Below are 57,671 nucleotides of genomic sequence, written 5' to 3'. Positions count from 1 at the left end.
ATCAAAGTCGTCGTCGCTCATCAGCTCCACGATCGCTTTGGCTTCCAGCATCATCGCCAGACGGTAGTACTCGCGCGTTCGCCCCTCGGCCTGTTCCAATACCTTGAGCTGCTCGCGCTGGGCAGCGTCATTCTGGCGCTCCAGCTCGGCGTTGAACGTTTCGCTGGCAGCCACGAAGTCCTTGAATGCGGCCATCAAGGGCGCGTGCAGTTGCTTGCCCTTGGCAAACTGGTCGTCTTCGTAGTCCTGGCGATCGTAGTAGTCGTGCGCCTCCTTGCTGATCGGCACCAGCGCCTTCAGCGCCTGCTGATAATGGCTGGCAGCAGCATCGAGTTCGGCCAGCGCCGGCTTGGCAGCCATCGCCTCGGTCACCGGGCCATCGCACTGCTTCATGTCGTAATCGCTGATCTCGAACGGGCCGTACACCTGTGTCTCGCGCCCGGTCGGGCCGGTCTCGACGTCCTTGATCCAGCGCGTATAGGACTGGAGACTGTCGTGCGTCTTCGAATCAAGCGCGTTGAAGCAGCCGATGTAGGCGTTGAGCTTCGCCGTCAACTGCTGCTGTGCGTCGGACGGCACCGTGTTGGCCTCCGGCTTGCCCGAGGTGCCGGCGTCGCCAGCGGTTGCAGGGCCCTTGCCACCGCAGGCGGCCAGGACAAGCGACAGCGAAGCGGCCAGCGCCGCGACGGAAAGCGTACGTGACATGTGTTCACATCCCTGTTGAAAACGATTACAGCCCTGCATTCTAGCGCAGCAGGCCGAGGGCCGCAGCCCTCGGCCCTGCGCAACGAAGCACTCAGTCCAGGAACAGATCCGGCAACAACGACCGCGACGGGTCCACGGCATAGCCGGACAGATCGCTGACGCCGGCCTGTGCCAGCACTTCATCGTCGATCAGGAACTGGCCGTGGAAGCCTGCCGCTTCACGCACCAGCACCGCATGCGCGGCGTCGGCCATGATCTGCGGCGTACGGCAGCCCGCTGCATCCACGCCCGGAATCATGTTGATTGCATCGGTGGCGATCACCGTGCGCGGCCATAGCGCGTTCACCGCCACCCCCTGCGGGCCGAATTCCGCGGCCAGGCCGAGCGTGACGAAGCTCATGCCCATCTTCGCCAGCGTGTAGCCGGTATGCGCGCCCCACCACTTTGGTTCCAGGCTCGGCGGCGGCGCCAGGGTCAGGATGTGCGGATTCGGCGCCTGCAGCAGGTACGGCAGGCAGGCCTGCGCGCACAGGAAACTGCCGCGCGAATTGACCTGCTGCATCAGGTCGAAGCGTTTCATCGGCGTATCCAGCGTGCCACGCAGCCAGATCGCGCTGGCGTTGTTGATCAGGATGTCGATGCCCCCAAAGGTGTCGACCGTGGCCGCAACCGCGGCCTGCACCTGCTCTTCCTCGCGGATATCGCACTTCAGCGCCAGCCCTTGGCCACCGGCGGCGGTAACGGCCTCGGCCGCGCTGTGGATGGTGCCCGGCAGCTTCGGATTCGGCACCGCCGACTTGGCCGCAATGGCCACGTTGGCCCCGTCACGCGCAGCGCGCAGTGCGATGGCCAGGCCGATGCCACGCGAGGCACCCGTGATGAAAAGCGTTTTGCCCTGCAGACTGCCCACGTTCCACACTCCAGCGTATGCAATGAGCCGCTAGTATGCCGCGCCGACGTGGAGTTCACCCGGCCTTGACGATACTGGCGCCTCCAGTCAACGCACGAGGTCCACGCCATGCGCCGTTCCCGCCTGTTGCTGCCTGCCCTGGGGCTTGCCCTGCTGACCGCCTGCCAGGGCCGTTCGCCGGAACCCGGCAAGGAACCGTCGGCCGGTGACACGCCCAGCGCAGAAAAAGCCGCCGCGGACGGCAAGCTGCGCTGGAGCGAGGCAGTGGTGTGGGATGGCGACCTCAACGCCTGCCGCCAGGGCGAGAATGCGGCCACGCGTGAGTGCCTGCGCGATGCGATGCGCGCTGGTGGCGCCAGCGCCGATGCGATCATCGCCGCCGAACAGCTGTCCACCGGCGGCGAGCTGGCCTACGTGACGGCCTGGCATGAGAACGAAGGCCTGGGCATTGCCACGGTCGAGTATCCGTTCCGCGCCAACACCAACGAGGGTACCCGCCTGGTCGACGCCACCGGCAAGCGCATCGATGTGGATGCCGTGCAGCTGGACGACACCCTGCGTGCCGACCCCGCCGTGCAGGCCCTGCTGAAGGACCACCCGCAGGCCACGCCGTTCGCACCGGCGCAGTCGGCCGGGGCCACGCCGCTGGAGAACGGCGGCATCCGCCTGCTGTACCGCACGCCGCTGCGCGACTGCCACGCCTGCCCGGATGTGGGCCAGCTGCAGATCGCCTACGACTTCGACGCCAAGCGCAACTTCATCGGCCAGCAGGTAGTGCCGGCAACGCCGTAAGATCACAAGCCTCTGTAGAGCCGAGCCATGCTCGGCTCTACAATACGGTTCTCCCCTGCGCATCCACGCATCGCGTGGATCTACCGGTACACCTGCACCTGCTTCCTCAGCAGATGCGGCACGATCAGCTGATGCACCGGCGCAACCGGCAGCATGTACACGCGGCCGAACGCGTTGTGCGTATGCACCACCGTCACCACCTCCAGCACGTCGCCCTGCCACTGCAGGGCCAGCTGCACACGCAGGTGGCGGTCGTCGTCTTCCAGCACGATGGCATCGTCGCTGAGCGACTGCAGGGTGAAGATGCCCAACCGCTGCCCGGGTTGAGGATCCGCAACATCCTGCACCGCGCGCAACGAGCCCAGGTGCTTCATGCCGAGCAGGCGCATGCCGCGATTGCGCAGCGCCATCAGCCCATCGAACCAGCCGGGAATGGTCGCGGCCATATCGCGATAGGCCCGCAAGGCCGAGCGCCCATCACGATGGGTTGTTGCCTGGCAGGCGTGCACGAAGTCGGCACCGGCCAGCTGTGGGCGAAGGACGCTTCCCGCACTCGATGGGCCGGTCACTACCTGCAGTGGACTCACGGCTTGGGCCCTTGCCCCTCGTTGTCTTCCCAATGCAGGATGCGACGGGTAACGAAGCGGTAGACCGGCTTGCCCGTGGCGAACCACAGTTCGCGCACCCACGAGGTGCGCTTGAGCACGCGCTTTTCCACTGGGGTGAGCGACTCACGGCAGTACATGCGCTTGTGCTTGAGCAGGTGGCGCAGGTCCTCGCGGGCCAGCAGGCGCATCCAGCGCGAGCGCGGGTTGCCGATCACTGCCAGCTGGAAGTCGATCAATGCCGGGCGGCCGTCTTCGGTCACCAGCCAGTTGGCTTCCTTGGCCAGGTCGTTGTGGGCCACGCCGCGCCGATGCAGCTGCTGCAGCAGCCGACGCGCGGCGCGGAACCAGGCCAGGTCGCCACGCGGTGGGCGCTGGTACATGGCGTCGCCGGCCATGAAACTGCGGTCGAGATGATGTCCATTCCACGCCAGCAGCTGCGGCACGTCGGCCATGCCATGGATATGGCGCAGCGCGCGCGCTTCGCGGCGGGCCAGCCACCAGGCCGGCAGGCGCAACCACAGCGGCGTGGCGCCCAGGTCACGGCGTACGAAGGGGCCGGCAGGCCCTTCCACACGGAGGATGCGACCGAAGCTGTCGGCCTTCAAAGCATGTGGTGGCGTGTCTGGCGTATGCGGCATGGGCCCATTCTAGGCGATGGCGCCGGTTGCAAACGGTCACCAAGCGGCTGGGAACCAGTCACCTTCACGCCCCTATAATCGGGCAATGGACTCTTCATGGATCGACGCCACGCTTGCGTGGATTGCCGCTCACCCCGTGCTGGCGGGTGCCGTTATCTTCCTCATCGCCTTCTGCGATGCGGTGATCATTCTCGGCGCCATCGTGCCGGCGCTGCCGCTGCTGTTTGCGGTAGGCGTGTTCATCGGCCTGGGCCAGATCTCCGGACCGTACGCGGTGGCGGCGGCCGCACTGGGCGCGTTCGCCGGTGATGGCATCAGTTACTGGATCGGCCGCCGCTGGGGCGATCGCCTGCGCGGCATCTGGCCGTTCAGCCGCTACCCGCAGCTGCTCGACCGCGGCGAGAACCTGTTCCGTCGCAATGCGTTCAAGAGCATTCTGGTGGCACGCTACGTCGGCGCGATCCGGCCGTTCGTGCCGGCCATCGCGGGCATGATGAAGATGCCAGCCAGCCGCTATGTACAGGCCAGTGGTATCGCCAGCATTTCATGGGCGGTACTGTTCCTGGCCCCGGGCTGGATTCTTGGCGAGGCCTATGACGCGGTGGCCGCAGTAGCCGGTCGGCTGGTGGTGGTGGTCGGCCTGCTGGCGGTGATCCTCGGCCTGGTCTGGGCCATCGTGCTGTACGGCTACCGCTGGTCGGCCGCGCGCATGGACAACTGGCTGGCACGCCTGCTTGACTGGTCCAACCGCCATCCGACGCTGGGCCGCTACACCGTCGGTGTGCTGGACCCGAAGCGGCGCGAGTCGGTGCCGCTGGCGATGCTGGCGCTGATGCTGCTGGTGCTGGGCTGGGGCTGGTTCGCGCTGCTGACCGTGGTGGTTGCGCATGGCGAGCCGCTGGCGATCGACCTGCTGGTGCACCAGGCCATGCTGGCGCTGCGCAATCCGTTGGCCGATTACCCGATGGCCGCGCTGGCCTCACTGGGCGCCTGGCAGGTACTGCTGCCGGCCACTGCGGCGGCGATGGGCTACCTGGTCTGGCGCCGGCGCTGGATGGCGGCCGCGCACTGGCTGGCCGCGCTGGCCTTCGGCCTGGCGCTGACCATGCTGCTCGGCGCTACCGTCGATGTTGTGCGCCCGGTCGACGCCAGCAGTGGCTTCGGCTTCCCGTCGGTGTCGGTGACGATGGCCACCATCACCTTCGGCTTCTTCGCGGTGCTGATCGCCCGCGAGATGCCCGGCCGTACCCGCGTCTGGCCGTACCTGGTATCGGGCATCGTGGTCAGCCTGATCGGCTTCTCGCGCCTGTACCTGGGCGCGCATTGGCTGAGCGATGTGATCGGCGGCATGCTGTTCGGCACGTTCTGGCTGCTGGTGCTGGGCATCGCCTACCGCCGCCGCTTCAACCGCTCGTTCTGGGTGAAGCCGGTGGCATGGCTGTTCTACGGCGTGTTCGCCGTCGCCGCGATGTGGTACGCACCGCGCAACATCCCGGTGAAGCTGGAACGCTTCGAGCCGACCTTGCCGGCCCCGCAGGCAATGGACACGCAGGCCTGGTGGCAGCACGACTGGGCGACACTGCCGGCGCGCCGCAACGAGTTCGATGACGACCAGCGCTGGCCGTTGGACGTGCAGGTGGCCGGTCCGCTGGCACCGCTGCAGGCGCAACTGGAAGCGCGCGGCTGGAAGCGGCAGGAGCAGGCCGGCTGGCAGCAGGCGCTGCTGATGCTGGACAAGAACACCGGCGCCGATGAACTGCCGGTGCTGCCGGCGACGCTGGAAACCCGCGTGGAAGCGCTGTTGATGGTACGCCCGGGTACACACCGTGATGAGCGCTACGTACTGCGCCTGTGGCCGGCCCCTGCGCAGTTGCAGCCGGGCAACACGCCGCTGTGGCTGGGCAGTGCACAGACCCTGCGCTACGAACGCCATTTCGAGTGGATCGGCATGTGGCACCCGCTGCGTGGCGTCGACCCGGCATTGAATGCCGTGAAGGACGCCGTGCAGGAGCTGCCGCAGCGCGAGGACGTGCACAGCGAAACCGGGTTGCCGGTGCTGCGGCTGAAGACTACAACGCCCTGACCGGTACCGGTGCGCGATCCAACAAGCCGAGCATAGGCTCGGCTCTACAGTAGATCCACGCCATGCGTGGATGCGGATTCCACGGATACCCCAGCGTGTGCCCCAAGGTGCACACCCACCCGAGGATGGCGTCTACGGCATCCAGCCCAGCAGCTGCTGCAGACGCTGGTGCGGGTCATCCAGCTGCAGCAGCTGCAACCGCTGCTGCTCGCTCAGCGGCAGCAGCTCGGCCAGCCGCCAGCCGACCCAGCTGGCCTGGTCCAGCAGCGCCGGATTGGCCGGCGCATAGGCCTCGCCGGCCTGCTCGATGATGTGCCCCAGCACCGTGGCCAGCAGTGCATGCTGCGGCCGCAGTTCGTCATCGGGGTCTTCCTCGCACCAGCGCACATCAGCCACCACCAGGCCGTTGTCGCGCACGCGGGTGCGCTCGACATGGAAGCGACGGGTGCCGCGCAGGCGCAGCTGCAGCACGCCGTCGGCGCCGACATCGAAGTCTTCGATGCGTACCTGCACGCCAAAGGCGGCCGGTGTCGCCGGTGCGCCGACCTCCTCGCCCTCGAGGATCAGGCAGACGCCAAATCCCTCACCACTGCGGCCGCTGTCGCGGACAAGGTCCAGATAGCGCCGCTCGAACACGCGCAGGCCCACCGCTGCACCCGGTACCAGCGCGGTGTGCAGCGGGAACAGCGGCAGCGAGCCGTCGCCACTCATCGGGCGTGCAGCGCGGCGAGGAAGCGGCGCGGCGCGCCGTCGAAGCCACCGTTGGACATGAATACCACGTGGTCACCGCTGCGCGCGCTGGCCTGCAGCTGCGCCAGCAATGCGTCGGTATCGGGCACCGCGTGGGCTTGGCCACGCACCGCGGCGATCACCGCCGCAGCATCCCAGGCCAGTTCCGGGCGATGCAGGAACACCACTTCATCGGCCAGCGCCAGCGAGGGAGCCAGCGCCTGCGCATGTGCGCCCAGCCGCATCGAGTTGCTGCGCGGCTCCATCGCGACCACGATGCGCGCATCACCCACCTTGGAACGCAGGCCCTCCAGCGTGGTGGCGATCGCAGTCGGATGGTGGGCGAAATCGTCGTAGACGGTGATGCCGTCATGGCTGCCGATCACTTCCATGCGGCGCTTGACGCTGCGGAAGCGCGGCAGCGCTGGAATAACCTGGGCAGGTGCCACGCCCACTGCATGCGCGGCGGCCAGCGCAGCCAGTCCATTGAGCACGTTGTGGCGGCCCAGCAGCGACCACTGCACATCACCCAGCGCCTGCCCACGATGATGCACGCGGAACGCGCTGCCGTCGGCAGCCAGCAGCTCGGCATGCCATTCCAGCGCCGGATCGAAGCCGAAGCGCTCGACCGGGGTCCAGCAGCCCATCGCCAGCACTTCGGCCAGGTACTGATCCTCGCCGTTGACGATCAGCCGGCCACGTGCGGGTACGGTACGCACCAGATGGTGGAACTGGCGCTGGATCGCGGCCACGTCCGGGAAGATGTCGGCGTGGTCGTATTCAAGGTTGTTGAGGATGGCCACCAGCGGCCGGTAGTGCACGAACTTGCTACGCTTGTCGAAGAAGGCCGTGTCGTACTCATCGGCCTCGACCACGAACTCGCGGCCCCGGCCCACGCGGGCGGAGACACCGAAATCCTCGGCGACACCACCGATCAGGAAGCCCGGCGAGCGGCCTGCACTTTCCAGCAGCCAGGTGAGGATGGTGGTGGTGGTGGTCTTGCCGTGGGTACCGGCCACGGCCAGCGTGTCGCGGCCCGGCAGCACCTGCTCGGACAGCCACTGCGCGCCGGAGATATAGCGCTGGCCGGCATCGAGCACGGCTTCCACGGCGGCATTGCCGCGCGACAGCGCGTTGCCGATCACTACCTCGTCGGTGCCGGCCGGCACGCTGTCGGCGCGGTAGCCCTGGTCCAGGGTGATGCCCAGCTGTTCGAGCTGGGTCGACATCGGCGGATAGATGGCCTGGTCGCTGCCGCTGACGGAATGCCCAAGTTCCCGCGCCAGGGCGGCCACGCCGCCCATGAAGGTGCCGGCAATTGCAAGGATATGTACGCTGCTCATGACCGAGGATTGTGACCGATGACGGCTGTATAGGGCCAATGTCCGCTATCGGGTAAGACAACCCCTACACGGGATGTGAGAAAACTCCAATCAACTGTCAGGGAATTCCCGATAGCGATGTTCTGTGAACCCGGACACAATTCGAACTGCCAGCCGCAGTACCCGAACCGGTCCTACTCCCCAAGAGGCCATCCCCAAGGGAGCTCATGCTGCGGGGCCCTGAGCAAGCCCTTCGCTGGCGCCTATCAAACGACACAGGCCTGATCCTCGCGGACCAGGCCTGTGCTTTTTGCGCCGGAAGGACCGGACGCGTGCCGGCCCCGCCGGATCAGGCCTTGATCGCTGCCAGGATGCGGGCTTCGATCTCGTCCAGCTCACCGACGCCATCGACGCGGGCCAGGGTGCCACGGCCGGCGTAGAAATCGACCACCGGGGCGGTCTGGTCGTTGTAGACCTGCAGGCGCTGGCGCACCGCTTCCGGGTTGTCATCGGCGCGGCCCTGCTCCTTGGCACGACCGGCAATGCGGTCGACCAGCAGCTCGGTGGGCACATCCAGCTGTACCACCGCGTCCAGCGGCTGGCCGATCTTGGCCAGCAGGCCGTCCATCGCATTGGCCTGGGCCACGTTGCGCGGATAACCATCAAGGATGAAGCCCTTGGCGACATCGGCCTGGGTCAGGCGCGACTCCAGCATGCCCAGCAGGATGTCGTCCGACACCAGGTTGCCGGCATCCATCACCGTCTTGGCCTGCTTGCCCAGCTCGGTGCCGGCGGCGATTTCCGCGCGCAGCATGTCACCGGTCGAAATGTGGGCGATCCCCAGCTTTTCCTTCAGGCGCGTCGCCTGTGTCCCCTTGCCCGAACCGGGCGGTCCCAACAGAACCAATCGCATTGACCTGACTCCAACGTGTTGAAAACAAAGAAGGTTCGCGTCCCGGACGGTCCGGTATCGCTGCACCGCAATAGCGCCACTTTACCGCATCCGGGTAATGTCCCTGCAATGTCCCCTCCCCCGAGCAGGTAGAAGCATGCGCAACGGTACTCTCCTTTATGCCCAGTCCGGCGGTGTCACCGCCGTCATCAATGCCACGGCGGCAGCGGTGATCGAACAGGCCCGGGCCAAGGGCATCAAGGTCCTGGCCGCCCGCAACGGCATCCTCGGCGCGCTGCGCGAGGAGCTGATCGACACCAGCAGGGAGAGTGCCGCCGCGATCCGCGCCCTCGCCCATACCCCGGGCGGCGCCTTCGGCTCGTGCCGGGTCAAGCTGAAATCGCTGGACGCCGACCGCGCCCGCTATGACCGCCTGCTGGAGGTGCTGCAGGCCCACGACGTGCGCTGGTTCCTCTACAACGGCGGCAACGACTCGGCCGACACCGCACTGAAGGTCTCGCAGCTGGCCAAGGCCTCCGGCTACGACCTGACCTGTATCGGCGTGCCCAAGACCATCGACAACGACCTTGCCGTTACCGATACCTGCCCCGGCTTCGGATCAGCGGCCAAGTACACCGCGGTCTCGGTCCGCGAGGCGGCACTGGACGTGGCGGCGATGGCCGAAACCTCCACCCGTGTCTTCATCTACGAAGCGATGGGTCGCCACGCTGGCTGGCTGGCCGCCGCCGCCGGCCTGGCCGGCAACGGTGATGACGAAGCGCCGCACATCATCCTGCTGCCTGAGCGCGCCTACGACGAGGCCACGTTCCTGGCCAAGGTGAAAGCCGTGGTCGAGCGCGTCGGCTACTGCGTGGTGGTGGCGTCGGAAGGCATTGCCACCGCCGATGGCCGCTTCGTTGCCGATGCCGGCGGTGGCAAGGACTCGTTCGGTCATTCGCAGCTCGGCGGCGTGGCGGCGCACCTGGCCGGCCGGGTCAAGGATCAGCTGGGCCTGAAGGTGCACTGGGCACTGCCCGATTACCTGCAGCGCTCGGCCCGCCACCTGGCCAGCAGGACCGACTGGGAGCAGGCGCAGGCGGTGGGCAAGGCCGCGGTGCAGCTGGCCCTGAAGGGTCAGAATGGCGTGATGCCGGTGATCGTGCGCAGCAGCGATTCACCGTATCGCTGGAAGATCGAAGCCGCGCCGCTGTCGAAGATCGCCAATCACGAGAAGAAGATGCCGGCTGGTTTCATCCGCCGCGATGGCTTCGGCATCACGGCCAGGGCACGCGCCTACCTGTCACCACTGATCAAGGGCGAAGCACCGCTTCCCTATGGCACCGATGGCCTGCCGAAGTACGTCACCCTGAAGAACGTGTCGGTGAAGCAGAAACTGCCGGCCTTCGAAGGCTGACCTGAAAAAGGGGACGGAGGGGATTAAGTCGCATACGCCCCTCTGTCATCTCCAACAGCATCAGCAGTGGGTCGGATACGACTTAATCCCCTCCGTCCCCTTTTCATGGAGGTCATCATGGCACTGCGTGTTGTTCGACTCGGTACGCCGCGCCAACCCGGCGAGGGACTGCGCATCGGCACGGTGCGGCGGGCGCCGCGCGGCGTGCCGCGCAGCGAGTTCGCCCGACAGGACTGGTACGACGTCTGGTTTCCGACCCTGTCACCCAGCGCGGAGCTGGTGAAGCGGGCACATGAGGCAACGACGGCGGCCGATTGGACCGCCTTCTTCCGCCATTACAAGGCCGAGATGAAGGCGCCCGATGCCGCCCACGCGCTGGACCTTCTGGCGGCGATGTCACAACACAGCGACATCAGTGTGGGCTGCTACTGCGAGGATGAAGCGCACTGCCACCGCAAGGCATTGCGCGAGCTGCTGGTGGCGCGGGGGGCAATGCTGGCGGAGTGATCAGCCGGATGCCGGCCAGCGGCCGGCACTACCACGCGTGGATGACGGCGTGGGCGTAGCGCCCGCGCCACCTCAATTGCAAGCCTTGCCTTCCATCTGCAACTGCGCGGCGAACATCGTCACCTGCGGAATCTGGCCGGCGGCGGCCTGCTTCTTCGCCTCTTCCAGATAAATGCGCGATTGGCCCTGCCCGTCCAGCTCGACCTTGTGGCTCGACGGCAGGCGCCACACCCGCACCACCGCCTGCTGCGCCGGGCACGCGGCATTGGGCACGCGGATCACATCATTGAGCTTCCAGCCCTTGTCGGCACTCGGCTGCGCCTTGGTGTAATCGACGAAGCGCGCGCGTGGCTGGCATTGCTCGCTGGTCCGGACGGCGGAGAAGCGATATGGCGCGGCGGCATCACCGGTGAACGCACCTTCCAGCCGCGCGCAGGCCTCGGGGATCTGCCGCAGCGTATGCACCGCGCCCACCGCCTGCGGCGCACCGACCGCACGCTGCAGTTCCGGCGTTTCCGCAGCGAAGGCCGGTGCGGCCAGGACCAGGGCGGCAAGCATCAACAGGGACAGGCGCATGGGGGATCTCCTACGGGGCTGTGCGCAGGCTTGCAGAGGCTGCCTTAACGGGGTGCAAAGGCCGTTGGCTCGCCAATCATGCCCAGGGCCCGACGGCATGCGCCGCGGCTCCCAGGAGCCAGTCGAGCATGGCTCGACTCTACAAGTGGCGGCACGCATACTGCGGGCACCAGGGAACGCTGAACACCGCCATACGTCGGACGACCGCCAAGGTCGGTACGGGTTGGTTCCAGGCTGCAGCCCGTCGTCCCCCTCGTGGTGCCGTTCATCGCCACTGGATGCCTACATCCATTCTGCGGAGGGGTCTAATGCTGGAACGTCACGGGCTGTCACTGGCGCTGGGCTGCGCCATTCTCGCGATCCTGTTCGGAATCGTCTCGGCGCGCTGGATCCTGCGCCAACCCACCGGCAATGCGCGCATGATCGCGATCGCCACCGCGATCCAGGAAGGTGCGCGTGCCTACCTCAACCGCCAGTACCTGACCATCGGCGTGGCCGGCGTGGTGCTGTTCGTGCTGGTCGGTGTGTTCCTCAGCTGGTACACCGCGATTGGTTTTGCAGTCGGCGCGGTGCTGTCCGGCGCGGCCGGCTACATCGGCATGAACGTGTCCGTACGCGCCAACGTTCGTACCGCAGAGGCGGCGCGCAACGGCATCAGCGCGGCGATGGACGTCGCCTTCCGCGGCGGTGCGATCACCGGCATGCTGGTGGTCGGGCTGGGCCTGCTGGGCGTGGCCGGCTACTACGCACTGCTGCTGCGCATGGGCCTGCCGATGGAACAGGCGCTGCACGCGCTGGTCGGCCTGGCCTTCGGCTCTTCGCTGATCTCGATCTTCGCGCGGTTGGGCGGTGGCATCTTCACCAAGGGCGCCGACGTGGGCGCCGACCTGGTCGGCAAGGTCGAAGCCGGCATTCCCGAAGACGATCCGCGCAACCCGGCGGTGATCGCCGACAACGTCGGTGACAACGTCGGCGACTGCGCCGGCATGGCGGCCGACCTCTTTGAAACCTATGCGGTCACCGTCATCGCCACCATGCTGCTGGGCAGCCTGATGCTGGCCGAAGCCGGTGCCAATGCCGTGCTGTATCCGCTGGTATTGGGCGGCGTGTCGATCATCGCGTCGATCATCGGCGCGCTGTTCGTCAAGGTGAAGCCCGGCGGCTCGATCATGGGCGCGCTGTACAAGGGCGTGATCGTTTCCGGCGTGCTGGCCGCCATCGCTTTCTACCCGATCACCTCCGGGCTGATGTCCGACAACGTGCATGGACCGATGGCGCTGTATGGCTGCGCGCTGATCGGCCTGGTCCTGACCGGCCTGATCGTGTGGATCACCGAGTACTACACCGGCACCCAGTACAAGCCGGTGCAGCACGTGGCGCAGGCCTCGACCACCGGCCACGGCACCAACATCATCGCCGGACTCGGCATCTCGATGAAATCCACCGCGCTGCCGGTGGTGGCGGTGTGTGCGGCGATCTGGGGTGCGTTCGCACTGGGCGGCCTGTACGGCATCGCCATCGCCGCAACCGCGATGCTGTCGATGGCAGGGATGATCGTCGCCCTCGATGCCTACGGCCCGATCACCGACAACGCCGGTGGCATCGCCGAAATGGCCGAGCTGCCTTCGGAGATCCGCGACATCACCGATCCGCTGGATGCGGTGGGCAACACCACCAAGGCCGTGACCAAGGGTTATGCGATCGGCTCGGCGGCGCTGGCGGCACTGGTGCTGTTCGCCGACTACACCCACAACCTGCAGGCAGCCAATCCCGGCCAGGAGTTCCGCTTCGATCTCAGCGACCACACGGTGATCATCGGCCTGTTGATCGGCGGCCTGATTCCCTACCTGTTCGGTGCGATGGCGATGGAAGCGGTCGGCCGCGCGGCAGGCGCAGTGGTGGAAGAAGTACGCCGCCAGTTCCGCGAGATCCCCGGCATCATGCAGGGCACCGGCAAGCCGCAGTACGACAAGGCGGTGGACATGCTGACCCGCTCGGCGATCCGCGAAATGATCGTGCCCTCGCTGTTGCCGGTCGCCGTGCCGGTGGTGGTCGGCCTGCTGCTGGGGCCGCGCGCACTGGGCGGCCTGCTGATCGGCACGATCGTCACCGGCCTGTTCGTGGCCATTTCGATGACCACCGGCGGCGGCGCCTGGGACAATGCCAAGAAATACATCGAGGATGGCCACTTCGGTGGCAAGGGCAGCGAAGCGCACAAGGCCGCGGTGACCGGCGACACTGTTGGTGACCCGTACAAGGACACCGCCGGCCCGGCGATCAACCCGCTGATCAAGATCATCAACATCGTGGCGCTGCTGCTGGTGCCGCTGTTGTAGATCCACGCGGCGCGCGGATGGCAGGCTCGACGGGGTCGGATCCCTTTCCTGCGGAAAGGGATCCGACCCCGATGGCGGCCACCGCCCGGGCCCGGTCAGCAGGCAGCATCGTCTCGGGTTCCAGCGGTATCGGGGGATGCGGCGCGGCGGCGGGCCGCGCGAGGATCCTTGGCGTCGTCCACTTCCACGACCGGATTGGGCTCCGGTCGCGGTGCCGGCCGGCTGAGCACGTAACCGGCGCTGGCGGCAAAGAACAGGCCCACGCCAAGCAACAGGCGCCACGACGGATGCGCGCCCCAGCAGAACAGGGCAAAGCCCGCCGCCATGCCTGCGCTGGCAAACGCCTTGCCCTTGCCCGACACGGCGCCCTGCTCGCGCCACAGCCGCAGCGACGGGCCGTAGCGTGGATGCGCCAGCAGGCGCTGCTCGAACTTCGGCGAGCTGCGCGCGAAGCAGCCCACCGCGAGGATCAGGAAGATGGTGGTCGGCATGACTGGCAGCAATGCGCCGATCACCCCGAGGCCGACCATCAGCCAGCCCAGCGCGAACCAGAGCCAGCGCATCAGCGCTGCACCTGTGGGCGCGCGTCGCGCATCAGGCGAATTCCACTTCGACGTGGCGATGCACGCTGCGGAACGCAGCGTCGGCTGCATCGATCACCTGCTGGTCCTGCTCGGCACTCAGCGGCACCGCGTCCAGCGCAGCGGTGAACTCGCGCCAGTGGCGCGCTGCGCCATCGGGATGGGCGGCCAGGTGGCGGGCGCCGAAATCACGGTCCAGGCCGAGCTTGGCCGCCATCTTGTACAGAATGGTGCCGCCCAGATTGGAGCCTTCGGCCACGTACAGCCAACCCAACGCAGTCGGCAGCGCGAGGTCCGAGGGCAGCGCGTCGATGTCCGCGCCCGGGAGCGTCTGCTCCAGATCCTGCAGGTCGCGCGCGACCTGTCTCAGTCGGCGGCGCGCGCCCAGATCGGGCAGCAATGCGTCCAGCGCAGGATTGGCATACAGCGCATCGATGCTGCGGTGGAAGCGATACTGCACGCGCAGGAAACGGGCGAAGTTGCTGCGGTCGGCGAAGATGTCACCGGCCATGATGCGCTTGTCCAGCGCACCGTGGCTGTCGCGGGTGGCGGCCTTGAGCCGCAGGCTGCGGCTGTCTTCGGGAGCGATGTGTGCGTTCATGGGGGAATGCCAGGAGGGTCGTCCTGCTGTAGACGTCCGCCGCAGGGGTTTCCCCAAGCCCATGTGTGCCGATAATGGGCCATCCCCTTCTTCCACCCGGAACCGATAATGATCACCACCGAACCGCGCATGACCAACCTGTTCCTGCAGCTGGGCCTGGACGCCAGCGCCGAGGGCATCGCCCGCTTCATCCGCGACCACCAGCTGGCCACCGACGTCGAAGTGGTCGAGGCGCCGTACTGGAATGATGCCCAGCGCCAGTTCCTGTCCGAGTCGCTGCAGGCCGATGCGGCATGGACCACCGTGGTGGATGAGCTGAACGAGTCGCTGCACGAAGATGCGGTGAAGGCGTCGAGCGGGCTGTAAGTGCCCTGATGGGGGCGCCGGGCATGGCCCGGCGCTACCGTTGTCTCCCGCTGGGGTCAGAGCCCTTCCGCAGGAAAGGGATCCGACCCCGCAGATCAGTACTTCCAGGTCAACGCCAGCCTTGCGGTGCGACCCGGCGCCGGCATCACGCCCAGAGCCAGCGGGTCCAGGTAATAGCGGTCGGTCAGGTTGTCCACGCCGGCTTCCACCGACAGCTGGTCGTTGAAGCTCCAGCTGGCGAACAGGTCGACCAAGGTGTTCGGCCGGTACAGCTGTTGGATCGCCGACAGGCCCACGTTCCAGTCCTTGTCCAGCCTGCTGATCGGGCCAGCGTTGTGGACCATGCGGGTGCCGAAGGTCAGGCGCTCGTCGAACAGGCGCGAGCCCAGGATCAGGTTGACTGTGTAGCGCGGCGGGTTCTGGGTGTTGGTGTACGAGCCCTCGAAGCCACCGTCCACGCAGTTGGGCGTATTGGCCAGCTCATCATTCCTGCGCTGCGCACCATAGGCACGACGCTCGGCGGCGATGTCCGGCGCGCAGGTCTTGGCCTTGACATAGTAATGCGCGGACAGGTCGGCGAAGACCTTGCCGCTGTCATAGCTGGACTGGAATTCCATGCCCGAGACCTTGAACTGATCGACGTTGCGGATCAGGCCGGCCGAAAGCGTGCGGTAGTCACGGGTGATCAGGTCGTCGATGCGGGTATCGAAGTACGCCAGCTTCAGCGCCAGGCGGTCGCCAGCGGTAAACAGGTCGTAGCGGAGGGTGCTGGCACCGATTTCCCAGCTGCGCGCGCGCTCCGGCTTCAGCTCACCGACCGGCTTGGCAGCGGTGAACAGGCCCAGCGTGGTCTCGAACAGGCTCGGCAGCTTGGTGCCCTCGGCGTACTTCACGTAGACCAGGGTGTCTTCGCTGAAACGGTAGGCCACGCTGGCGGTAGGCGAGAACGCGGTGTCGCGACGGCGGATCGGCTGCGACCAGCTCCAGCTGACCGGCACTTCCAGATCCTGCGGCTTGCCGGCGTCATAGAAGTTCCACCCACCGATGTCGCCCACCGTGCCCTTCTTGTACGGCGAGGCCAGCAGCGATTCCTGGGTGAAATTGCCATTGGCATCCGGATACCAGTTCAGCAGCGCAATGCGCTTTGCACGCCACGACGGCAGTGCCGGGTTTCCGTTGAGCAGCTCGGTGTAGCGGTACTGGCCCTGCACCTCGTAGGCATCGGGCGTGGCCAGCCGGTTGCGGTCGTGCACGTCCACCCGGTTCCAGCGGCCACCGGCCAGCAGCTCCCAGTGTTCGTCGGGCTGCCACTTCAGCGCGGCCACGGCGCTGTATTCCTTGCGCTCGGCATTACGCAGGAAGCGGTTGTTGACCAGGTCATCGTGCATGATCGGGCCCGAGCTGCCCGGGGCGATGTCTTCGTCGCTGTAGGACAGGCCGTAGTCGAGCGTGAACGCACCGGCGCGGGTGCCGAACGTCGAGGTGTTGCTGGCATCCAGGTTGAAGCGCTTCTGCCGCAGCGGGTTCCGGTAGGCATCCTTGTAGCCGGGATCGCCACTGAAACTGGGCGCGTCGTACCACTCGGTGCGGCGATCGAAGTACCACGGCGTGATGCCGGTCAGGCTGTTGTACATCACGCTGTCGGTGTCGGTGTACGCTGCATTGACGCGCAGGTCGATCAGCTCGCTGTCCGGATCGAAGCGATAGCGCAGGGTGTAGCTGTCCATGTCGACGTGGCCCGGGTCCCACTGCGGGATGCGGTCACGGTCGACGCGGATGATCTGCGAGGCCATGATCTCGCCGGCCGTGCCTTCATAGCGGCGGTAGCCGGCTTCCAGGCTCTGCGTGTCATCGATGCGCCAGGTGCCCTTGAGCAGCGCCGACTTCGAACGCGAGGAGGTATTGAACACTTCGGTACGCGGCGGATTCAGCGGCGCCAGCGTACGACGGGTCTGCGGGAAATCATCGTAGCCGTGCTTGCCGGAGAAGTAGTTGCCGTTGTCCCGGTACGCGTAGGCCGCAACCAGGTCGAAGCGGTCCCAGTGACCGGCACCGGCCACGTTGAAGAACTGGCTGCCGGTGGCGCTGCGATCGGTGCGCGGCGTCGCACTGTATGACGGCAGGTTGTTGGCACTGCCATTGGCCAGGCCACCGCGCACGCGCACGCCGAAGTCGCGGCCCTCGCGCAGCACGTCACCGATCTTCAGCGTCTCCATCTCGACCATACCGCCGATGCCACCGGAGGCATTGGCCTGCAGGCTCGGGCCCTTGGTGATGGTCAGGCTGGAGATCAGGTCGGGGTCGAGGTAGGTGCGCTGTGACTGGCCCGCATAGCCGCGGTAGGTGTCCATGCTGGACTGGCCACCGTCGATGATCACCGGTACGCGGCCCTGGCCCTGGATGCCACGGATGTTGACGTCGAAGCCATTGCCGACGCGCGGATCACCGGCGGTGACACCGGCCACACCCTTGACGATGTCACCGTTGGAGGTGCCGCGGAAGCGCTCCAGATGCGCGCGGTCGAGCGTGGTGGTCGAACCCACGCTGCGGTAGCTGTCGAGCAGGCGTGCTTCATCGTTGTTCGCACCACTGTCGACGCGGTCGCCGGCCACACGCAGCGTGCCGGTGACGATCACACCGCTATCGGCCCGCACCGGCGTTGCTGCCTCCAGAGTGACCGCATCGGCGCTGACCCGGCGCACCGCCACGCCACTGCCCTGCAGCAGGTGCTGCAACGCCTGGTTGGCCGACAGGCTGCCGCTGACCGCGTGGGAGGTTGCGCCGTGTGCCAGCGATGCGGGGTACACCACCTGCACGCCGGATTGGCGCATGTAGCTGCGCAGCGCCTCATCCAGCGGTTGTGCAGGAATTTCGAAGCGCAGTACAGCCGCGTGGTCGCTGCGGGCGCTCTGCGCCAGTGCGGGTGGCGTCGTGCTGGCCAGCCCGGCGGCAAGCAACGCAATGCACAGACGGGACGGGCGCAGTACGCGGCCCGAGCGGTGGGAGTCGAACATGGAAGAACCTGTCAGGTAATCGGTGCCGCGAACGCGGCGTCATCCGCAACACGGGCGGACACGGCGACGTACGTGGCGACGGCGGGTACGTTCGCCGGGTAAGACGGCTGGGCGCGCGACAACCCCAAGAGCGATTTGCGGTCGCAGGGGATGCCGACGGGGCGCGGCGGGTGCCGACCGTTGGTCGGCCGGTGGTAGCGGTGGGTGCCGACCGTTGGTCGGCACAGGGACGCTCATCCACGCGTGGCGTGGATCTACTGCACGATGGCGACGCCGAATGGAAGACGAGTAACCTGAAGACCTGCCGTTGCCGCCAGTGCATCCAATGCCTGCTCCGGGCGGTCGATGCGCAACGCAGCACTCACTGCAGGCAGACGTGACAGATCGCCGCGCACGAAGGTCGGCCCCGCGCGATAGCGCCCCACCCACTGCACGGCATCGGCGACGCTGGCCTGCTCCAGCAGCAGCTCGCCCTGGCGCCAGGCGCCGACGCTGTCGGCGGTCACGTCAGCCCGTCGCATGACCCCGCCACGTTCAGTGTAGACGGCACGCTGCCCCTGCTGCAGGTAGGTCCAGCCACCGTCGGCCGGGCTGGCCACGCGCACCCTGCCCTGCCCAACCTGGGTTTCCACCCCCTCGTCTCCACGCGCCACGGTGAACGCGGTCGAGATGTCCTCGACCAGGCCATTGCCGGCGCGCACGCTGAAACGCCGCTGTGCATCCGGGCTTACCTCGAACCAGGCGCGCCCGCGCAGCAGCTCGACCTCGCGGGCGTCCGCATCGAAGCGCACGGCAATCGCACTGTCCGCATCCAGCACCGCCCGACTGCCATCGGGCAGCCGCACGTGCTGCACCTGATGCGTGCTGCGATGATCGGACTGCAGGCGCAGCCACGCCTCCGGCCATGCCACCAGCATCGCCAGCATTGCCGCCACAGCCATCGCCCAGCGCAGTCGATGCGGCCCACGCCGTCCGCTGGCCCCGGCGGCCTGTGGGCGCGGCCCGACACTGCGCCACAACGCGCGCTCGTGTTCGAAGGCCCTGCGGTGCCCCGGCTGTTGCAGCCAGTGCTCGAACGCCTGCATGCGTGCATCGCTGATGTCACCCGAGGCCAGCCACGCGATCCAGTCCCGGGCCTGTTCGGCCAGGGCATCGTCATTGGCGGCGGGCTGCATGTTCGGCGGGCTCATCGGCTGGCGGACAGGCGCATTCAAGCGCAAGCGGGGGAACTGGACCGCATCCACGGTCCAGTGATCAAGACGTCTGCGCGAAGGCCAGCCCCAAGCCGGCGCGCTCATCGACCGCTGCGCGCCCAGGCCAGGCGCTGCAGCGCGGAGCGCACATGATTCTCGACGGTGGTCACCGACACCCCCAGGCGGCGTGCGATCTCGGCCTGGGTGAGGCCCTGCAGGCGGTTGAGCCGGAAGATGGTGCGGGTCGGCTCCGGCAGGTGGCCCGCCGCATCGAGCACCCGCTGCAGCTCATCCTGTGCCATGGCCTGCTCCTCGGTGGAGATCACCTCGTCGCCCCCCCACAGGTAGCGGTCGGCCAGCAGCCGGTTGCGGCGGCTCGATTCGCGGCCGTGGTCAGTGGCAAGGTTGGCGGCCAGCCGATACAGATAGGCCCGCGGATTGTCGATCGCCTGGCTGTCATCGACCCCTCGCGCCTTGAACCACACCGCCTGGATCACGTCCTCGGCGCCGTTGTCGCCCCCGAGGATGCGCTGCATCCGGCGCAGCAGCGCGGGCCGCTCGCGGATCAGCAGCTCAGTGAGGGAGGCAGCATTGGAGGACATGCGCGGAGCCGGGACGACAGACGGGAGGCACCGCGCATGCTACTCCGGTAATGCGAATAAGTCACATTCTTGTCTATGCCGGAACTACAGGCAATCAACCAGTGCGTCGTAGGTATTGGCTTTCGTGCCGGGCAGCGGCGCGTGCAACGCATCGAACCCGTCCCCCGTTTCCCACACCTGCAACAGGGTTTCCAGGCGTGTTCCTGTTGCCAGCGGCAGCACGCAGGCATAGCGTCCGCGGTTGACCGTGATCAGGCCGCTGGGCTTTACCCTGGTGTTGCTACCGGCGAAGGTCCATACACACTGGACAACCACCCCCGTGGCCTGTTCCACGGAACAGCGCAGGCGCATAGCCCACAGATTGATGTACTCGCCCTCGCAGAAGGTATCGCCACATACCTCATCGAAGCCACGCACCAGTTGCCGCTCGGCAGCAAGGAAACGCTCGTTGCCGCCCCCCGGGCCGGCGTAATCCCGCGCATCGACGAACGCAGGCGCAGCCTGCGCGACACCGGCGCACGGCAGGCTGACAGACAGCACGCCACACAACAGCCAGCATCTACGGAAACTCCCCATCAGCCCACCCTCCCCTGCGTGCGCAGGCATTCAGGCAAGCCATCGAAGATGCCGTGGTCAAGCCCAGGCAAAGGCGCGGTCAGGCCGCCCGGCGCTTCCAGGGAGGCGTAGAACGCGTCGACGGGCACCCCGGGCTGCATTTCGACCGGACAGACCCAGCTCCCGTTGTCGATCCGCACGTGTCCCGTGTCGGGCTCAACCTCCAGCTCGCTGGCGGCCACCACCCAGACACAGCGCTGCACGGTGCCGCGGTGGGCGAGCACGGCGCAGCGGAACTCCATCACCCGGTAGTTGCTGTAATCACCTTCACACAAGGTGTCGGCACACCATGCGGCGAATTCGCCGGCCACCGCGTCCTCCAGCGCAAAGGCCCGGTCCCATCCGGCTTCGTCGGAGGGATAGTCGATCAGGTTGACATGCGCCCCGCGCGCAAGCGCAGGCAACGGCGCCAGCAGCAACAAGGCGCAACAGCCCAAGCGGTTCCAGTTCATGGCAAGTCTCCTTGGCAAGGACGTCCAGCCTGCCGCGGGGACCGGGTGGAACCCATCGGGAAACCCCGCCCCATTCGCTCCGCCAGGGGCGGGCGCGCAGGTCGGTCCAGCCCTACCCTGCACAGCGCCCGGCAAAGGCATAAAATGGTGAGCTATCCGTCTATATCCCCACCTGGAGCACACCATGGGCCTGGAACTCGTCTCGCCCGGCAAGAACCCGCCGGAAGAAATCAACGTCATCATCGAGATCCCGAAGGACTCGGAACCGGTGAAGTACGAAGTGGACAAGGAAACCGGCGCGATCTTCGTCGACCGCATCCTGTCCACCCCGATGCGCTATCCGTGCAACTACGGCTACGTGCCGAGCACCCTGTGTGGCGACGGCGATCCGGCCGACGTGCTGGTGGTGCTGCCGCTGCCGCTGGTGCCGGGCTCGGTCGTGCGCTGCCGTCCGGTCGGCGTGCTGAAGATGAGCGATGAGGCAGGCAGCGACGAGAAGATCCTGGCCGTGCCGGTCTCAAAGATCTTCAGCGGCTACGCCCACGTCGAAGACATCGCCCAGGTCTCGAGCCACTGGCTGGAGCGCATTGGCCACTTCTTCGAGCATTACAAGGACCTGGAGAAGGGCAAGTGGGTCAAGCTGGACGGTTGGGGTGGCGCCGCTGAGGCCAAGCAGATCCTGATCGAGGCGCACCAGCGCCATCTCGACAGCAAGGCCTGAGCCTGAACCGCATCGCTCCGGCGATACCCTGCCGGAGCGATGCGGGTCACGTTTCATGACGACGGCACATCACTCTTGCTGCCGTATTAGGTAAATTGCGTCACTTCACACGTCATCGACATCCATCGTCGAGACAGCCAGGGGAACGTGTCGTGCGTATTCTGCTTGTTGGGGATGCAGCCAGCCTGCCGGCTGAGCTGACCGAATTCATTGCCGATCTTGGGGAAGACTGGCAGCCGCTGACCGCCGCCGATGGCCAGACCGCGATGACCGCGGTGGCCACGCAGGGCGTGGACGCGGTGATCGTCTGCCCGCAGTTGCCCGATCTCAATGCCACCACGCTGCTGGGCCAGATCCGGACACTGCGCCCGGAAACCATCCGCATCGCGCTGGTCGATGCACACCATGGCAACCGCCCGCCGCCGGCGCGCCTGATCGGTGTCGCCCACCGCTTCCTGCCGCTGCCGCTGGCGCCGGAAGTGCTGCTGGAGGCATTGACCAGCCTGGAAGAACTGCGCGAAGTGCTGGACAGCCCGCGCCTGCGCGATGCCATCGGCCGTATCGAGAAACTGCCATCGCCACCGCACCTGTACCTGAGCCTGACCCAGGCCCTGGAACATGACGACGATACCGACAGTGCCGATGTGGCCAAGCTGGTCGCCGCCGATCCGGCCATCGCGGCCAAGGTGCTGCAGCTGTCGAACTCGGCTTTCTTCAGCCAGGGCCGCACCATTGCCGACCTGCGCACTGCGGTCACCCGGCTGGGCCTGGCCACGCTGCGTGACCTGGTGCTGGCCAGCGAAGTGTTCTCCGCGCCGACGCTGTCGGCTGCCGAGCGCAACTCACTGCAGCAGCGCGCCCTGCTCGCCTCCCGGCTGGCCGCACGCCTGCTGCCCGAGTCCAGCGCCGAACTGGGGGCGACCGCCGCACTGCTGGCCGACATCGGCCTGCTGCTGCCCGGCGTGCGCAACGAGCGCAGCGAGCCCGCGCTGGCCGGCGATACCCGCCCAGGCCATGCCGAGGCCGGCGCCTACCTGCTGGGCCTGTGGGGCCTGCCGATGCCGATCATCGAAGCGGTGGCCTTCCACCTGCAGCCGCAGCGCGCCAACACCCGCAGCTTCTGGGTGACCGGCGCGGTGCACGTGGCCCTGGCGCTGGTCAATGGCGATCCAGTGGACGAGGACTACCTGCAGCGTGCAGGCGTGCTGAACAAACTTCCGCAATGGCGCGAGCACGCCAATGCACTGATGGGACTGGTGCCCAGCGACGCCTGAGCGTGCTGGATGATGTCCGGACGACAGAGGGCGCACCCACACGGTGCGCCCTTTCCATGTCAGCGGGTACCGCAGGCATCCTGCACGCAACGCCGGTACTGCGACTCGCAGATGACCGGTGACTTGCCACTGGCCAGGCACTGCTGGCGGAACTCTTCGCAATAGAGCCCGCCACCACAGACACCGAGGCCCTGCGCGAACACCGCGCCCACCAGCGTTGCATAGATCAATGCAGCCGCCGATGCCTGGCGCAGCAACGTGTTCTTCATACCCCTCTCCACATGCGAGCGTCCGGTATTGGACCTCCTGACTGTGTCGATTACGACACGACGGGACCGTGACTGCGCTCACCTTCCAACAGTTTCCGGAATTCCCCTACAAAAAAGAGGGCGGACCTAGCGGTCCGCCCTCCTCGTGTTGCTACCGCACTTCGATGGATCAGAAGCGCTGGGTGTACTTCATGTACAGGAAGCGACCCACATCGAAGCCGCCGTAGTAGGCGAACGCCGAGTTCGGAGCCGAGTACTGCAGCGGACCCTTGTGGTCGAACACATTGTTCGCGCCCAGGGCGATCGTCGCATCCCACGGTGCCTTCCAGCTGACCTGCAGGTCGTGGAAGGTGTTGGAGCCGGTGTGACGCAGCGGATCGGTTTCGCCATTGGCCATGTGGTTCGGCGCATCGCACCAGCCATCAGCCAGCGAGATGCAGCTTTCCTTCATGCCGGAGTAGTAGCGCGCGGTGTAGTTCACACCGAAATCGCCGTACTGCCAGTTGACGCCCAGGTTCGAACGCACGCGGAACAGGCCCGGCTCGCCGACGCGGCCGATCATGATGTTGTCACCCGCGCTGTTCTGGCCCTGCTCGTCGTACTTGGCGGTGTAGCTGGTGGTCCAGTCGATGCTGAACTGACCGATGGCCAGTTCCGGCAGGCGGTACTTGATGCCCAGGTCGTAACCTTCGGTTTCCATCTTGCCGAGGTTGGCGGTGCCGTAGGTGATCGCACTGACGTGGCCGTCAGCCGCACGGGTCACGCTCGAGCAACGCTCGGAGTTGCCCAGCACGTAGCAGTCACGCAGGATGCGGTCGACGCTGTCAGCGATGATCATGTCGCTGATTTCGTACTTGTACCAATCCAGCGAGACGTCCAGGCCCTGCACCCAGCGCGGGCTCCACACCAGGCCGAAAGTGGTGCTCTTGGAGGTTTCCGGCTTCAGGTTCGGGTTGGCACCCGAGACGAACTGGTCACCCGACTGGCACGGCAGGGTCGAGCACGGCAGGTTGCCCTGGCCCAGCTGCACATAGTTGGCCGGAGCGCCAGCGGCGGTGCACGCGGCATTGCCGGCAACGCTGCCCGGGGCGTTCACACCGCACGGATCGATGTACGACTCGAAGCTCGAGCTCAGGCCACCGTACAGGTCGCTGATGGTCGGAGCGCGGAAGCCCTCGGCGTAGGTGCCGCGGACCAGCAGTTCATCCAGCGGACGCCAGGTCAGGCCGAACTTGCTGTTGGTGGTGCCACCGAAGTTGCTGTAGTCCGAGTAACGGCTGGCAACGTTCAGGGTCAGTTCCTTGGCGAAGGCCATGTCGGCCAGCAGCGGCACGTTCAGTTCGAGGTAGACCTCGTTCAGATCGTACTGGCCGCGGGTCGGCTTCTGGCCCAGGCCGGTGGACTGGCCCGACTGCGCGAAGGCGTCCGGCACGTAATTGCCTTCTTCCTTGCGGTGCTCGACACCCAGCGCGAAGCCCAGGTCGCCGGCCGGCAGGGTCACGATGGAACCGGACAGGTTGGCGGTGAAGCTGGTGGTCTTGGTGACGCCGCGGGTGGTGAAGGTCGGGAACAGGAAGTCCTGCAGCTCCTGGTTCGCCAGCGAACCCTGGCCATCAACGCCGTACGGCAGCAGCGGGTTCCACGGGCGGCAGTCGCCCAGGATCGGCTTGGCCGAGGTGCCGCAGCGTGCAACGCCGCCGGCATCGATGAACGACGGGCCCAGGGCCTGGCCTGCAGCGATCAGGCTCATGTCGCCGCGGTTGCTCTTGATCGACTCGTTGCGGTTCCACAGCGCGCCGACGTCCCAGTCGAAGGTCTTGCCGCCCAGCTCGAAGAAGCCGGTCAGGGTCGGAGCGAAGCGCAGGGTCTTGAGCTGGCTGTCAGTGGTACGCGGTACTTCCCACAGGCGGCGACGGAAGCTGACGTCCTGGCCGACCGGGTTGAAGGCGCTCGAACCCTCCAGCGGGGTGCCGAAGGAGTTGGACTGGAACGGGTAGCCGGCGATCTGCTGGAACGTCTGGCGCTCGTTGTAGAGCACGTCGGTGTTCAGGCTGATCGAATCGGTGAAGTCGTACGTGCCGTTGATGTAGACCGACTTGCGCTTCACACCGGTCAGCAGGGTCATCTGCTCGTTGGAGTTGGCGAATTCGTCCGGCGTAATGACATGGTAGTCATTCGGGTTCTTCGGGTTGCCGCCGGCGTTCAGGGTCTTCCAGACAGCCTGCTTGGAGTCGCCGCAGTTGACCTGGGTCGGGTTGCACCAGCTGCCGTTCTGGCTGATCGGGCTCCAGGTGGCCGAGGTCGAGTTCGGACCCAGCGAGCCGTCGCGGCTGTACCAGCGGTCCTTGGCCCACACCGGATCCTGCTTCGAGTACTCGGCCGACAGGGTCAGGCTGCCGCGTTCGCCGCGGGCACCGAGGGTCATCGAATAGGTTTCGGTGTCGCCGTCGCCCTTGCCGTACTGGCCGACGTAGACGTTGGCTTCGCCGCCGTCGAAGTTCTTGCGGGTGATCACGTTGACCACGCCGGCGATGGCGTCAGAGCCGTAGATCGACGAGGCGCCGTCCTTCAGGATTTCGATGCGCTCAACGGCCGACATCGGGATCTGGCTCAGATCCTGGTAGCCCGCAGTGGTTGCGCCCAGACGCTTGCCGTTCATCAGCACCAGGGTGCGCTGGGCGCCCAGGTTGCGGATGTCGACGTAGTAGCCGCCCACGTTCTCGCCCGAAGCCAGCGACTCCGAACGCGAGATGGCCGGGGAGCCGGCCGAGGTCAGGTTGTTCAGCACGTCGGCGACGCTCGAGAAGCCCTGCTTTTCCAGGGATTCGCGGGTCATCGTCAGGATCGGCTGCTGGGTTTCCACCGAGGCGCCGCGGATGCGCGAGCCGGTGACCGAAATGCGGTCCAGGTCGGTGGTGCCCTTTGCTTCCTGCGCCGAAGCAAAGGCCGGCGCCAGCGCCAGCGCAATGCCGGCCGGCAGCAAGCCGAACCGCACTGCGGGATTACGAACGTTCATCTATCTCTCCAAGGTACGTGTTAGCAGCGTGTTAAAACACCCCAGCACGTTACGATTGCGTTGCAGCGCTGTATTTGCGCGAACCAACCGGAGACTTTGCGGATTGTGGCGGGAGCAAGCCGCCGTTCTCCCTGAAGCGCGATGCGGACTGGCCGTAGCGGGCGCGGAACGCACGCGCGAAGCTGCAGCAGTTGTCGAAACCGCTGGCGGCAGCGACCTCGCCCACCATCATGTCGGTGTCGCGCAGCAGATCAGCGGCGCGTTCGAGGCGCAGTCGTGCCGAAAGCGACTGCGGGCTTTCCTCGTACAGGCTCTGGAAGGTCTTGGACAGGTACCAGCTGGAGAAGTTGGTCAGCTCGGCCAGTTCGCCGATGCGCACCACCCGGTGGCTGTTGCCTTCCAGATAGAGGCGCGCGCGCTGCATGCGGCCGAACACCTGGCGCTTGCGGCTGCGCGAGCGGCCCGGGCAGCGCTGCACGTTGTCGGCCAGGCCACGCTGCAGGCCCGCGAGGTGCAGCAGCAGCGGGCGCAGGGCCTGCGCCGGCTGGCCGCTGGCCAGCGCATCGCGCCACAGGCGCAGCGCCACGCGGGCATCAGTACGGTTCATCCGGCCACGACCTGCATACAGGCCGCAGTCGGCCATCTCGGTCAGCACGCGAAGCGCTTCGATGTTCAGGTTCAGGCCGACGCACAACCCGTTGCGACCGGCCTGCACCAGCGGCCGCGATTCCTTCTCGAAGGCGATCCACTCGCCCTGGCGCAGGCGGAAGCGCCCTTCCTTGGCCTCGACCCACGAGCTGCCACGCACCTGCATCCAGACAGTGAAGCTGGAGCCGGCGGTCTGCAGGCTGCCCAGCCGGGCCACGCCCAGGCAGGTCGGTGCGACGTCGTCGAGCGACCGGTCCAGGGAAACAGTTTGGCCGCGATCGGCCAGCGAGAGTTGACGCATGGGGGCACCACGGATTTGCCTAGTACAGGACTCCGTTTTGCCAAATCAGGCGGCACCGCGTCAGGAAGGTCCGACGAGATCGCCACGAATTCGCGACGAGATCCCGACGAAGAAATTACGAAGGCCCATTTCCCTTGAACAACAACAACTTGGAGAATGCGGGGAACAGTGCAGGCGGGCGTTCGGGCAACCGCATCACGCCGATGTCAGCGCCATCGCTGACCGCCATCGCCACGAACAGGTCCTTTCCGTCGGCGCTGGCACTGAGCCCGTTGCCGGCGCTGAGCCGTTCTGCGTCCAGGCAGCGTTCCGCCTCCTCGCGGCCGGGCTGGATGCGCACGAAGGTGGTGCCACACGTGGTCGAGGTACCGAGGTAGCCGATGCCGTTGTTGCCGGTCACGGTCCAGGCCCGGTATCGCCAGCGGCTGGGCCGGTCATCGCTGATCTGCTGCACACTGGCCGGGGACAACGCGGCATCCGCCGACCACAGGCCTCCGGCGGCCAAGCGGGTGAACAACACGCGGCCACTGCTCCGGTCAAAGCGCGCCTGCGACACCCCATCGATGCTGGCCAAGCGGCGCCAGGGCTGGACGCTGCGATCGAACAGGCTCAACCGCGTGCGCTGGTCGGCATCGCGCTCGACCACAAACAGCTGCTGCGGCGAGGCGCCATACAGTGCCTGCAACGGCTGTTCGGCCGGAACCGGCAAGGGTTGCAGGCGTTCATCGCGTGGCGCGATTTCATAGAGCACCGTGCGCCCATGCGCATCGCGGCCAACCACGAGCAACTGCCGGCTGTCGGCCGACCAGTCCGGCGCCTGCCGCGCCTCCGGCCGCAGCCCTTCGATGGGACGCAGCGAATCCGGTCGCTGCATGTCCGCCCACCACAGGGCGAAGCTGCCGGAACGATCGGAGGTGAAGACCAGCTGGCGGCCATCAGGCGCTGCCATCGGCTGCCCATCGCGGCCACTGGAGGCGAACAGGCGCTCGGGCGTGCCGCTGCCCTGCATCGGCACCTTGAACACGCCGAACTGCGCGCGCCGGTGGACGAACGCCAGCATGCCACCGCGTCGCGACACCGCTGGCCACTGCGCATCATCCAGGCCGGCATCGCGCAACGTGTGCCGCTCGACGTCCAGGTAATAGAGCCGCGCCTCGCTATCGACACGGCGGCCGAACACGATGGTTCGGCCATCGTCCAGCCAGGCCCAGCCGCGCAGCTCTGCCGCTTCATCGGTCAACTGCTCGGGCGTACCGCCCGCGGCTGGCACCCGCCACAGATCACCCAGCTGCGGGTTGCGCACGAACACCAGCCATTGCCCATCAGGCGAATAACGCGGTGCGTAGTCGAAGTCATCCTGATCGACGCTGTAGGCCAGCGCGCGCCACTGGCCACTGGCCAGGTCCAGCACGCGGATGCCACGGTGCGCGTAGCGACCGACCATGCTGCCGAACACCAGGCCACGCCCATCCGGCGTCCAGTCGAAGCTGAGCAGCTCCGTGCCATCGCAGCGTGTGGCCTGGCGCAGCGCGCCACCGGTGGCGCTGGCGATCAGTACCTGGCACCCGCCGTCGGCGGAGAACCGCGCGAAGGCGATTTCGCGGCCATCCGGCGACCAGTTCGGGAAGCGATCGACGGCACCGGCTGGTGGCGCCAGCAACTGGCGCGCCGGCGCGTTGCCGGAGGTCTGCAGCTTGATCGCGCCACCGCCGTTGCCATCCTCGTTGGCGCCCTCATAGGCCACCAGCGAACCGTCCGGTGACAGCGTGGGATAGGTTTCAAAGCCGCTGGTCGCGGTGATCAACCGATACGGCCGCTGCGGGCTGCCGATCACCCGCGTACCGTTCTCCACGGCAGCCTCCACCGGCGAACTGCCGGCCGGTGCACGGCGCAGCAGCAGCGTGGTCAACACCAGCAGCGTGGCCAGCATCAACACGCCCAGCGCCAGCAGCACGCGCCGACGGATATGGCGCCAGCGGCGGCGCGCTGCCTGTGGATGCGCAGGCAACGCAGCAGTGGTCACCGGCTGCGCGGTCATGCCTTCGTCGTCGCGGACGCCTGCGGCCACGGGCTCGGCATCGTCCAGCACCTGCACCGGGACCAGAAGCCGATAGCCTGTCTTGGCGATGGTTTCGATGTAGGCCTGGCCGTTGTCGTCGTCGTTGCTGAACGCCTTGCGCAGCTGGGTGACGGCCTGGGTCAGCACATCGTTGGTCGGCAGCGTGTCCGGCCATACCTCGGCGAACAACTCGTCGCGGGTGACAACGCGGCCCGGCTGCCGCAGCAGCACGCGCAGCACGCCCAGCGCCTTCGGCGTCAGCCGGCGCGGGCGACGCGCACCGACGACCTCGACTTCGCGCGAGGACAGAGTGACGGTGCACTCTCCTATCCGTATCCGATCGGATACCGGGGGCTGGATTTCGCTGCTGTTCATTTTCTGCTACACAGTAGAGACAGGTCCCGGGCAGTGTTTGCCTTCGATACCGCCCCGTCCTGGGAACAGCGAAAAGCCAGACTCCGCACAAAGCATCGGCGCATACCGCAAAAACAATCGAGCGCGCGAATACTAGCCTATGCAAGTTACCTCGCCTATCGCGTGGTCGACATCAGGCTCTCTCTCGCCGACGCATTCACATAATTTGCGACATCATTCGCGCCCTTTCGGGCGCGAAATTTTTATCTGGCGTTCATTTTCACATGCGCCGCAACATGGTCAATCCGACCAGCCGCGAAACCACCAAAGCCACGTACATCACGCCGGAAAACTGCTCCAGCATGACCAGTGCGCGTGCCTGTGGATGCAACGGCACGACGTCACTCAAGCCGACGCCAGACAGCAAGCTGAAGCTGAGATAAAGCAGCTCCATCCAACTGCGCTGCGCGCCTCCGCCGGTGCCCTGGAAGCTGCCCGGGTACCACTGCTGGCATACCGCGAATGCGAACGCAAATGCCCATGCAAGCAAGGTGAATGTCGCGCCTGCGGCGAACAGTTCGTCGCGGGTGACCTTGTGGTCCTGGAGCATGTAGGCGATCAGCGCGCCGGCCGTGTAGAAGTACAGCAGGCTCTCCAGCAACTGCGCGGTGGTCAGCAATGCGCTGCGGTCGAGCAATGCACCGGCCAGCGAGAACACCACCGACGGGAGGGCCAGCACCAGTGCCAGCCAGGTGCCCAGCGGGCTGCGCTGCACCACCCACAGCGCCAGGCCCAGTACCGCCATGCCGAACATGCCCAGCGCCGCGCGGCCGGCAGCGGTGTCGTCCAGCGCGGGGTACAGCAGCACCGCGATCAACTGGGCACCCAGCAGCCAGGCAGAAGGATGACGGCGGGCGATGGCCAGCCAACGGGTGGTCATGGCAACAGGCATGGTGTCCTTTCCCCAGGGTGATGCGCGGAGCATAGCCGGGAGAGGCGTGATGAGCGGTGGTGCCGGCCGCTGGCCAGCACGCTTCCCGGCCCCTGCACAACCGGCTGCTGGGCAGCGGCCGGCACCCGGCTACTCGTCATCCCTGGTGGTAGACCTCTGCGCCAGCCGCGCGGAACTCCTCCGACTTCTCCTTCATGCCGGCCTCGGCGTAGTCACGCACGTCCTGGGTGATCTTCATCGAACAGAAGTGCGGGCCGCACATCGAGCAGAAGTGGGCCAGCTTGTGCGCATCCTTCGGCAGCGTCTCGTCATGGAACTCCTTGGCCTTCTCCGGGTCCAGGCCAAGGTGGAACTGGTCCTCCCAGCGGAACTCGAAGCGCGCCTTGCTCAATGCGTTGTCGCGAACCTGCGCGCCCGGATGGCCCTTGGCCAGGTCGGCTGCATGCGCGGCAATGCGATAGGCCATGATGCCGTCGCGCACGTCCTGGCGATTGGGCAGGCCGAGATGCTCCTTCGGCGTCACGTAGCAGAGCATGGCCGTGCCGAACCAGCCGATCATCGCCGCGCCGATCGCGCTGGTGATGTGGTCGTAGCCCGGTGCGATATCGGTGGTCAACGGCCCCAGCGTATAGAACGGCGCCTCGCCGCACTCACGCAGCTGCTTGTCCATGTTCTCCTTGATCAGCTGCATCGGCACGTGGCCGGGGCCCTCGATCATGGTCTGCACGTCGTGCTTCCAGGCGATCTTCGTCAGCTCGCCCAGCGTTTCCAGCTCACCGAACTGCGCGGCGTCGTTGGCATCGGCGATGCAACCCGGGCGCAGGCCATCGCCCAGCGAGAAGGTCACGTCGTAGGCCTTCATGATTTCGCAGATCTCTTCGAAATGCGTGTAGAGGAAATTCTCCTTGTGATGCGCCAGGCACCACTTGGCCATGATCGAGCCCCCGCGGCTGACGATGCCGGTCACCCGCTTGGCGGTGAGCGGCACGTAGCGCAGCAGTACGCCGGCGTGGATGGTGAAGTAGTCCACGCCCTGCTCGGCCTGCTCGATCAGGGTGTCGCGGAAGATTTCCCAGGTCAGTGCCTCGGCGCGGCCATCAACCTTTTCCAGCGCCTGGTAGATCGGCACGGTACCAATGGCCACCGGCGAGTTGCGGATGATCCATTCACGGGTCTCATGGATGTGCTTGCCGGTGGACAGATCCATCACCGTGTCGCCGCCCCAACGGATCGCCCACACCAGCTTTTCCACTTCCTCGGCGATGCCGGAAGATACGGCGCTGTTGCCGATGTTGGCGTTGATCTTGGTAAGGAAGTTGCGGCCGATGATCATCGGCTCGCTTTCCGGATGGTTGATGTTGTTGGGCAGCACCGCGCGGCCGCGCGCGATTTCATCCCGCACGAACTCCGGGGTGATGATCTTCTGGATCGAGGCGCCGAACGCCTCGCCCGGATGCTGCTGCAGCAGGCCCGCATCGCGGATCGCTTCCAGCCGCTGGTTCTCGCGGATGGCAACGAACTCCATTTCCGGGGTGATGATGCCGCGGCGCGCGTAGTGCATCTGGGTGACGTTCGCGCCTGCCCGTGCACGACGCGGCAGGCTGCGCGCGGGGAAGCGCACGGCATCAAGCTTCGGGTCATGCTCGCGATCACGCCCGAACGACGAACTCAGGCCTTCGAGCTGCTCGGTATCGCCACGTTCCTCCACCCAGCCGCGACGCAGTGCCGGCAGGCCGGCGGACAGATCGATACGCACGCCCGGATCGGTGTAGGGGCCGGACGTGTCGTAGACCGTGACCGGTGCATTCTCTTCGCCGCCGAACAGCGTCGGGGTGCGGGTCAACGCGATCTCCCGCATCGGCACCTGCAGATCCGGGCGCGAACCGGGCACGTGGATCTTGCGTGAGCCGGGAATGGGCCGGGTCACGGATTCGGAGAGTTGCTGGGCCTGTTGCTGCAGGGCGGAGAGCTGTGCGTTCATCGGGCATCGTCCAGGAAGGTCAGGGACGAAGCGGCGGCGCACTGCGACCGCGCCCGGACGGTCCTTGGGCGGAGTCCGGGAATGGCTGCATTGCAAAGCTTCCCTACGCCGGTATGAGCCGGATCAGGTTCCAAGGGACTGTCTCAACCGTGGCCACATGGCCGCGGTACCCCCGCTTCTTGGCGTGCATTAGAGCATAGACCGCCCGCCTCCGGAGTTGCCCCCAATCGCCGTTCGTTAACGGAATCATGACGTCCCGTTCAGTAACGTGCACGCGCATCGTGTCGCTGCGACCGGTGCTTCCCTTGCCGCCCCTGCGGCCCCTGCCCGGTTCCGCTGTATACCGCCGGCCCTTCGCTGCAAGCTCTGCTCGCTCCCCTCAATCCCTTGATCGGAGAAGCTCCTTCATGGTGTTTCGTGTTTCCATCGCACTGGTTCTGATGCTGGTGCTGCTTGCCGGTATTGCACCCGGCCCCTTCAATACCGTGGTGCAGAGCATCCTCGGCGAGCTCATCCGCGGCATCGGCTGGCTGTACCTGCTGGTCGTGTTCCTGGCCCTGGTATTCCTGATGTACCTGGCCTTCGGTCGCTTCGGCAACCTGCGCATCGGCGGCGAAGACGCCGAGCCGGAGTTCTCGCGGGCCAGCTGGATGTCGATGCTGTTCGCCGCCGGCATGGGCATCGGCCTGGTGTTCTGGGGCGCAGCCGAGCCCATTTCGCACTTCAGCAAGCCACCGGAAGGGCTTGCTCCGCAAAGCCTGGACGCGGCACGCGCCTCGATGCGCTATGCATTCTTCCACTGGGGCCTGCACCCGTGGGCCATCTACGCGCTGATCGGGCTGGCAATGGCCTGGTTCCAGTTCAACCGCAACGGCCGTGGCCTGGTCAGCGACATGCTGCAGCCGATCATCGGCCGCCACCATCGCGGCTGGATCGGTCGGGTGGTCAACATCGCTGCAGTGGTCGCCACCGCGATCGGTGTCGCGACGACGCTGGGCTTCGGCACCATCCAGATCGCCGCCGGCATCGAGCGCGTGTTCGGCGTGCAGGCTACCGTCCCAGTGCAGATGACCATCATTGCCGTCGCGTTCGTGCTGTATATGGCGTCCACCGCCAGTGGCGTGGAGCGGGGTGTGAAGTGGCTGTCCAATTTCAACCTGGCGTTGGCTGCCCTGCTGGCAGCCATCCTGCTCGTGCTGGGGCCGACCGGCTTCATCTTCGATACATTCACCACCACGCTGGGCTCCTACCTCAACCAGCTGGTGACAATGAGCCTGCGCATGTCACCGTTCTCGGGCAGCACCTGGGTGGCGGACTGGACAATCTTCTACTGGGCCTGGTGGATCTCGTGGGCACCGTTCGTGGGCTCATTCATCGCACGCATCTCGCGCGGCCGCAGCGTGCGCGAGTTCGTGATTGGCGTAGTGCTCGCGCCGACGCTGCTGGGCTTCTTCTGGTTCGCGGTGTTCGGCGGCACCGCGCTGTGGGCACAGATCTTCGGCCATGCCGACCTGGTGCAGGCGCTGGGCAATGGCTACGAGACGGTGCTGTTCACGCTGTTCGACAGCATGCCGCTGCCGTTGCTGCTGTCGTGCATCGCACTGGTACTGCTGATGATCTTCTTCGTAACTTCGGCCGACTCGGCGGTACTGGTTCTGGCCAGCATGTCCACTGACGAAGCAGGCGATCCTCCGTTGAAGCGCAAGCTGGCCTGGGGCATCGCGGTGGCGTTGATCGCAGCGGCGTTGCTGCTGGCCGGTGGCCTGGATGCACTGCAGGGCATGATCACGATTGCGGCGTTGCCATTCGCGCTGCTGATGGTGCTGGTGATGGTGTCGCTGTACCGCGTGCTCGACCAGGAGTACACGCGTGAGCGACGGCAGGCGCAGCGCCAGCGGCACATGATCGATGCGTGGATCGCACGCGAGATGGCGGCGCAGGAGGAGACGCAGGCCGAGGCCGCACGCGCGCACGATCAGGATTGAGGGTGTTTTGCAGCCTGCGGCTGCACCGCTTTTTCAAGCAAGTGCAAGTGCAAGTGCAGAAGCCAAGGCGGCTCTGGGCTTCTGCTTGCTTGACGGGGAGGGGGCAGATGGCGGGACACGCCGCAAGTACGTCCCTGTAGGCTCGGCCACGGCATCCATGCCGTGGACGGTCCCGCCATCTGCCCCCTCCCCGCCTCCGACGATCTCCCAGTGACGGCAGTAGATCCACGCCATGCGTGGATCAGGTGTATCGGAAAACAAGAAGGGGTCGGATCCGTTTTCCTTCGGAAAACGGATCCGACCCCAACACATAGCGCGCGGCTGTTGCTGTTGCCTTTGCTCTTGATCTTCTTCCTTCTCTTCCGTGGCTGACGCGCACGGAAATTTTCGGGGGGCGTGCGGGTGGGAGTGGCGGGGGTATCCGCGCCATGGATGGCGCGGCTAAGCCTACAAGGACGTATTTACGGCGTCCCCCGACACTCCCACCCGCACGCCCCAGCGCATGAACCTGCTCCAGCGCTCAGCCGCGAGGGGGCTCAGCCCGGTGGCCGGTAAACCTCAGTACCCCGCCGCCTGCCCATCCTTTCGGCTCTCCGAAGCCCCGTAGTAAACCCCGGTCTCGGGATCGCGCATGATCGCCTGGTAACCGCCATACGGCCCATCTGCGAACACGATGCGATGCCCCTTGCGCATCAGCGCACGCACTGTTTCATATGGGAAGCCGGTTTCCAGATTCACTTCACCACCGTCGGTCATCGCCGTGGCCTGGCCGGTCGGCTCGGTCGAGCCTTCATGCTGGATGCGCGGTGCGTCACCGGCTTCCTGCAGGTTCATGCCGAAGTCCACCAGGTTCATCACGATCTGCGCATGGCCCTGCGGTTGCATCGCACCGCCCATCACGCCGAAGCTGGCATACGGCTTGCCACCCTTGGTGATGAACCCCGGAATGATCGTCTGGAAGGGGCGCTTGCCCGGTGCGTATCCGTTGGGATGGTTCTTCTGCAGCACGAACATCTCGCCGCGGTCCTGCAGGATGAAGCCCAACCCCGGCGGCGCCATGCCGCTGCCCATGCCGCGGTAATTGGACTGGATCAACGAGACCATCATGCCGTCGGCGTCGGCCACGGTCATGTAGATCGTGTCGCCTTCCTCCAGCTGCTTCGGTGTGCCTGGCTGCACTTCCTTCAAGGCCTTGTCCATCGAGATCAGCGCCCGGCGCTGCGCGGCGTACTCCTTGGAGATCAGCTTCTGCACCGGCGCCGGCTGGAATGCCATGTCGGCGTAGAAGCGCGCACGGTCGGCGAAGGCCAGCTTCTTCGCTTCGACGAACAGGTGCACGTGCTCGGGTGAGCCGAACGGGATCTTCGAGAAATCGTAGCCTTCCAGCACGTTGAGGATCTGAAGCGCAGCGATGCCCTGGCTGTTGGGTGGCAGCTCCCAGACGTCGTAGCCACGGTAGTTGCTGCTGACCGGCTCGACCCATTCACCGTGGTGCTCGGCCATGTCCTGGTAGCTCAGGTAGCCACCGTTGGCCTTGAAGTAGTCACCGATGGTGCGGGCGATCTCGCCCTTGTAGAAGGCGTCGCGCCCGCCGTCGGCGATCTTCTGCAGGGTGCTGGCCAGGTTCGGGTTCTTCCACATCTCGCCCTTGCGCGGGGCGTGGCCGTTGATCGTGAACTGCTCCTTGAAGCCCGGGTACTGCGACAGCTTGGGCACCGAACGGTCCCAGTAGTAGGCGATCACCTCGGCCACCGGGTGCCCTTCGCGGGCGTAACGGATGGCCGGCGCCAGGTTGTCGGCCATCGGCTTGCGACCGAAACGGTCGTGCAGGGCGAACCAGCCGTCGACCGCTCCGGGCACCGACACCGGCAGCGGGCCGGTGGCCGGGATGTCCTTCAGGCCGCGGCGCTGGAACTCGGCCAGGGTGAGCGATTTCGGCGAGCGCCCCGAGCCGTTGTAGCCATAGAGCTTCTGCGTCTTCGGGTCCCAGACGATGGCGAACAGGTCGCCGCCGATGCCGTTGCCGGTGGGCTCCATCAGGCCCAGCGCTGCGTTGGCCGCGATGGCGGCATCCACCGCCGAGCCACCGCCCTTCATCACGTCCAGCGCGATCTGGGTGGCCAGCGGCTGCGAGGTGGCGGCCATCGCATGGGGGGCGATCACCTCCGAACGGGTGGCGAAGGTGTGGCCGGTAATGCGGTCGGCGGCAAAGGACAGCGCGGGCACGGCAGCCAGCACGGCGGCGGCGATCAGGGAACGGGCAAGGCGTCGGGACACGGTCGGGTTCCGATGGACGGGTGGTTCCCCGATCTTCGCCGCTGCGGCCTTCACGCGGTATCGGACAGACGTCATGGACGTTGATCCTGGGGTGGAAGAACCCAACGGATTCCGCGCAAAAACCGCCCAGAAAGGAGTGAATTCGGGTTCACCGAAACACTTTCAGCAGCAACCATCCTTGTGCCGCAAGCGATTGCGCTGGATTCACTGGAAACCGATAAAAAAACCGTCGCGAGGGTTGACACCGCCAAAACGGCTGTGTTTCTCTCGATCACATGTTGCATCACAACACGCCACTGCGAACCCACATTGAAGCCGCCGACACCGGCGCCGCCTCGCTGCGTTCGATTCTTGTGCTCGTACTTATTACCCAGCCACCAGGTGCGGGACGAGCCAGCGTGTAAGCAACAAACACACCGGAACTCATCAAAACCCGCACCCGCCCCGGTGCGGGTTTTTTCATTTCAGGACCTGGTTTCAGACGCAACCACCATGACCAACGCTCAGTGCAAAGCCCGGCCCCAGACCACCACCACGCCTCGTGGTGGCTGTGCCTGTGCGATGCGCAGCGCCTCCTCCACCGCTTTCCCCTGACCGGCCGGTACGTCACCTCGACGACCGGCCGTTCTTTTTTCTTCCCACCGCAAGGAACCTCCCCCATGAGCACCAACGACCTGCCCCAGACCAAGATCGCCGTCATCGGCTACGGCAGCCAGGGCCGCGCCCACGCACTGAACCTGCGCGAATCCGGCTTCGACGTGGTGGTAGGCCTGCGTCCGGGCGGCCCGACCGAAGCCAAGGCCCAGGCCGATGGATTCACCGTGGTGGCACCCGCCGATGCGGTGAAGGACGCCGACCTGGTCGCCGTGCTGACCCCGGACATGGTGCAGAAGAAGCTCTACAACGATGTGCTGGCGCCGAACATGAAGCAGGGGGCGTGCCTGCTGTTCGCCCACGGCCTGAACGTGCACTACGGCATGATCGAGCCGCGCGCCGATCTGGACGTCGTGCTGGTCGCGCCGAAGGGCCCGGGTGCGCTGGTGCGCCGTGAGTACGAGATCGGCCGTGGCGTGCCGTGCATCTGGGCGGTCTACCAGGACGTCAGCGGCAAGGCCGCGCAGCATGCCCAGGCCTATGCGGCCGGCCTCGGCGGTGCCCGCGCCAACCTGATCCAGACCACCTTCAAGGAAGAGACCGAGACCGATCTGTTCGGCGAGCAGGCGGTGCTGTGTGGTGGTGCGTCGGCGCTGGTGCAGGCCGGTTTCGAGACCCTGGTGGAAGCCGGCTACCAGCCGGAGATCGCCTACTACGAAGTACTGCACGAGCTGAAGCTGATCGTCGACCTGTTCTATGAAGGCGGCATCTCGCGCATGCTGGAATTCATCTCCGAGACCGCGCAGTACGGCGACTACGTCAGCGGCCCGCGCGTGATCGACGCGAGCACCAAGGCGCGCATGAAGGAAGTGCTGAAGGACATCCAGGACGGCACCTTCACCAAGAACTGGGTGGCCGAGTACGAAGCGGGCCTGCCGAACTACAACAGGTTCAAGCAGGCCGACCTGGAGCACCCGATCGAAAAGGTGGGCAAGGAACTGCGCGCCAAGATGGTCTGGTTGCAAGGACAGGCCGCGTAACCGCGCGGCCCTCCCCCACCCGCTTTGCAAGGTTCCCCCATGAACTCTTCCACACACCGCAGCGCGCCGCCCAACGGCGCGCGCTGGCTGACCCAGGCGCTGGAGGCCGAAGGCGTCCGCACGCTGTTCGGCTATCCCGGTGGCACCATCATGCCGTTCTACGACGCGCTGGTGGATTCGTCGCTGAAGCACATCCTGGTACGCCATGAGCAGGGCGCGGCGCTGGCCGCCAACGGTTTCGCCCGCGCCAGCAACCAGGTGGGCGTCTGCGTGGCCACCTCCGGCCCGGGCGCGTCGAACCTGGTCACCGGCATCGCCGATGCGATGCTGGATTCGGTACCGATGGTCTGCATCACCGGCCAGGTCGGCACGCCGCTGCTGGGTACCGACGCCTTCCAGGAACTGGATGTGTTCGGCCTGACGATGCCGATCGTCAAGCACAGCTGGCTGGTTCGCAGCGTCGATGACCTGCCGCGCGTGGTGGCCGATGCGTTCCGGATCGCCCGCGAAGGTCGCCCCGGCCCGGTGCTGATCGACCTGCCCAAGGACGTGCAGCTGGCCGACGCCAGCCATCTGCCGGCGCATGCGCCCAGCAGCGTCGAACCACCGCCGGCGCCGGCCGAGGCTGCCATTGCCGAAGCCATTGCCGCGCTGGCCGCAGCCGAGAAGCCGGTGGTCTACGCCGGCGGTGGCATCGCCCTGGGCGACGCCGTACAGGACCTGCGCGACTTCGTCGAGGCCAGTGCCATCCCCACCGTGATGACCCTGCGCGGCCTGGGTGCACTGCCGGCCAGCCATCCGCAGTCGCTGGGCATGCTGGGCATGCACGGCACCCGCGCGGCCAACATGGCGGTGCAGGAAAGCGACCTGCTGCTGGTGCTGGGCGCACGCTTCGACGACCGTGCCACCGGCAAGCTGGCGGAGTTCGCACCGTTCGCCCGTGTCGTCCACATCGATGCCGATGCGTACGAGATCTCCAAGCTGCGCAGTGCCGATGTCGCCGTGCCCGGCAATGTCGGCCATGCCATCCGCGCCCTGCGTGCGGCCTTCCCCTCCCCCAAGGCCCACCAGGAGGCGTGGCGCAAGCGCTGTGCGCAGCATCGCGATCGCTTCGCTGCGCGCTACGACGCACCGGGCCAGCACATCTACGCGCCGGCCCTGCTGAAGCGCCTGAGCGAGCTGGCCCCGGCCGATGCGGTGATCGCCTGCGACGTTGGCCAGCACCAGATGTGGGTGGCCCAGCACTGCCGCTTCAACCACCCGCGCAACCACCTGACCAGTGGCGCGCTGGGCACCATGGGCTTTGGCCTGCCGGCCGCGATGGGTGCGCAGTTCGCCTGCCCCGATCGCACCGTGGTGCTGGTGTCCGGCGACGGCAGCTTCATGATGAACGTGCAGGAGCTGGCCACCATTGCCCGCTGCCGCCTGCCGGTGAAGATCGTGCTGCTGGACAACAGTTCGCTGGGCATGGTGCGGCAGTGGCAGGAGCTGTTCTTCGCCGAGCGCTACAGCGAGATCGACCTGTCCGACAACCCGGACTTCGTGGCGCTGGCGCAGGTGTTCGGCATTTCCGCCACCCGCATCGACGCGCGGGATGACGTCGAGGGTGGCCTGGCCGCGCTGCTGGCCGAACCCGGCCCGGCACTGCTGCACGTGGCCATCGATGCACGCGCCAACGTATGGCCGCTGGTGCCACCGAACACCGCCAACAGCACGATGCTGGAAAGCAACCCCGCCCATGCCCGCCAGGAGATCCCCAATGCACTACCGGCTTGACCTGGTGCTGCACCCGGCCGAAGGCGCGCTGTTGCGCGTGATCGGCATGGCCGAGCGCCGTGGCTTCGCGCCGCGTGCGATCAGCGGTGCGCCGGTGGCCGCCGACGATGGCCGCTGGCACCTGCAGCTGGTGGTGGATGGCCAGCGCCCGGCGGAAACGCTGTGCCGGCAGATCGAGAAGATCTACGACTGCGTGTCCGTGCAGGTCACCGCCGTGGAAGGAGCATCCGTATGAACACCCGTACCGTAGTGACCACGGTGCCGGTACGGAGGCGTCTTCTTCGCCGCCCGTGCCCGCATGCGGCGGTCGCCTGCACCCCGCTGGTGGCCCATGCCGGCCGCTGATGCCAGCCAGGAAAGCGATGTCGGCGACGTAAGCGTCGCCGACGTACTGGCGGCGCAGGCCCGGCTGCGCCGCTTCCTGCCGCCTACCCCGCTGCACCATGCCGAGCGCTTCGGCACCTGGCTGAAGCTGGAGAACCTGCAGCGCACCGGGTCCTACAAGGTGCGCGGCGCGTTGAACGCGCTGCTGGCCGGCCGCGAGCGCGGCGATACCCGGCCGGTGATCTGCGCCTCGGCCGGCAACCATGCCCAGGGCTTGGCGTGGGCGGCCTACCGCCTGGACGTCCCGGCCATCACCGTGATGCCGCATGGCGCACCGGCGACCAAGATCGCCGGCGTCGCTCACTGGGGCGCCACCGTGCGCCAGCATGGCACCAGCTATGACGAGGCCTACGCCTTCGCCGTCGAACTGGCACAGCGCCATGGCTACCGCTTCCTGTCCGCGTTCGACGACGCCGATGTGATTGCCGGCCAGGGTACGGTCGGCATCGAGCTGGCCGCGCACGCACCGGACGTGGTGATCGTGCCGATTGGTGGTGGCGGACTGGCCTCCGGCGTTGCACTGGCGCTGAAATCACAGGGCGTGCGCGTGATCGGCGCCCAGGTGGAAGGCGTCGACTCAATGGCGCGCGCCATCCGCGGCGACGTGCGCGAGATCGCCCCCGTCGCCTCGCTGGCCGACGGCGTGCGGGTGAAGATCCCCGGATTCCTGACCCGACGCCTGTGCACCTCGCTGCTGGACGACGTGGTGATCGTGCGCGAAGCCGAACTGCGTGAAACCCTGGTCCGGCTGGCACTGGAAGAACACATCATCGCCGAGGGCGCCGGTGCGCTGGCGCTGGCAGCAGGCCGCCGTGTCGCTGGCCGCCGCAAGTGCGCGGTGGTGTCCGGCGGGAATATCGATGCGGGTGTCCTGGCCGGCCTGCTTACCGACATCCGGCCGCGCCCGCCGCGCAAACCACGGCGACGGCGTAGTGAAACCCCACGCTCGCCCGGCAAGGCCAGCGCCCTCGCGTCCCCCACCTCTTCCCCTTCCCCCCTGCAAGCCGCCGCACCCGCTGTCGAGGAGATTTCCCTGTGACCACCATCGAACGAATTACCACCCCGCGCATCCGCATCTTCGACACCACCCTGCGTGACGGCGAGCAGTCCCCCGGCTGCAGCATGAGCCCGCCGCAGAAGCTGGTGATGGCGCGTGCGCTGGACGAACTGGGCGTGGACATCATCGAGACCGGCTTCCCGGCCAGCTCGCAGTCCGACCGCGAGGCGATGGCCCTGATCGGCCGTGAGCTGCGCCGCCCGAGCCTGAGCCTGGCCGTGCTGTCGCGCTGCCTGCAGGCCGATATCGAAACCTCGGCGCGTGCCCTGGAAGCTGCGGCCAACCCGCGCCTGCACGTGTTCCTGTCCACCAGCCCGCTGCACCGCGAACACAAGCTGCGGATGACCCGCGAGCAGGTGCTGGAATCGGTACGCAAGCATGTATCGCTGGCACGCTCGTACATCGACGATGTCGAATTCTCGGCCGAGGATGCCACCCGCACCGAGCTGGACTACCTGATCGAGGTCTCGCGCGTGGCCATTGCCGCCGGCGCCACCACCATCAACCTGCCCGACACCGTCGGCTTCACCACGCCGGAAGAGATCCGCGCGATGTTCCAGCAGGTCATCGCCGGCGTCGCCGATGTGCCGAATGCCGCCAACGTGATCTTCAGCGCGCATTGCCACAACGACCTGGGCCTGGCCGTGGCCAACTCGCTGGCCGCCATCGAAGGCGGCGCGCGCCAGGTCGAGTGCACCATCAACGGCATCGGCGAGCGTGCCGGCAACTGTTCGCTGGAAGAGATCGCGATGGTGCTGAAGGTACGCCAGGCCTTCTACGAGCAGGACAGTTCGATCAACACTCCGCGCATCGTCGGCACCTCGCAGCTGCTGCAGCGCCTGGTCGGCATGCCGGTGCAGCGCAACAAGGCCATCGTCGGCGCCAACGCCTTCGCCCACGAATCGGGCATCCACCAGCACGGCATGCTGCGTCATCGCGGCACCTACGAAATCATGCGCCCGGAAGACGTGGGCTGGGAGGATTCGCAGATGGTGCTGGGCCGCCACAGTGGCCGCGCCGCCGTCGAAGCGAGGCTGCGCGCGCTGGGCTTCTGGCTGGACGAAGACGAACTGAAGCTGGTGTTCGAGCAGTTCAAGGGCCTGTGCGAACAGCAGCGCGTGGTGACCGATGCCGACCTGCAGGCGCTGATGCAGGGCGGCGGCTCCAACGCACAGGGCTACCGCCTGGCGTCGATGACCATCAGCGATGTCGGCAGCCGCGCCAACGCGCTGGTGGAACTGTCCGACCCCGACGGCAACCGCGTGGCCGAGACCGCGCAGGGCGACGGCCCGGTCGATGCGCTGTTCGGCGCGCTGTCGGCCGCCACCGGCGTACAGCTGATGCTGGACAGCTACCACGTGCACAGTGTCGGTATCGGCGCCGATGCACGCGGTGAAGCCAACCTGAGCGTGCGCCACGACGGCGTGGAGTACGACGGCACCGGCACCAGCAAGGACATCATCGAAGCCTCCGCGCTGGCCTGGCTGGACGTGGCTAATCGCCTGCTGCGCCAGCGCCACGCCGCCACCCACAGCAGCACCGACGTTCCCACCCCCGCAACCGCCTGAGGAACCCGAGATGAGCGCCTTCGACACTCCTACCGCAGCCGCTGGCCAGCAGTGGAACGCCCAGGACTATGCGATCGATGCCGGCTTCGTACCGTTGCTCGGTGGCGCGGTCGCGCGCCTGCTCGATCCGCGCGCCGGTGAGCGCATCCTCGACCTGGGCTGTGGCGACGGCGTGCTCAGCACCGAACTGGCCCTGAGCGGCGCGCGCATCCACGGCGTGGACGCGTCGCCGGAACTGGTGATCGCCGCCCGTGCACGTGGCGTCGACGCGCAGGTGATGGACGGCCACGCGTTGTCGTTCGACAGCGAGTTCGATGCGGTCTTCAGCAATGCCGCATTGCATTGGATGGGCAACCCGGACCGCGTGCTGGAAGGCGTGCGTCGCGCGCTGCGCCCCGGTGGCCGCTTCGTCGCCGAGTTCGGCGGCCATGGCAACGTGACCACGATCGTCGCGGCGGTACAGGCCGCACGCGTGGCCCACGGCCATGGCGCCAGCACCTTCCAGTGGTACTTCCCGAGCGCCGATGCCTATGCCGACCGCCTGCGCCAGCATGGCTTCCAGGTGCAACTGACCGAATGCACGCCGCGCCCGACCCCACTGCCGACCGGCGTAGCCGGCTGGCTGCGGGTATTCGCCGCGCCGCTGCTGGATGACCTGCCCGCCGAGGCCCGCGCCACCGTGCGCGAGGCGGCCACCGCGTTGCTGGCCGACCTGCCACGCAATGCCGCCGGCCAGCCGCTGGCCGACTACGTGCGCCTGCGTGTGCTCGCCCGCCGTCGCTGACTTGACCGTTCCGCTTTCTTTACTGATGTTCGCTATCTCGTACTTCTGCCAGGCATACGCATGACTTCCGCACCCCGCACCCTGTACGACAAACTGTGGGACGCCCACGTGGTGGTTCCCGAATCCGAGAGCGCGCCCGCCGTGCTGTACATCGACCTGCACCTGATCCACGAGGTGACCTCGCCACAGGCATTCACCGAACTGCGCGAGCGCGGCCTGGCGCCGCGCCGCCCGGACCGCACCAAGGCGACGATGGACCACTCCACGCCGACCTTGCCGGCTGCGGCCGACGGCACGCTGCCCTACGCCAGCGCCGCTTCCGAGGCACAGGTCGCCACCCTGGCGCGAAATTGCGCCGAGCACGGTATCGAACTGTTCGACATGGCCTCGGACAACCGCGGCATCGTCCACGTCATTGCGCCGGAACAGGGCTTCACCCAGCCGGGCATGACCATCGTCTGCGGTGACAGTCACACCTCCACCCACGGTGCATTCGGCTCGCTGGCCTTCGGCATCGGCACCAGCGAGGTCGGCCACGTGCTGGCCACGCAGTGCCTGCTGCAGCGCAAGGCCAAGACCTTCGCGATCACCGTTGACGGTGCGCTGGCACCCGGCGTCGGCGCCAAGGATGTGGTCCTGCACATCATCGGCGTGATCGGCGTCAACGGCGGCACCGGCCACGTGATCGAGTTCCGTGGCAGCACCATCGAAGCGATGGACATGGAACAGCGCATGACCCTGTGCAACATGTCGATCGAAGCAGGTGCACGCGCCGGCATGGTCGCGCCCGACCAGGTCACCTTCGACTTCGTCGCCGCTACGCCGCGCGGCCCCAAGGGCGCCGACTTCGACGCTGCCGTGGCGCGCTGGCAACAGCTGCGCAGCGATGATGGCGCGCGCTTCGACAGCGAAGTGCACATCGACGCCGCCGACATCCGCCCGACCCTGACCTGGGGAACGCATCCGGGTACCGCGATCGCCGTGGATGCGCCGATTCCCGCCGCCAACGATGCCGCCGCACAGAAGGGCCTGGACTACATGCACTTCCAGGCCGGCAAGGCGCTGGCGGGCACACCGGTGGACGTAGTGTTCGTTGGTTCGTGCACCAACGGCCGCCTGAGCGACATGCGCGAAGTCGCACAGGTGCTGCGCGGCCGTCGTGTCGCCGAGCGCGTGCGCATGCTGGTGGTACCGGGCTCGGAGATCGTCAAGCGCGAGGCCGAGGCCGAGGGCATCCACGAGATCGTGCGCGCGGCCGGTGCCGAATGGCGCGAGCCGGGCTGCTCGATGTGCATCGCGATGAACGGCGATCTGGTCGCCCCCGGCCAGCTGGCCGTGAGCACCAGCAACCGCAATTTCGAAGGCCGCCAGGGCCCCGGTTCGCGCACGCTGCTGGCCTCGCCGATGAGCGCCGCATGGGCGGCGGTGAACGGGCACGTCGCAGATACCCGCGAACTGTTCGCACAGGAGGTGGCGTGATGGCCGGTTTCCGTACCCTGACCTCGGCCAGCGTGGTGCTGCGCCAGACCAACATCGACACCGACCAGATCATCCCGGCGCGGTTCCTGTCCACCACCGAGCGTGCCGGGCTGGGTCGCAACGCGTTCAACGACTGGCGCTGGCAAGCTGATGGTTCGCCGGTGGCCGACTTCGCCTTCAACCAACCGCACAACGCCGGCCGCAGCATCCTGCTGGCGGGCCGCAATTTCGGTTGCGGCTCGTCGCGCGAACACGCTCCCTGGGCACTGACCGACCTGGGCCTGCGTGCCATCGTCAGCAGCGAGATCGCGGACATCTTCCGCGGCAACGCGCTGAAGAACGGCCTGCTGCCGATCGTGCTGGACGAGGCCGACGTGCAGGCGCTGATGCAGCGCCCGGACGATGCGCTGACCATCGACGTGGCTGCGCGCGAACTGCGCACCCCCGATGGCCGCGTCTATTCCTTCCCGCTGGATGGCTTCTCGCAGACCTGCCTGCTGGAAGGCGTCGACCAGTTGGGGTATCTGCTGGGCCGTGTCCCTGAAATCGAACGTTACGAGAGTGAGCATGCACGCTGAAATTGTTGTCCTGCCCGGTGATGGCATCGGCCCGGAAGTGGCCGCCGCGGCAGTTGCCGTCCTGAAGGCGGTCGCCGGACGCTTCAACCACACCTTCACCTTCAGCGAGCACGACATCGGTGGCATTGCCATCGACCGCCACGGTGAACCGCTGCCGGCGTCGACCCTCGCCGCCTGCCAGGCCGCCAATGCGGTGCTGCTGGGCGCGGTCGGCGGCCCGAAGTGGTCCGACCCGAACGCCAAGGTGCGCCCGGAACAGGGCCTGCTGGCGATCCGCAAGGCGCTGGGCCTGTATGCGAACCTGCGCCCGGTGCGTACCCACGAGGCCGCGCTGCACGCCTCGCCGATCAAGGCCGAGCTGCTGCAGGGCGTGGACTTCGTGGTGGTGCGTGAACTGACCGGCGGCATCTACTTCGGCGACAAGACCCGCGACGCCGACAGCGCCAGCGACCTGTGCCGCTACACCGTGGCCGAAATCGAGCGCGTGCTGCGCAGCGCCTTCCGCCTGGCCCAGCAGCGTCGCGGCAAGGTCACTTCGGTGGACAAGGCCAATGTGCTGGAAACCTCGCGCCTGTGGCGCGACGTGGCCGCACGCATCGGCCGCGAGGAGTTCCCGGACGTGGCGCTGGAGCACCAGTTGGTCGACTCGATGGCCATGCACCTGCTGGCCAAGCCACGCGAGTACGACGTGATCGTCACCGAGAACATGTTCGGCGACATCCTCACCGATGAGGCCTCGATGCTGGCCGGTTCGCTGGGCCTGCTGCCGTCGGCCTCGCTGGGCGAGCCGGGTGCGGTGGGCATTTACGAGCCCATCCACGGTTCGGCCCCGGACATCGCCGGCAAGGGCATTGCCAATCCGTACGCGACAATCTTCAGCGCCGCGATGCTGCTGCGCCATTCGCTGGGGCTGGAGGCCGAAGCGGCAGCCGTGGAAGCCGCCGTGCATGCGGTGCTGGATGACGGCGTGTTCACTGCTGATCTGGCTGCGAAGGGCAAGGCGGTGAGCACCGCGGCAGCGACCGACGCGGTGCTGGCGAAGCTGGGCTGATCCGGTAGCGCCACGCCATGCGTGGCGCGCTTCCCGTCGGATATCGTGCGCAGCCCCCCCATGGGGTGGCTCTACTGGTAGACCCACGCCATGCGTGGCTGCGTTACTTGGTGGTGTACCCACCATTGACCAGGATCGTCTGCCCGGTCATCCACCAGCCATCCGTCACCAGGAAGCGGATCCACGGCACGATATCGGCGATGTCGGTCAGCCCGGTGCGGGTGAACGCCGACAACGCCGCCGCAGTCTTGTGATACGCCTGCGCATCGGCGCTCTCGGCCGGATAGAAGAACGGCGTGTCCATCGGACCGGGACCGATCGCGGTCACCGAAATGCCGCGCTCGCCGAACTCCTTCGACGCCGCGCGGGTGAAGTGCTCGACCGGCGCCTTGGTGCCGGCGTAGCTGGAATAGAACGGCGTGAACGCACCCAGCAGCGAGGTGACCAGGGTGCAGATGCGGCCACCGTCATTGACGTGGCGACCTGCCTCCTTCAGGAAGAAGAACGCGGCCTTGGCATTGACCGCGCTCATCTCGTCGTACTCCACTTCGCTGATGTCCAGCAGCGGTTTCTTCAATACCTTGCCGACCGTATTGATGGCGATGTCGGGACGGCCGACTGCGGCCACGGCATCGGCGAACAAGCGCTCCATCGCTGCCGCCGAGGTCAGGTCGCCCTGCAGGGCCACCGCCTTGCTGCCGGCGGCCTGCACCGCGGCTACCGTCGCTTCTGCGTCGGGCTGGGTAGCGGCACTGTTGTAGTGGATGACGATGGCTTTGGCGCCCTGTGCGGCGAAGTCGCGGGCGATCAGGCCACCCAGGTTCTTGGCGCCACCGGCGATCAGCACGGTCTTGCCCTTGAGGGAATGCTCGGTCATGGCTTCGGTCTCGGGAGGGGGCTGCCCGGGGTGGCAACCCTGCCCTGACGACGATATCGTGCAGAAAATGCGGATAAAGCCCGCCACTTTGACTTAACTTTCCAGAGCCAGCGAACAATGGACCGGATCGATCGCTTCCGCATCTTCACCCGGGTCGTGGAGTGCGCCAGCTTCACGCGCGCCGCCGACCAGTTGGGCCTGCCCCGTTCCACGGTCTCGGCAGCCATTGCGGAGCTGGAGCAGCGGCTCGGCACCCGCCTGCTGCAGCGCTCGACCCGCCGGGTGTCCACCACCCACGACGGCGACGTGTTCCATGCGCGCTGCCTGCGCCTGATCGCCGAGGTCGAAGACGCCGAATCGCTGTTCCTCCAGGTCGACGCCCAGCCGTCGGGCCTGCTGAAGATCGACGTACCCAGCCGCATCGGCCGCCGCATCATCGCACCGGCGCTGCCCGGGTTCTTCGCGCAGTATCCGCAGGTGGAAGTCGACCTGGGCATGACCGACCGCGCGGTGAACCTGATCGAAGACGGTTGCGATGCGGTGCTGCGGGTCGGCCAACTGGGCGATTCCAGCCTGGTGGCGCGCACGCTGGGCCAACTGGATTTTGTCAACGTTGCGGCGCCGGCCTACCTGCGCGAACACGGCGTGCCGCAGCATCCTGCCGACCTGCCGCAGCACCGCGCGGTGAACTACGCGTCGCCGACCACGGCACGGGTGGAACCGTGGGAGTGGCAGGACGGCGGCCAACTGCGCACGCTGCCGATGCCTGGCTGGGTGCGTGTGAACAGCGCCGAGGCATCGATTGCGTGCTGTGTGGCGGGGTTGGGTCTTTTGCAGATTCCGCGCTACGACGTACAGGCCGAGCTGCAATCCGGCGCGCTGGTGGAAGTGATGCCACAGCACGTCGCACAGCCATTGCCGGTCACCCTGCTGCAGCCGCATCGGCAGCACCGTGCGCTGCGCGTGCAGGTGTTCATCGAATGGTTGCTGCCGGTGCTACGGATCGGTCTGCAGCTGCGGTAGATCCACGCCATGCGTGGATGCATGCATCCGTGCCAACCAAGGTTGGCACCTACCGAGCGATGGCGAATCGCGGTAGATCCACGCCATGCGTGGATGACGGAGCCTGGAAATCCGCAGCCACCCATGGGGTGGCTCTACTGGAAGATGTGCCAGCCAGGGTTGGCACCTACCAGGGGCCGCGGCCGCAGAACCCGGGGCATCACGCCCCGGATTCATCGGGCTTCACCCGGAACCACGCCGCGTACAAGGCCGGCAGGAACACCAGGGTCAGCACCGTACCGACGATCAGGCCGCCCATGATCGAGATCGCCATCGATCCGTAGAACGCGCTGCGCGACAGCGGAATCATCGCCAGCACGGCTGCCAGTGCGGTCAGCACGATCGGGCGGAAGCGGCGCACCGTGGCGTCGATGATCGAATGCCAACGGTCATGCCCGGCATCGATGTCCTGCTGGATCTGGTCGATCAGGATCACCGAGTTGCGCATGATCATGCCGGCCAGTGCGATCGTGCCCAGCAGCGCGACGAAGCCGAACGGCGCCCGGAACAGCAGCAGGAACAGGGTCGCGCCGATGATGCCCAGCGGCGCGGTCACCAGCACCATCGCTGCGCGCGAGAAGCTGCGCAGCTGCAGCATCAGCAGCGTGGCCACCACCACCAGGAACAGCGGCATGCCCGCCTTGATCGAGTTCTGGCCACGCGCCGAATCCTCCACGGTACCGCCGGTTTCCAGCAGGTAACCACTGGGCAGCTCGGCACGGATGCCGTCCAGTGTGGGCAGGATCTGATGCACCACGTCCAGCGCCTGCATGCCATCACTGATGTCGGCGCGCACAGTCACCGTCGGCAACCGGTTACGGTGCCAGATGATGCCGTCCTCGAAGCCGTACTCCATCGTCGCCACCTGCGACAGCGTGATGCTGCCACCGTTGGCGGTGGGCATCGACAGGCTGGACAGCAGCTCCAGCTGGTTGCGCTCATCGGCCGGCCCGCGCAGCAGCATCTCGATCTGGCGATTGCCCTCGCGATACACGCTGACCGATTGCCCGGCCAACGAACTGGACAGGAACTGGCTGACCTGGGCGCTGCTCACGCCCAGCGCGCGGGCGCGCTCCTGGTCGACCACCAGGCGCACCACCTTGCTCGGCTCGCTCCAGTCCAGGTTGACGTTCATCACGTGCGGGTTCTCCCGCACCTTGGCCTCGACCTGGCGCGCGATCGCCTGCACCTTCTCGATGTGCTCGCCGGAGATGCGCATCTGCACCGGATAGCCGACCGGCGGGCCGTTCTCCAGGCGGGTCACGCGCATCTGCACGTCCGGGAACTTCGGGATCACCTCGTGCAGCAGCCAGTCGCGGGTGCTTTCGCGTGACCTGATGTCCTTGGCCAGCACCACGAACTGGGCGAAGTTGGTCGCCGGCAGCTGCTGGTCCAGCGGCAGGTAGAAGCGCGGCGAACCGGTGCCCACATAGGACACGTAGTTGGCAATGCCCTCGCGGCTGGACAGCAGCTTCTCCAGCTTCTCGGCCTGGGCCTGGGTCGAGCGCAGCGAGGCGCCCTCGGCCAGCTCGATGTCCACCATCAGTTCCGGCCGGGTCGAGTCCGGGAAGAACTGCTGCGGCACGAAGCGGAACATCATCAGCGAGAACACGAACAGGCCGATGGTCGCCGCGATCACCCACCAGCGATGCCGCAGGCAGGTATCGAGGAAGCGACGGAAACTACGATAGAACGGGCGCTGGTACGGATCGTGGTCGTGCCCGTGCTGCGGCGGCGCGATCAGGTTGGCCAGCGCCGGATAGCGGTCGGCCCACTGCTGGCGCTTGGCGTGCCAGCGCGCGGACAGGCTGCCCGGCTTCGGCGGCTGCGGATTGAACAGGTCCGGCAGCATCTTGTCGCCCAGGTAAGGGATGAACAGCACCGCTGCGATCCACGACACCACCAGCGCGATGGTCACCACCTGGAACAGCGAGCGGGTGTATTCACCGGTACTCGATGCCGCAGTGGCAATGGGCAGGAAGCCGGCCGCGGTGATCAGGGTGCCGGTCAGCATCGGGAAAGCGGTCGACTCCCAGGCGAAACTGGCGGCGCGCAGGCGGTCGTAGCCCTGCTCCATCTTGGTGGCCATCATCTCCACCGCGATGATCGCATCATCCACCAGCAGGCCCAGCGCCAGCACCAATGCACCCAGCGAGATCTTGTGCAGGCCGATGTCGAAGTAGTGCATGACGAAGAAGGTCATCGCCAGCACCAGCGGGATGGTCACGCCCACCACCAGGCCGGTGCGCAGGCCCAGCGAGAAGAAGCTGACCAGCAGCACGATCACCACCGCCTCGGTCAGCACCTGCACGAACTCGCCGACCGACTCTTCCACCGATTGCGGCTGGTCGGACACCTTGCGCAGCTGCATGCCGGCCGGCAGGGTCTTCTGCAGGCGTTCGAACTCGGCATCGAGGTTGGCGCCGAGCTTGAGGATGTCACCGCCATCCTTCATCGCCACCGCCAGGCCGATCGCCTCTTCGCCCATGAAGCGCATCTTCGGCGACGCCGGATCGGCGAAGCCGCGCTTGACCTCGGCGATGTCGCCCAGGTGCACGGTGCGGTCACCGGCGCGGATCGGGAACTGACGGATCGCTTCGATGTCGTTGAACTGGCCGGTCACCCGCAGCTGCACGCGATCGGTGGCGGTCTCGAAGAAGCTGGTGCCGGTCACTGCATTCTGGTCGGCCAGCGCCTGCTGCACCTGCTGCATCGACACGCCCAGCGTGGCCAGCCGGGTGTTGGACAGTTCGATCCACACCTTCTCGTCCTGCAGGCCGACCAGGTCGATCTTGCCGACGTCGGGCACCCGCTGCAGTTCCAGCTGGATGCGGTCGGCGTAGTCGCGCATCACCGCATAGTCGAAGCCCTTGCCGGTCAACGCATAGATGTTGCCGTAGGTGTCGCCGAACTCATCGTTGAAGAACGGACCGACGATCTCGCGTGGCAGCGTCGGGCGGATGTCGCCCACGCGCTTGCGCACCTGGTACCACAGGTCCGGGATCTGCCTGGAGCGCAGGCTGTCGCGCGCCATGAAGATGATCTGCGATTCGCCCGGACGCGAGTACGAGCGGATGAACTCGTACTCGCCGGTATTCATCAGCGCCTTCTCGAGCGGCTCGGTCACCTGCCGCGAGACCTGCTCGGCAGTGGCCCCGGGCCACAATGTGCGCACCACCATCGCCTTGAAGGTGAACGGCGGGTCCTCGGACTGGCCCAGATGCTTGTACGACCATGCGCCGATCAGCGCGAAGGCCAGCATCGCAAACAGCACCAGCGGGCGGTTGGACAACGCCCACTCGGAAAGATTGAAGCGGCGCACCGGCTTACTCCCTGGCCTTGGCGGCAGCGGCCGGCGTAGCCGGCTTCAGCACGGGACGGTTCTGCCGGTCCACGGCGATCACCGGCTGACCGGCCCGCAGCAGGTGGCCACCCGCAGCAACTACCCAGTCCCCCCCGCTCACGCCCGACAGTACCGGTACCGTCTCGCTGCCAAACACACCGGTGGTAACCGTTGCGGCCCTCAGCGTGCTGTTGGCTGGATCGACCACCCATACGCTGGCGGCACCGTTGACACCGCGCTGCAGCGCGCCGAGCGGCAGCTGCAGGGTGCCGTGGCGACCGGCGCTGCTGTAGACGCGGGCACTCTGGCCCAGTTCGACGTCGGCCAGCGCATCGGCCGGCAGGCTGACCCGGGTCGCATAGGTGCGAGCCTGCGGATCGGCAGCGGCGGCAATCTCCCGGATCGTGCCCGGCAGGCGCTGGCCGGGGCGGTTCCACAACTCCACCTCGACCGGCTGGCCCACCGCATAGTCGCGGATGGTGGCCTCGGGCAGGTCGATCAGCACTTCGCGGCCACCGTCGGCAGCCAGGTTGAAGATGGTCTGCCCGGCGGACACCACCTGCCCGGCCTCGGCCTCGCGGCTGGCGATCACACCGTCGGCTGGCGCGCGCAGCTGTGCGTAGCCGGCCTGGTTGCGCAACACATCGAGGTTGGCGCGGGCGGCGTTGGCCTGGCCCTGCGCGGCCTTGAACGCGGCGGACTGCTGGTCCAGCTGCGAGCGGCTGACCAGCTGCTGGTCGGCCAGCACCTGGTAACGCTTGAGGTCATCGCGGGCACGCACCAGATCGGCTTCGGCTGCCGCCAGCTGCGCCTGCGAGGCACGGGCCTGCAGCGCGAAGTCGGCCACGTCCAGCTCGGCCAGCACGTCGCCCTTCTTCACCCGTTGCCCGGCATCGACGTGGCGCTTGACTAGGTTGCCGCCAACGCGGAACGACAGCGGGCTTTCCTGCCGGGCACGCACCGTGCCCGGGAACGCCGCCGGCGCCTGCCCGGCCTGCTCGCCGGGGTGAACCACCAGCACCGGCACGGCCGCCGGTGGCGCCTGTTCCTGCCCCGAACAGGCTGCCAGCGCAGCCATCCACACCATACCGCCCATCCAGCGCACGATCTTCATCGGTCAACGTCCTGAAACGCAGGGTTGCAACTAAGGAGGGAGCCGCGACTGCCGGCCCAATTTAATAAACCGGCCGGTATAGTATAAATATCGAACCGCTTGGTCTAGTATTGTTGCGATGAGTTCTCCCACTTCCCGCAAGCCGTCGGCCAAGCCCGCTGCCAAGGCCGCCGGACCCGGGCGCCCCAAGGACCTCGGCAAGCGCGCGGCGATCCTTGAAGCAGCCAAGGCACTGTTCATCGAACAGGGGTATACCGGCGTGAGCATGGACACCATCGCCGCTCAGGCCGGCGTCTCGAAGCTGACTGTGTACAGCCACTTTGGCGACAAGGAGACGCTGTTCTCCGAGGCGGTGCAGTCAAAGTGCGTTGAAATGCTGCCCGACGCGTTGTTCGTAGCCGACGCGGACGGCCCGCTGCGCGACCAGCTGATCGGTATCGGCCTGGCCTTCTTCGAGCTGATCACCTCCGACGCGGCGATCTCGATCCAGCGCATGATGATGGCGCCGGAGACCGACGAACGCCTGCGCGCGCTGTTCTGGAAAGCCGGCCCCGAGCGTACCTGCGAGGCGCTGGCCGATTTCCTGCGCGCCCGCGCCGAACGCGGCGAACTGGAGATCACCGACTGTGCTCTGGCCGGCGAGCAGTTCCTGACCCTGGTCAAGGGCGAAGTGCACATGCATATGATGTGCGGCATGCCACTGTCGCCCGTGGAATGCGACCCTGTTGCCCACGTGACCGCCAGCATCGACTTCTTCCTGCGCGCCTACGCGCCGCGAGGGGCCGGAACGGCTGAATAACCAAAACTGAACGAACCGGAGGTCGCGATGACTTCCGGCACTGCGACCCCGGCCCCCGGCAGCTGATGCTCTGGGCGCGCCGCCGGCCTCCGGCACCGGTAAAATGGCCGGCCCACTGCGCTGGATTTGAACCTCATGACGATTGATTACGCCCACGCCCGCGAACTGATGGTGGAACAGCAGATCCGTCCCTGGGACGTGCTGGACATCAAGGTGCTCGACGTCCTGGCCCGCCTGCCGCGCGAGGCCTTTGTCGCCGACGCGCACCGGGCACTGGCCTACGCCGATGTCGAACTGCCGATCGGCCACGGCCAGAAGATGATGAAGCCGGTCATCGAGGGCCGTACCCTGCAGGCACTGGACCTGCAGCCGGGTGACGAAGTACTGGAAATCGGCACGGGCAGCGGCTTCCTGTCGGCCTGCATCGGCGCGCTGGCGCGCGATGTGCTGAGCCTGGAAATCGACCCGGAGCTGGCCGCCGCTGCGCGTGCCCGCCTGGACGCCTCCGGCCTGGGCAGCAACGTCCGCGTGGAAGTGGCCGATGCCCTGTCCTGGCAGACCGAACGCCGCTTTGACGTGATCTGTGTCACTGGTGCGGTCGACGTGGTGCCGTCACAGTTCGCCTCGTGGCTGCGTCCGGGTGGCCGTCTGTTCGTGATCCACGGCCGCTCGCCGGCGATGGAGGCCCTGCTGGTCAAGGCCGACGGCAGCTCCGAGTCCCTGTTCGAGACCGATATCGATTACCTGCGTGGTGCCGCCCCGGCCCCCCAGTTCCACCTCTGAGTCCAAGGAAGCCGCAATGATCCGCCGATCCCTCGCTGTTGCGCTGGCCACTGCCCTGCTGCCGTTGTCCGCCCATGCCGCCGACCTGCTGCAGGTCTACGAAATGGCCCGCAACGGCGATCCGCAGCTGTCGGCCGCCGAATCGACCCGGCTGTACGACAAGGAAGGCGCCGTGCAGGCGCGTGCCGCCCTGCTGCCGCAGATCAACGGCCAGGCCGCGCTGAACCGCACGCGCAGCGAGCCGAACGCCGACGCCAATTCCGGCTCGTTCACCAACAAGCGCCGCACCTACACGATCGACGGCAGCCAGACGCTGTTCAACTGGACCCAGATCAACAACCTGCGCTCGCAGCGTGAGCTGAGCAAGGCGGCGGACTTCACCCTCGAATCGGCCAACGACAACCTGATCGTGCGCACCTCGGCGGCCTACTTCAATGTGCTGGTGGCGATCGAATCGCTGAACGCCGCACAGACCAATGAAGCGGCCGCGAAGAAGCAGTTCGACTTCGCCGACAAGCGCCTGGAAGTGGGCCTGGCGCCGATCACCGACGTGCACGAAGCACGCGCCCAGTACGACCAGGCGCGCGCCAACACCATCATCGCGCAGAACACCCTGGCCGATAACTACCAGGCCCTGACCGAACTGACCGGCCAGCCGGTGACCAACCTGCGTGGCCTGCCGGCGGACTTCCGCCCGGAAGTGCCGGCCAACCGCGGCAACATCGACGAGCTGGTGCAGCAGGCCACCACCCAGAATCCGGCGCTGAAGGCTCAGGAGCTGAAGGTCAGTGCCGCCGAAGCCGGCGTGCAGGCTGCCCGTGGTGGTCATTACCCGACCCTGTCGCTGGGCGGCAGCTGGGGCAAGAGCGCCACCTGGGGCGACAGCACCGGTGCCGGCTCGCTGTCGCCGGATGCGCGCACCAACAGCATCGGCCTGACCCTGAGCGTGCCGATCTTCTCCGGTGGTGCCACCCAGTCCGGCGTGCGCCAGGCGCTGGCGCAGCGTGACATCGCCCAGGACGGCTACGAGCAGCAGAAGCGTGCCCTGGATCGCAATACCCGCAATGCCTACCAGACCCTGGTGCAGGGCATCAGCGAAGTGGAAGCCCGCCGCCTGGCGGTGGTTTCGGCGCAGAGCGCGTACGACGCCTCGCAGGTGGGCCTGGAAGTCGGTACCCGTACCGTGCTGGATGTGATCCAGAACCAGCGCATCCTGTTCTCGGCGCAGCTGGACTATGCCCAGGCCCGCTACACCTTCCTGCAGAACCGCCTGCTGCTGAGCCAGTCGCTGGGTGCGCTGGACGTGGCCGAACTGCAGGACGTCAATCGGCTGCTGACCCAGGACGCGGGCAACCCGGCCACGACCACGCACTGAGTCGCCGCCCCTGCAACGAAAAAGCCACCCGCGAGGGTGGCTTTTTTGCAGGTGCTGCATCCACACACGCGCCCCCCCCCCCCGGCGTGGCCCCACGAACCGTCAGCCCGGCCACGCGCGCAGGCGTTCCAACGCCGCAAGCACGCACAGCGCGGCTGCCAAAGGGGCCAGCATCGACATCATCAGCCCGCAGCCGGCTGCGCCTTGCCGGGTGTCATCCCGACGCCGCCGCAGCACCGCCAGGCACAGCGCCGCCATCACCGCCAGCGTTGCCGGACCCGGCAGCGCCGGCAAGGTGCCCTGCGGCAGCCACAACACCAGCATCACCGCCGGCAGCGCAACCACCATTGCGCTCAGGCGCGTGCGGGATCGTCCCGCCGCGTCAGCTGCGCGGAGCCACAACGATGTGGCCAACCGGACGGCCAGCATCAGCAGCACCAACTGCAGGGCGGCCAGGCCCGCTGCCCCGGCCAGGGGCAACAATGGCAGCATCCACTGCAGCTCGGGGTGCACCTGCAGCGCCACCGCCAGTGGCCGGGTACTGGCGAGCGCGGAAAACTCGACCAGCCCGGCCTGCAATGCTGCCAGCACGATCAGCAGCAGCATCGCCAGCAACGAGACCAGCGCCAGCACCGCCGGCTGCCACATCGCGCCCTGGCGGCGCAGCGCAGGAAAGCCCAGTGCCAGGCCCACGCTGGCAAATATGCCCAGCAGCGGCACCGCAGCCGCCAGCACGCCCCCCAGCCCGAAGCGATACGGCGCGGTCGCCGGAGGCAGCCAGGGAATCCAATGCCCGTAGTGCACGTGACGTGCCGCCAGCGCCAGCAGCAACACCCCCACACCGATCTTCACCGTCAGCAGCGCACAGGCCGCCAGGGCCACACCCCGCGGCGGCAGCAACGCGAGCGCGCTCAACGTCAGCAGGCCCACGGCCGCCGCTATCTGCACGGGCAGCCAGTCGTTGGCATGGAGGCCTCCGGTAGCCAGCACCGCATGTACATGGCGGGCCATGGACTGTGCCGCGCCCGCCGTGGTCGCCGTCAGCTCAAGCAACAGGATCGTGCCCAGAACGACGGCCACCCGTGGCCCCCAGCTGGCGGCCAGCAGCCCGTACAGGCCATCGGCCGCCGGCAGTCGCAGCACCAGATCCTGCAGGCAGCACAGCACCAGGCCAGCCCCCAGTGCGGCCAGCAACAGGCTCAGTACGATGGCGGGGCCCGCCTGTGCCGCCGTG

At 66.9% G+C, this 57,671-nt stretch carries 48 protein-coding genes and 1 riboswitch (2 of these 49 only partly in view); of the genes, 22 read left to right on the top strand and 26 right to left on the bottom strand.

Annotation, left to right across the window (positions count from 1 at the left end):
* Together AC5P8U_RS06100 and AC5P8U_RS06095 are read right to left on the bottom strand one after the other, a co-directional pair.
* Window positions 1–705: the 5' portion of a YiiG family protein gene (locus AC5P8U_RS06100; RefSeq protein ID WP_088497618.1), read on the bottom strand. Its footprint begins 288 nt before the window's first position; only the first 705 of its 993 coding nucleotides appear in the window; it begins with the start codon at window positions 703–705; its stop codon lies off the left edge, out of view.
* A 91-nt stretch (window positions 706–796) separates the two neighbouring features.
* Window positions 797–1,615 carry an SDR family oxidoreductase gene (locus tag AC5P8U_RS06095; RefSeq protein WP_088497633.1) on the bottom strand — a complete coding sequence of 273 codons (819 nt, stop codon included), beginning with the start codon at window positions 1,613–1,615 and terminating at the stop codon, window positions 797–799.
* Between the two features lie 108 nt (window positions 1,616–1,723).
* Between AC5P8U_RS06095 and AC5P8U_RS06090 the strand changes: the two genes are divergently transcribed.
* Entirely contained in the window at window positions 1,724–2,407 is a 684-nt protein-coding gene (locus AC5P8U_RS06090; RefSeq protein WP_088497619.1) for a hypothetical protein, read from the top strand.
* Between the two features lie 80 nt (window positions 2,408–2,487).
* Here the strand turns inward: AC5P8U_RS06090 and AC5P8U_RS06085 are convergent, their stop codons facing one another.
* Both AC5P8U_RS06085 and AC5P8U_RS06080 read right to left on the bottom strand, forming a co-directional pair.
* Window positions 2,488–2,994, bottom strand: a complete 507-nt coding sequence (locus tag AC5P8U_RS06085; RefSeq protein WP_495213971.1) for a DUF2867 domain-containing protein — start codon at window positions 2,992–2,994, stop codon at window positions 2,488–2,490.
* Window positions 2,991–3,653, bottom strand: coding sequence for a serine/threonine-protein kinase (locus AC5P8U_RS06080; RefSeq protein ID WP_049413709.1), 663 nt, complete (start codon window positions 3,651–3,653; stop codon window positions 2,991–2,993). The genes AC5P8U_RS06085 and AC5P8U_RS06080 overlap by 4 nt, the downstream gene beginning before the upstream one ends.
* An 85-nt stretch (window positions 3,654–3,738) precedes the next feature.
* On the opposite strand from AC5P8U_RS06080, the gene AC5P8U_RS06075 reads away from it, so the two are divergent.
* Window positions 3,739–5,736, top strand: a complete 1,998-nt coding sequence (locus AC5P8U_RS06075) for a bifunctional DedA family/phosphatase PAP2 family protein (RefSeq protein WP_072168433.1) — start codon at window positions 3,739–3,741, stop codon at window positions 5,734–5,736.
* 132 nt (window positions 5,737–5,868) lie between these two features.
* Here AC5P8U_RS06075 and AC5P8U_RS06070 read toward each other — a convergent pair whose 3' ends face one another.
* From AC5P8U_RS06070 to AC5P8U_RS06060, 3 genes are all read right to left on the bottom strand, one after another.
* The gene (locus AC5P8U_RS06070) at window positions 5,869–6,447 is read right to left on the bottom strand and encodes an LON peptidase substrate-binding domain-containing protein (RefSeq protein WP_072168432.1); all 579 of its coding nucleotides are present in this window, start codon (window positions 6,445–6,447) and stop codon (window positions 5,869–5,871) included.
* Window positions 6,444–7,808, bottom strand: a complete 1,365-nt coding sequence (gene mpl, locus AC5P8U_RS06065; RefSeq protein ID WP_088497622.1) for a UDP-N-acetylmuramate:L-alanyl-gamma-D-glutamyl-meso-diaminopimelate ligase — start codon at window positions 7,806–7,808, stop codon at window positions 6,444–6,446. The genes AC5P8U_RS06070 and mpl overlap by 4 nt, the downstream gene beginning before the upstream one ends.
* 328 nt (window positions 7,809–8,136) lie before the next feature.
* Entirely contained in the window at window positions 8,137–8,700 is a 564-nt protein-coding gene (locus tag AC5P8U_RS06060; RefSeq protein ID WP_005419045.1) for an adenylate kinase, read from the bottom strand.
* Window positions 8,701–8,836: 136 nt separating this feature from the next.
* Between AC5P8U_RS06060 and AC5P8U_RS06055 the strand changes: the two genes are divergently transcribed.
* Entirely contained in the window at window positions 8,837–10,093 is a 1,257-nt protein-coding gene (locus AC5P8U_RS06055) for a 6-phosphofructokinase (protein WP_072168430.1), read from the top strand.
* 117 nt (window positions 10,094–10,210) lie between these two features.
* Window positions 10,211–10,600, top strand: a complete 390-nt coding sequence (locus AC5P8U_RS06050; RefSeq protein WP_495213967.1) for a DUF488 domain-containing protein — start codon at window positions 10,211–10,213, stop codon at window positions 10,598–10,600.
* 72 nt (window positions 10,601–10,672) lie between these two features.
* Here AC5P8U_RS06050 and AC5P8U_RS06045 read toward each other — a convergent pair whose 3' ends face one another.
* Window positions 10,673–11,176 (bottom strand): hypothetical protein, encoded by a 504-nt coding sequence (locus AC5P8U_RS06045; protein ID WP_072168428.1) that lies wholly within the window; start codon window positions 11,174–11,176, stop codon window positions 10,673–10,675.
* A gap of 308 nt (window positions 11,177–11,484) precedes the next feature.
* On the opposite strand from AC5P8U_RS06045, the gene AC5P8U_RS06040 reads away from it, so the two are divergent.
* Window positions 11,485–13,512, top strand: a complete 2,028-nt coding sequence (locus AC5P8U_RS06040; protein ID WP_072168427.1) for a sodium-translocating pyrophosphatase — start codon at window positions 11,485–11,487, stop codon at window positions 13,510–13,512.
* Window positions 13,513–13,607: 95 nt separating this feature from the next.
* On the opposite strand, the gene AC5P8U_RS06035 is transcribed toward AC5P8U_RS06040, so the two are convergent.
* Entirely contained in the window at window positions 13,608–14,075 is a 468-nt protein-coding gene (locus AC5P8U_RS06035) for a YbaN family protein (protein WP_151354831.1), read from the bottom strand.
* 31 nt (window positions 14,076–14,106) lie between these two features.
* Window positions 14,107–14,694, bottom strand: coding sequence for a biliverdin-producing heme oxygenase (locus AC5P8U_RS06030; RefSeq protein WP_072168425.1), 588 nt, complete (start codon window positions 14,692–14,694; stop codon window positions 14,107–14,109).
* A gap of 108 nt (window positions 14,695–14,802) precedes the next feature.
* Here AC5P8U_RS06030 and AC5P8U_RS06025 point away from each other — a divergent pair, with 108 nt between their 5' ends.
* The gene (locus tag AC5P8U_RS06025; RefSeq protein WP_495213964.1) at window positions 14,803–15,060 is read left to right on the top strand and encodes a DUF2789 domain-containing protein; all 258 of its coding nucleotides are present in this window, start codon (window positions 14,803–14,805) and stop codon (window positions 15,058–15,060) included.
* A gap of 95 nt (window positions 15,061–15,155) precedes the next feature.
* Here the strand turns inward: AC5P8U_RS06025 and AC5P8U_RS06020 are convergent, their stop codons facing one another.
* From AC5P8U_RS06020 to AC5P8U_RS06000, 5 genes are all read right to left on the bottom strand, one after another.
* Window positions 15,156–18,074: a TonB-dependent receptor gene (locus AC5P8U_RS06020; RefSeq protein WP_088497626.1), complete on the bottom strand. Its 2,919-nt coding sequence runs from the start codon at window positions 18,072–18,074 to the stop codon at window positions 15,156–15,158.
* Window positions 18,075–18,328: 254 nt separating this feature from the next.
* A complete protein-coding gene (locus AC5P8U_RS06015; RefSeq protein ID WP_227837590.1) occupies window positions 18,329–19,264 on the bottom strand; it encodes a FecR family protein in 936 nt (311 codons plus the stop codon).
* Window positions 19,265–19,368: 104 nt separating this feature from the next.
* The gene (locus AC5P8U_RS06010) at window positions 19,369–19,869 is read right to left on the bottom strand and encodes an RNA polymerase sigma factor (RefSeq protein WP_495213961.1); all 501 of its coding nucleotides are present in this window, start codon (window positions 19,867–19,869) and stop codon (window positions 19,369–19,371) included.
* An 84-nt stretch (window positions 19,870–19,953) separates the two neighbouring features.
* Window positions 19,954–20,409 (bottom strand): hypothetical protein, encoded by a 456-nt coding sequence (locus tag AC5P8U_RS06005; protein ID WP_080376950.1) that lies wholly within the window; start codon window positions 20,407–20,409, stop codon window positions 19,954–19,956.
* Window positions 20,410–20,444: 35 nt separating this feature from the next.
* Window positions 20,445–20,936, bottom strand: coding sequence for a hypothetical protein (locus AC5P8U_RS06000; RefSeq protein ID WP_088497630.1), 492 nt, complete (start codon window positions 20,934–20,936; stop codon window positions 20,445–20,447).
* 184 nt (window positions 20,937–21,120) lie between these two features.
* Here AC5P8U_RS06000 and ppa point away from each other — a divergent pair, with 184 nt between their 5' ends.
* Window positions 21,121–21,657 (top strand): inorganic diphosphatase, encoded by a 537-nt coding sequence (ppa, locus tag AC5P8U_RS05995; RefSeq protein WP_005410935.1) that lies wholly within the window; start codon window positions 21,121–21,123, stop codon window positions 21,655–21,657.
* Between the two features lie 152 nt (window positions 21,658–21,809).
* Window positions 21,810–22,931, top strand: coding sequence for an HDOD domain-containing protein (locus AC5P8U_RS05990; protein ID WP_049413685.1), 1,122 nt, complete (start codon window positions 21,810–21,812; stop codon window positions 22,929–22,931).
* Window positions 22,932–22,990: 59 nt separating this feature from the next.
* Here AC5P8U_RS05990 and AC5P8U_RS05985 read toward each other — a convergent pair whose 3' ends face one another.
* The 6 genes from AC5P8U_RS05985 to thiC all read right to left on the bottom strand — a co-directional run bounded on the left by AC5P8U_RS05985 (window position 22,991) and on the right by thiC (window position 32,511).
* Window positions 22,991–23,200 carry a hypothetical protein gene (locus AC5P8U_RS05985; protein ID WP_014648325.1) on the bottom strand — a complete coding sequence of 70 codons (210 nt, stop codon included), beginning with the start codon at window positions 23,198–23,200 and terminating at the stop codon, window positions 22,991–22,993.
* A gap of 169 nt (window positions 23,201–23,369) precedes the next feature.
* On the bottom strand, window positions 23,370–26,216 hold the full coding sequence (locus AC5P8U_RS05980; protein WP_061479548.1) for a TonB-dependent receptor: 2,847 nt from the start codon (window positions 26,214–26,216) through the stop codon (window positions 23,370–23,372).
* A 49-nt stretch (window positions 26,217–26,265) separates the two neighbouring features.
* Window positions 26,266–27,165, bottom strand: coding sequence for a helix-turn-helix transcriptional regulator (locus AC5P8U_RS05975; protein WP_053497516.1), 900 nt, complete (start codon window positions 27,163–27,165; stop codon window positions 26,266–26,268).
* Window positions 27,166–27,280: 115 nt separating this feature from the next.
* Window positions 27,281–29,599 (bottom strand): winged helix-turn-helix domain-containing protein, encoded by a 2,319-nt coding sequence (locus AC5P8U_RS05970; RefSeq protein ID WP_111008261.1) that lies wholly within the window; start codon window positions 29,597–29,599, stop codon window positions 27,281–27,283.
* A gap of 259 nt (window positions 29,600–29,858) precedes the next feature.
* The gene (locus tag AC5P8U_RS05965; protein ID WP_188240630.1) at window positions 29,859–30,530 is read right to left on the bottom strand and encodes an ion channel; all 672 of its coding nucleotides are present in this window, start codon (window positions 30,528–30,530) and stop codon (window positions 29,859–29,861) included.
* A gap of 136 nt (window positions 30,531–30,666) precedes the next feature.
* Window positions 30,667–32,511 (bottom strand): phosphomethylpyrimidine synthase ThiC, encoded by a 1,845-nt coding sequence (gene thiC, locus AC5P8U_RS05960; protein WP_072168417.1) that lies wholly within the window; start codon window positions 32,509–32,511, stop codon window positions 30,667–30,669.
* Between the two features lie 82 nt (window positions 32,512–32,593).
* Window positions 32,594–32,695: riboswitch (TPP riboswitch) on the bottom strand.
* 223 nt (window positions 32,696–32,918) lie between these two features.
* Here thiC and AC5P8U_RS05955 point away from each other — a divergent pair.
* The gene (locus tag AC5P8U_RS05955; protein WP_069139241.1) at window positions 32,919–34,496 is read left to right on the top strand and encodes a BCCT family transporter; all 1,578 of its coding nucleotides are present in this window, start codon (window positions 32,919–32,921) and stop codon (window positions 34,494–34,496) included.
* Between the two features lie 558 nt (window positions 34,497–35,054).
* On the opposite strand, the gene ggt is transcribed toward AC5P8U_RS05955, so the two are convergent.
* On the bottom strand, window positions 35,055–36,773 hold the full coding sequence (ggt, locus tag AC5P8U_RS05950) for a gamma-glutamyltransferase (RefSeq protein ID WP_494534514.1): 1,719 nt from the start codon (window positions 36,771–36,773) through the stop codon (window positions 35,055–35,057).
* A 659-nt stretch (window positions 36,774–37,432) separates the two neighbouring features.
* Between ggt and ilvC the strand changes: the two genes are divergently transcribed.
* From ilvC to leuB, 9 genes are all read left to right on the top strand, one after another.
* Window positions 37,433–38,407 carry a ketol-acid reductoisomerase gene (ilvC, locus tag AC5P8U_RS05945; RefSeq protein ID WP_061479554.1) on the top strand — a complete coding sequence of 325 codons (975 nt, stop codon included), beginning with the start codon at window positions 37,433–37,435 and terminating at the stop codon, window positions 38,405–38,407.
* Between the two features lie 39 nt (window positions 38,408–38,446).
* On the top strand, window positions 38,447–40,183 hold the full coding sequence (gene ilvG, locus AC5P8U_RS05940) for an acetolactate synthase 2 catalytic subunit (protein ID WP_069139240.1): 1,737 nt from the start codon (window positions 38,447–38,449) through the stop codon (window positions 40,181–40,183).
* Window positions 40,167–40,418, top strand: coding sequence for an ACT domain-containing protein (locus tag AC5P8U_RS05935; RefSeq protein WP_005419108.1), 252 nt, complete (start codon window positions 40,167–40,169; stop codon window positions 40,416–40,418). The genes ilvG and AC5P8U_RS05935 overlap by 17 nt, the downstream gene beginning before the upstream one ends.
* 96 nt (window positions 40,419–40,514) lie before the next feature.
* Window positions 40,515–41,606: a threonine dehydratase gene (locus tag AC5P8U_RS05930; RefSeq protein ID WP_495213957.1), complete on the top strand. Its 1,092-nt coding sequence runs from the start codon at window positions 40,515–40,517 to the stop codon at window positions 41,604–41,606.
* A complete protein-coding gene (locus AC5P8U_RS05925) occupies window positions 41,603–43,192 on the top strand; it encodes a 2-isopropylmalate synthase (RefSeq protein WP_111201709.1) in 1,590 nt (529 codons plus the stop codon). Before AC5P8U_RS05930 ends, AC5P8U_RS05925 begins: the two co-directional genes overlap by 4 nt.
* Before the next feature lie 10 nt (window positions 43,193–43,202).
* Window positions 43,203–43,976 carry a class I SAM-dependent methyltransferase gene (locus tag AC5P8U_RS05920; protein WP_495213956.1) on the top strand — a complete coding sequence of 258 codons (774 nt, stop codon included), beginning with the start codon at window positions 43,203–43,205 and terminating at the stop codon, window positions 43,974–43,976.
* 60 nt (window positions 43,977–44,036) lie between these two features.
* Window positions 44,037–45,455: a 3-isopropylmalate dehydratase large subunit gene (leuC, locus tag AC5P8U_RS05915; protein ID WP_072167589.1), complete on the top strand. Its 1,419-nt coding sequence runs from the start codon at window positions 44,037–44,039 to the stop codon at window positions 45,453–45,455.
* Complete coding sequence (leuD, locus tag AC5P8U_RS05910) at window positions 45,455–46,033, top strand: 3-isopropylmalate dehydratase small subunit (protein ID WP_021202144.1); 579 nt, start codon at window positions 45,455–45,457, stop codon at window positions 46,031–46,033. The genes leuC and leuD overlap by 1 nt, the downstream gene beginning before the upstream one ends.
* Window positions 46,023–47,084, top strand: coding sequence for a 3-isopropylmalate dehydrogenase (gene leuB, locus AC5P8U_RS05905; RefSeq protein ID WP_088496830.1), 1,062 nt, complete (start codon window positions 46,023–46,025; stop codon window positions 47,082–47,084). Before leuD ends, leuB begins: the two co-directional genes overlap by 11 nt.
* Before the next feature lie 103 nt (window positions 47,085–47,187).
* On the opposite strand, the gene AC5P8U_RS05900 is transcribed toward leuB, so the two are convergent.
* On the bottom strand, window positions 47,188–47,961 hold the full coding sequence (locus AC5P8U_RS05900; RefSeq protein ID WP_072167591.1) for an SDR family oxidoreductase: 774 nt from the start codon (window positions 47,959–47,961) through the stop codon (window positions 47,188–47,190).
* A 117-nt stretch (window positions 47,962–48,078) separates the two neighbouring features.
* On the opposite strand from AC5P8U_RS05900, the gene AC5P8U_RS05895 reads away from it, so the two are divergent.
* Window positions 48,079–48,984, top strand: coding sequence for a LysR family transcriptional regulator (locus AC5P8U_RS05895; RefSeq protein ID WP_180890587.1), 906 nt, complete (start codon window positions 48,079–48,081; stop codon window positions 48,982–48,984).
* 199 nt (window positions 48,985–49,183) lie between these two features.
* Here the strand turns inward: AC5P8U_RS05895 and AC5P8U_RS05890 are convergent, their stop codons facing one another.
* A complete protein-coding gene (locus AC5P8U_RS05890; protein ID WP_061479563.1) occupies window positions 49,184–52,345 on the bottom strand; it encodes an efflux RND transporter permease subunit in 3,162 nt (1,053 codons plus the stop codon).
* Window positions 52,346–52,349: 4 nt separating this feature from the next.
* On the bottom strand, window positions 52,350–53,480 hold the full coding sequence (locus AC5P8U_RS05885; protein ID WP_088497410.1) for an efflux RND transporter periplasmic adaptor subunit: 1,131 nt from the start codon (window positions 53,478–53,480) through the stop codon (window positions 52,350–52,352).
* A gap of 118 nt (window positions 53,481–53,598) precedes the next feature.
* Here AC5P8U_RS05885 and AC5P8U_RS05880 point away from each other — a divergent pair, with 118 nt between their 5' ends.
* The 3 genes from AC5P8U_RS05880 to AC5P8U_RS05870 all read left to right on the top strand — a co-directional run bounded on the left by AC5P8U_RS05880 (window position 53,599) and on the right by AC5P8U_RS05870 (window position 56,437).
* On the top strand, window positions 53,599–54,279 hold the full coding sequence (locus AC5P8U_RS05880) for a TetR/AcrR family transcriptional regulator (RefSeq protein WP_072167595.1): 681 nt from the start codon (window positions 53,599–53,601) through the stop codon (window positions 54,277–54,279).
* A 135-nt stretch (window positions 54,280–54,414) separates the two neighbouring features.
* Window positions 54,415–55,062, top strand: a complete 648-nt coding sequence (locus AC5P8U_RS05875) for a protein-L-isoaspartate O-methyltransferase family protein (RefSeq protein ID WP_049416694.1) — start codon at window positions 54,415–54,417, stop codon at window positions 55,060–55,062.
* A 16-nt stretch (window positions 55,063–55,078) separates the two neighbouring features.
* Window positions 55,079–56,437, top strand: a complete 1,359-nt coding sequence (locus AC5P8U_RS05870; protein ID WP_005419128.1) for a TolC family outer membrane protein — start codon at window positions 55,079–55,081, stop codon at window positions 56,435–56,437.
* 102 nt (window positions 56,438–56,539) lie between these two features.
* On the opposite strand, the gene AC5P8U_RS05865 is transcribed toward AC5P8U_RS05870, so the two are convergent.
* Window positions 56,540–57,671, bottom strand: the 3' portion of a protein-coding gene (locus AC5P8U_RS05865; RefSeq protein ID WP_409349621.1) for an amino acid transporter. 71 nt of this gene lie beyond the right edge of the window; 1,132 of the gene's 1,203 nt are visible here — the last part of the coding sequence; its start codon lies off the right edge, out of view; its stop codon occupies window positions 56,540–56,542.

This window comes from Stenotrophomonas sp. YJH_SMC_81 (assembly GCF_059370875.1).
Note: the sequence above shows the minus strand (reverse complement) of the source record. Positions and strands in the feature narration are given on the sequence as shown.

Bases quoted from the DNA above. Each gene is read 5' to 3' on its own strand.
- ilvG (WP_069139240.1), top strand. From the start codon at position 38,447: ATGAACTCTTCCACACACCGCAGCGCGCCGCCCAACGGCGCGCGCTGG.
- mpl (WP_088497622.1), bottom strand. From the start codon at position 7,808: ATGAGCAGCGTACATATCCTTGCAATTGCCGGCACCTTCATGGGCGGC.
- AC5P8U_RS05875 (WP_049416694.1), top strand. From the start codon at position 54,415: ATGACGATTGATTACGCCCACGCCCGCGAACTGATGGTGGAACAGCAG.
- AC5P8U_RS05880 (WP_072167595.1), top strand. From the start codon at position 53,599: ATGAGTTCTCCCACTTCCCGCAAGCCGTCGGCCAAGCCCGCTGCCAAG.
- AC5P8U_RS05870 (WP_005419128.1), top strand. From the start codon at position 55,079: ATGATCCGCCGATCCCTCGCTGTTGCGCTGGCCACTGCCCTGCTGCCG.
- AC5P8U_RS05970 (WP_111008261.1), bottom strand. From the start codon at position 29,599: ATGAACAGCAGCGAAATCCAGCCCCCGGTATCCGATCGGATACGGATA.
- AC5P8U_RS06050 (WP_495213967.1), top strand. From the start codon at position 10,211: ATGGCACTGCGTGTTGTTCGACTCGGTACGCCGCGCCAACCCGGCGAG.
- ilvC (WP_061479554.1), top strand. From the start codon at position 37,433: ATGAGCACCAACGACCTGCCCCAGACCAAGATCGCCGTCATCGGCTAC.
- ppa (WP_005410935.1), top strand. From the start codon at position 21,121: ATGGGCCTGGAACTCGTCTCGCCCGGCAAGAACCCGCCGGAAGAAATC.
- AC5P8U_RS06060 (WP_005419045.1), bottom strand. From the start codon at position 8,700: ATGCGATTGGTTCTGTTGGGACCGCCCGGTTCGGGCAAGGGGACACAG.
- AC5P8U_RS05920 (WP_495213956.1), top strand. From the start codon at position 43,203: ATGAGCGCCTTCGACACTCCTACCGCAGCCGCTGGCCAGCAGTGGAAC.
- thiC (WP_072168417.1), bottom strand. From the start codon at position 32,511: ATGAACGCACAGCTCTCCGCCCTGCAGCAACAGGCCCAGCAACTCTCC.
- AC5P8U_RS05885 (WP_088497410.1), bottom strand. From the start codon at position 53,480: ATGAAGATCGTGCGCTGGATGGGCGGTATGGTGTGGATGGCTGCGCTG.
- AC5P8U_RS06045 (WP_072168428.1), bottom strand. From the start codon at position 11,176: ATGCGCCTGTCCCTGTTGATGCTTGCCGCCCTGGTCCTGGCCGCACCG.
- AC5P8U_RS05935 (WP_005419108.1), top strand. From the start codon at position 40,167: ATGCACTACCGGCTTGACCTGGTGCTGCACCCGGCCGAAGGCGCGCTG.
- AC5P8U_RS05975 (WP_053497516.1), bottom strand. From the start codon at position 27,165: ATGCGTCAACTCTCGCTGGCCGATCGCGGCCAAACTGTTTCCCTGGAC.
- AC5P8U_RS06015 (WP_227837590.1), bottom strand. From the start codon at position 19,264: ATGAGCCCGCCGAACATGCAGCCCGCCGCCAATGACGATGCCCTGGCC.
- AC5P8U_RS05985 (WP_014648325.1), bottom strand. From the start codon at position 23,200: ATGAAGAACACGTTGCTGCGCCAGGCATCGGCGGCTGCATTGATCTAT.
- AC5P8U_RS06090 (WP_088497619.1), top strand. From the start codon at position 1,724: ATGCGCCGTTCCCGCCTGTTGCTGCCTGCCCTGGGGCTTGCCCTGCTG.
- AC5P8U_RS05965 (WP_188240630.1), bottom strand. From the start codon at position 30,530: ATGCCTGTTGCCATGACCACCCGTTGGCTGGCCATCGCCCGCCGTCAT.
- AC5P8U_RS06025 (WP_495213964.1), top strand. From the start codon at position 14,803: ATGATCACCACCGAACCGCGCATGACCAACCTGTTCCTGCAGCTGGGC.
- AC5P8U_RS06030 (WP_072168425.1), bottom strand. From the start codon at position 14,694: ATGAACGCACACATCGCTCCCGAAGACAGCCGCAGCCTGCGGCTCAAG.
- AC5P8U_RS06070 (WP_072168432.1), bottom strand. From the start codon at position 6,447: ATGAGTGGCGACGGCTCGCTGCCGCTGTTCCCGCTGCACACCGCGCTG.
- AC5P8U_RS05955 (WP_069139241.1), top strand. From the start codon at position 32,919: ATGGTGTTTCGTGTTTCCATCGCACTGGTTCTGATGCTGGTGCTGCTT.
- AC5P8U_RS06040 (WP_072168427.1), top strand. From the start codon at position 11,485: ATGCTGGAACGTCACGGGCTGTCACTGGCGCTGGGCTGCGCCATTCTC.
- AC5P8U_RS06010 (WP_495213961.1), bottom strand. From the start codon at position 19,869: ATGTCCTCCAATGCTGCCTCCCTCACTGAGCTGCTGATCCGCGAGCGG.
- AC5P8U_RS06035 (WP_151354831.1), bottom strand. From the start codon at position 14,075: ATGCGCTGGCTCTGGTTCGCGCTGGGCTGGCTGATGGTCGGCCTCGGG.
- AC5P8U_RS06080 (WP_049413709.1), bottom strand. From the start codon at position 3,653: ATGCCGCATACGCCAGACACGCCACCACATGCTTTGAAGGCCGACAGC.
- AC5P8U_RS05895 (WP_180890587.1), top strand. From the start codon at position 48,079: ATGGACCGGATCGATCGCTTCCGCATCTTCACCCGGGTCGTGGAGTGC.
- AC5P8U_RS05930 (WP_495213957.1), top strand. From the start codon at position 40,515: ATGCCGGCCGCTGATGCCAGCCAGGAAAGCGATGTCGGCGACGTAAGC.
- AC5P8U_RS05900 (WP_072167591.1), bottom strand. From the start codon at position 47,961: ATGACCGAGCATTCCCTCAAGGGCAAGACCGTGCTGATCGCCGGTGGC.
- AC5P8U_RS05980 (WP_061479548.1), bottom strand. From the start codon at position 26,216: ATGAACGTTCGTAATCCCGCAGTGCGGTTCGGCTTGCTGCCGGCCGGC.
- leuD (WP_021202144.1), top strand. From the start codon at position 45,455: ATGGCCGGTTTCCGTACCCTGACCTCGGCCAGCGTGGTGCTGCGCCAG.
- AC5P8U_RS06020 (WP_088497626.1), bottom strand. From the start codon at position 18,074: ATGTTCGACTCCCACCGCTCGGGCCGCGTACTGCGCCCGTCCCGTCTG.
- AC5P8U_RS06075 (WP_072168433.1), top strand. From the start codon at position 3,739: ATGGACTCTTCATGGATCGACGCCACGCTTGCGTGGATTGCCGCTCAC.
- leuB (WP_088496830.1), top strand. From the start codon at position 46,023: ATGCACGCTGAAATTGTTGTCCTGCCCGGTGATGGCATCGGCCCGGAA.
- AC5P8U_RS06055 (WP_072168430.1), top strand. From the start codon at position 8,837: ATGCGCAACGGTACTCTCCTTTATGCCCAGTCCGGCGGTGTCACCGCC.
- AC5P8U_RS06000 (WP_088497630.1), bottom strand. From the start codon at position 20,936: ATGAACTGGAACCGCTTGGGCTGTTGCGCCTTGTTGCTGCTGGCGCCG.
- leuC (WP_072167589.1), top strand. From the start codon at position 44,037: ATGACTTCCGCACCCCGCACCCTGTACGACAAACTGTGGGACGCCCAC.